At 50.1% G+C, this 54,856-nt stretch carries 54 protein-coding genes, 1 other RNA gene and 1 pseudogene; 35 read left to right on the top strand and 21 right to left on the bottom strand.

Features of this window, described 5'->3' with window-relative positions; genetic code table 11:
- Positions 1-34 precede the first annotated feature (34 nt).
- On the bottom strand, positions 35-1,171 hold the full coding sequence (gene rlmG / locus FEK47_RS22875) for a 23S rRNA (guanine(1835)-N(2))-methyltransferase RlmG (protein ID WP_135487215.1): 1,137 nt from the start codon (positions 1,169-1,171) through the stop codon (positions 35-37).
- A gap of 84 nt (positions 1,172-1,255) precedes the next feature.
- Here rlmG and FEK47_RS22870 point away from each other — a divergent pair, with 84 nt between their 5' ends.
- The 6 genes from FEK47_RS22870 to sstT all read left to right on the top strand — a co-directional run bounded on the left by FEK47_RS22870 (position 1,256) and on the right by sstT (position 6,877).
- Positions 1,256-1,759 (top strand): M48 family metallopeptidase, encoded by a 504-nt coding sequence (locus FEK47_RS22870; RefSeq protein WP_130218261.1) that lies wholly within the window; start codon positions 1,256-1,258, stop codon positions 1,757-1,759.
- 76 nt (positions 1,760-1,835) lie between these two features.
- On the top strand, positions 1,836-2,528 hold the full coding sequence (locus FEK47_RS22865) for a vancomycin high temperature exclusion protein (protein WP_130223868.1): 693 nt from the start codon (positions 1,836-1,838) through the stop codon (positions 2,526-2,528).
- 78 nt (positions 2,529-2,606) lie between these two features.
- Positions 2,607-3,593 carry a Gfo/Idh/MocA family oxidoreductase gene (locus FEK47_RS22860; protein ID WP_130218265.1) on the top strand — a complete coding sequence of 329 codons (987 nt, stop codon included), beginning with the start codon at positions 2,607-2,609 and terminating at the stop codon, positions 3,591-3,593.
- Between the two features lie 458 nt (positions 3,594-4,051).
- Positions 4,052-5,017, top strand: coding sequence for a TerC family membrane protein Alx (gene alx, locus FEK47_RS22855; RefSeq protein ID WP_130223864.1), 966 nt, complete (start codon positions 4,052-4,054; stop codon positions 5,015-5,017).
- 108 nt (positions 5,018-5,125) lie between these two features.
- Positions 5,126-5,428, top strand: a complete 303-nt coding sequence (locus FEK47_RS25255; protein WP_138183382.1) for a hypothetical protein — start codon at positions 5,126-5,128, stop codon at positions 5,426-5,428.
- Positions 5,429-5,632: 204 nt separating this feature from the next.
- Complete coding sequence (sstT, locus tag FEK47_RS22845; protein WP_135487213.1) at positions 5,633-6,877, top strand: serine/threonine transporter SstT; 1,245 nt, start codon at positions 5,633-5,635, stop codon at positions 6,875-6,877.
- Positions 6,878-6,880: 3 nt separating this feature from the next.
- Here the strand turns inward: sstT and FEK47_RS22840 are convergent, their stop codons facing one another.
- The 3 genes from FEK47_RS22840 to uxaC all read right to left on the bottom strand — a co-directional run bounded on the left by FEK47_RS22840 (position 6,881) and on the right by uxaC (position 10,429).
- Complete coding sequence (locus FEK47_RS22840) at positions 6,881-7,432, bottom strand: YgjV family protein (protein WP_135487212.1); 552 nt, start codon at positions 7,430-7,432, stop codon at positions 6,881-6,883.
- A gap of 82 nt (positions 7,433-7,514) precedes the next feature.
- Positions 7,515-9,002 (bottom strand): altronate dehydratase, encoded by a 1,488-nt coding sequence (gene uxaA, locus FEK47_RS22835; RefSeq protein ID WP_130218271.1) that lies wholly within the window; start codon positions 9,000-9,002, stop codon positions 7,515-7,517.
- A 14-nt stretch (positions 9,003-9,016) separates the two neighbouring features.
- Positions 9,017-10,429, bottom strand: coding sequence for a glucuronate isomerase (gene uxaC / locus FEK47_RS22830; protein ID WP_053292087.1), 1,413 nt, complete (start codon positions 10,427-10,429; stop codon positions 9,017-9,019).
- A 482-nt stretch (positions 10,430-10,911) separates the two neighbouring features.
- Here uxaC and exuT point away from each other — a divergent pair, with 482 nt between their 5' ends.
- From exuT to FEK47_RS22775, 11 genes are all read left to right on the top strand, one after another.
- On the top strand, positions 10,912-12,210 hold the full coding sequence (exuT, locus tag FEK47_RS22825; RefSeq protein WP_130218273.1) for a hexuronate transporter ExuT: 1,299 nt from the start codon (positions 10,912-10,914) through the stop codon (positions 12,208-12,210).
- A 129-nt stretch (positions 12,211-12,339) separates the two neighbouring features.
- A complete protein-coding gene (gene exuR, locus FEK47_RS22820) occupies positions 12,340-13,116 on the top strand; it encodes a transcriptional regulator ExuR (protein ID WP_064529587.1) in 777 nt (258 codons plus the stop codon).
- A 344-nt stretch (positions 13,117-13,460) separates the two neighbouring features.
- On the top strand, positions 13,461-14,123 hold the full coding sequence (yqjA, locus tag FEK47_RS22815) for a DedA family general envelope maintenance protein YqjA (protein WP_064529586.1): 663 nt from the start codon (positions 13,461-13,463) through the stop codon (positions 14,121-14,123).
- A gap of 3 nt (positions 14,124-14,126) precedes the next feature.
- Entirely contained in the window at positions 14,127-14,510 is a 384-nt protein-coding gene (gene mzrA, locus FEK47_RS22810) for an EnvZ/OmpR regulon moderator MzrA (RefSeq protein ID WP_130210390.1), read from the top strand.
- A gap of 146 nt (positions 14,511-14,656) precedes the next feature.
- The gene (yqjC, locus tag FEK47_RS22805; RefSeq protein ID WP_130210388.1) at positions 14,657-15,025 is read left to right on the top strand and encodes a DUF1090 family protein YqjC; all 369 of its coding nucleotides are present in this window, start codon (positions 14,657-14,659) and stop codon (positions 15,023-15,025) included.
- A gap of 37 nt (positions 15,026-15,062) precedes the next feature.
- On the top strand, positions 15,063-15,368 hold the full coding sequence (locus tag FEK47_RS22800; RefSeq protein WP_064529583.1) for a YqjD family protein: 306 nt from the start codon (positions 15,063-15,065) through the stop codon (positions 15,366-15,368).
- A gap of 2 nt (positions 15,369-15,370) precedes the next feature.
- Positions 15,371-15,775: a phage holin family protein gene (locus FEK47_RS22795; RefSeq protein WP_130223850.1), complete on the top strand. Its 405-nt coding sequence runs from the start codon at positions 15,371-15,373 to the stop codon at positions 15,773-15,775.
- The gene (locus FEK47_RS22790) at positions 15,765-16,064 is read left to right on the top strand and encodes a YqjK-like family protein (RefSeq protein ID WP_130218279.1); all 300 of its coding nucleotides are present in this window, start codon (positions 15,765-15,767) and stop codon (positions 16,062-16,064) included. Before FEK47_RS22795 ends, FEK47_RS22790 begins: the two co-directional genes overlap by 11 nt.
- Positions 16,065-16,250: 186 nt before the next feature.
- Positions 16,251-16,643, top strand: coding sequence for a DoxX family protein (locus FEK47_RS22785; RefSeq protein ID WP_000732240.1), 393 nt, complete (start codon positions 16,251-16,253; stop codon positions 16,641-16,643).
- Positions 16,644-16,889: 246 nt separating this feature from the next.
- Entirely contained in the window at positions 16,890-17,876 is a 987-nt protein-coding gene (gene yqjG / locus FEK47_RS22780) for a glutathionyl-hydroquinone reductase YqjG (RefSeq protein ID WP_135487211.1), read from the top strand.
- 282 nt (positions 17,877-18,158) lie between these two features.
- Entirely contained in the window at positions 18,159-18,527 is a 369-nt protein-coding gene (locus FEK47_RS22775) for a DUF805 domain-containing protein (RefSeq protein WP_130218283.1), read from the top strand.
- Between the two features lie 207 nt (positions 18,528-18,734).
- Here FEK47_RS22775 and yhaJ read toward each other — a convergent pair whose 3' ends face one another.
- Complete coding sequence (gene yhaJ / locus FEK47_RS22770; RefSeq protein WP_001041008.1) at positions 18,735-19,631, bottom strand: DNA-binding transcriptional regulator YhaJ; 897 nt, start codon at positions 19,629-19,631, stop codon at positions 18,735-18,737.
- 104 nt (positions 19,632-19,735) lie between these two features.
- On the opposite strand from yhaJ, the gene FEK47_RS22765 reads away from it, so the two are divergent.
- Both FEK47_RS22765 and yhaL read left to right on the top strand, forming a co-directional pair.
- Complete coding sequence (locus FEK47_RS22765; RefSeq protein WP_130259081.1) at positions 19,736-20,437, top strand: pirin family protein; 702 nt, start codon at positions 19,736-19,738, stop codon at positions 20,435-20,437.
- Between the two features lie 21 nt (positions 20,438-20,458).
- On the top strand, positions 20,459-20,623 hold the full coding sequence (gene yhaL / locus FEK47_RS22760) for a protein YhaL (protein WP_130210466.1): 165 nt from the start codon (positions 20,459-20,461) through the stop codon (positions 20,621-20,623).
- A 130-nt stretch (positions 20,624-20,753) separates the two neighbouring features.
- Here yhaL and cyuA read toward each other — a convergent pair whose 3' ends face one another.
- The 9 genes from cyuA to tdcA form a co-directional block, all read right to left on the bottom strand.
- The gene (cyuA, locus tag FEK47_RS22755; protein WP_135487210.1) at positions 20,754-22,064 is read right to left on the bottom strand and encodes a cysteine desulfidase; all 1,311 of its coding nucleotides are present in this window, start codon (positions 22,062-22,064) and stop codon (positions 20,754-20,756) included.
- 27 nt (positions 22,065-22,091) lie between these two features.
- Entirely contained in the window at positions 22,092-23,423 is a 1,332-nt protein-coding gene (locus FEK47_RS22750; protein WP_130218289.1) for an amino acid permease, read from the bottom strand.
- 277 nt (positions 23,424-23,700) lie between these two features.
- Positions 23,701-25,065 (bottom strand): L-serine ammonia-lyase, encoded by a 1,365-nt coding sequence (gene tdcG, locus FEK47_RS22745; RefSeq protein ID WP_135487209.1) that lies wholly within the window; start codon positions 25,063-25,065, stop codon positions 23,701-23,703.
- 69 nt (positions 25,066-25,134) lie between these two features.
- Positions 25,135-25,524, bottom strand: coding sequence for an enamine/imine deaminase (locus tag FEK47_RS22740; RefSeq protein WP_064529572.1), 390 nt, complete (start codon positions 25,522-25,524; stop codon positions 25,135-25,137).
- Positions 25,525-25,537: 13 nt separating this feature from the next.
- Positions 25,538-27,832, bottom strand: coding sequence for a 2-ketobutyrate formate-lyase/pyruvate formate-lyase (gene tdcE / locus FEK47_RS22735; protein WP_135487208.1), 2,295 nt, complete (start codon positions 27,830-27,832; stop codon positions 25,538-25,540).
- Between the two features lie 33 nt (positions 27,833-27,865).
- Positions 27,866-29,074, bottom strand: coding sequence for a propionate kinase (gene tdcD / locus FEK47_RS22730; protein WP_135487207.1), 1,209 nt, complete (start codon positions 29,072-29,074; stop codon positions 27,866-27,868).
- A 25-nt stretch (positions 29,075-29,099) separates the two neighbouring features.
- The gene (gene tdcC, locus FEK47_RS22725) at positions 29,100-30,431 is read right to left on the bottom strand and encodes a threonine/serine transporter TdcC (protein WP_130210806.1); all 1,332 of its coding nucleotides are present in this window, start codon (positions 30,429-30,431) and stop codon (positions 29,100-29,102) included.
- Between the two features lie 21 nt (positions 30,432-30,452).
- Positions 30,453-31,442 carry a bifunctional threonine ammonia-lyase/L-serine ammonia-lyase TdcB gene (tdcB, locus tag FEK47_RS22720; RefSeq protein ID WP_130218297.1) on the bottom strand — a complete coding sequence of 330 codons (990 nt, stop codon included), beginning with the start codon at positions 31,440-31,442 and terminating at the stop codon, positions 30,453-30,455.
- Between the two features lie 96 nt (positions 31,443-31,538).
- Positions 31,539-32,477 carry a transcriptional regulator TdcA gene (gene tdcA / locus FEK47_RS22715; protein ID WP_130210820.1) on the bottom strand — a complete coding sequence of 313 codons (939 nt, stop codon included), beginning with the start codon at positions 32,475-32,477 and terminating at the stop codon, positions 31,539-31,541.
- 314 nt (positions 32,478-32,791) lie between these two features.
- Between tdcA and tdcR the strand changes: the two genes are divergently transcribed.
- The gene (tdcR, locus tag FEK47_RS22710) at positions 32,792-33,010 is read left to right on the top strand and encodes a transcriptional activator TdcR (protein WP_240730984.1); all 219 of its coding nucleotides are present in this window, start codon (positions 32,792-32,794) and stop codon (positions 33,008-33,010) included.
- 247 nt (positions 33,011-33,257) lie between these two features.
- Here tdcR and rnpB read toward each other — a convergent pair.
- The 5 genes from rnpB to garP form a co-directional block, all read right to left on the bottom strand.
- Positions 33,258-33,634, bottom strand: an RNA gene (rnpB, locus tag FEK47_RS22705) — RNase P RNA component class A.
- A gap of 32 nt (positions 33,635-33,666) precedes the next feature.
- Complete coding sequence (gene garK / locus FEK47_RS22700; RefSeq protein ID WP_130219249.1) at positions 33,667-34,812, bottom strand: glycerate 2-kinase; 1,146 nt, start codon at positions 34,810-34,812, stop codon at positions 33,667-33,669.
- 96 nt (positions 34,813-34,908) lie between these two features.
- The gene (gene garR / locus FEK47_RS22695; RefSeq protein ID WP_130260155.1) at positions 34,909-35,799 is read right to left on the bottom strand and encodes a 2-hydroxy-3-oxopropionate reductase; all 891 of its coding nucleotides are present in this window, start codon (positions 35,797-35,799) and stop codon (positions 34,909-34,911) included.
- A 29-nt stretch (positions 35,800-35,828) separates the two neighbouring features.
- The gene (gene garL / locus FEK47_RS22690; RefSeq protein WP_130204646.1) at positions 35,829-36,599 is read right to left on the bottom strand and encodes a 2-dehydro-3-deoxyglucarate aldolase; all 771 of its coding nucleotides are present in this window, start codon (positions 36,597-36,599) and stop codon (positions 35,829-35,831) included.
- A 15-nt stretch (positions 36,600-36,614) separates the two neighbouring features.
- On the bottom strand, positions 36,615-37,949 hold the full coding sequence (garP, locus tag FEK47_RS22685) for a galactarate/glucarate/glycerate transporter GarP (RefSeq protein WP_064529564.1): 1,335 nt from the start codon (positions 37,947-37,949) through the stop codon (positions 36,615-36,617).
- Between the two features lie 374 nt (positions 37,950-38,323).
- Between garP and garD the strand changes: the two genes are divergently transcribed.
- The 7 genes from garD to FEK47_RS22650 all read left to right on the top strand — a co-directional run bounded on the left by garD (position 38,324) and on the right by FEK47_RS22650 (position 46,511).
- Positions 38,324-39,895, top strand: coding sequence for a galactarate dehydratase (garD, locus tag FEK47_RS22680; protein ID WP_130223828.1), 1,572 nt, complete (start codon positions 38,324-38,326; stop codon positions 39,893-39,895).
- A gap of 432 nt (positions 39,896-40,327) precedes the next feature.
- On the top strand, positions 40,328-40,645 hold the full coding sequence (locus FEK47_RS22675) for a PTS sugar transporter subunit IIB (RefSeq protein WP_135487206.1): 318 nt from the start codon (positions 40,328-40,330) through the stop codon (positions 40,643-40,645).
- A 74-nt stretch (positions 40,646-40,719) separates the two neighbouring features.
- Positions 40,720-42,081, top strand: a complete 1,362-nt coding sequence (chbC, locus tag FEK47_RS22670) for a PTS N,N'-diacetylchitobiose transporter subunit IIC (RefSeq protein WP_135487205.1) — start codon at positions 40,720-40,722, stop codon at positions 42,079-42,081.
- Between the two features lie 77 nt (positions 42,082-42,158).
- Positions 42,159-43,511 (top strand): 6-phospho-beta-glucosidase, encoded by a 1,353-nt coding sequence (locus tag FEK47_RS22665; RefSeq protein ID WP_135487204.1) that lies wholly within the window; start codon positions 42,159-42,161, stop codon positions 43,509-43,511.
- A 12-nt stretch (positions 43,512-43,523) separates the two neighbouring features.
- Positions 43,524-44,282 carry a chitin disaccharide deacetylase gene (chbG, locus tag FEK47_RS22660; protein ID WP_135487203.1) on the top strand — a complete coding sequence of 253 codons (759 nt, stop codon included), beginning with the start codon at positions 43,524-43,526 and terminating at the stop codon, positions 44,280-44,282.
- 42 nt (positions 44,283-44,324) lie between these two features.
- A complete protein-coding gene (locus tag FEK47_RS22655) occupies positions 44,325-45,581 on the top strand; it encodes a Gfo/Idh/MocA family oxidoreductase (protein ID WP_135487202.1) in 1,257 nt (418 codons plus the stop codon).
- A gap of 18 nt (positions 45,582-45,599) precedes the next feature.
- Positions 45,600-46,511 carry an ROK family protein gene (locus tag FEK47_RS22650; RefSeq protein WP_135487201.1) on the top strand — a complete coding sequence of 304 codons (912 nt, stop codon included), beginning with the start codon at positions 45,600-45,602 and terminating at the stop codon, positions 46,509-46,511.
- A 44-nt stretch (positions 46,512-46,555) separates the two neighbouring features.
- On the opposite strand, the gene agaR (FEK47_RS22645) is transcribed toward FEK47_RS22650, so the two are convergent.
- Entirely contained in the window at positions 46,556-47,326 is a 771-nt protein-coding gene (gene agaR / locus FEK47_RS22645) for a transcriptional repressor AgaR (protein ID WP_135487216.1), read from the bottom strand.
- 487 nt (positions 47,327-47,813) lie between these two features.
- Between agaR (FEK47_RS22645) and prlF the strand changes: the two genes are divergently transcribed.
- Positions 47,814-48,149 carry a type II toxin-antitoxin system antitoxin PrlF gene (prlF, locus tag FEK47_RS22640; protein ID WP_001296435.1) on the top strand — a complete coding sequence of 112 codons (336 nt, stop codon included), beginning with the start codon at positions 47,814-47,816 and terminating at the stop codon, positions 48,147-48,149.
- Positions 48,149-48,612: pseudogene (gene yhaV, locus FEK47_RS22635) on the top strand (type II toxin-antitoxin system ribonuclease toxin YhaV). Before prlF ends, yhaV begins: the two are co-directional and overlap by 1 nt.
- 54 nt (positions 48,613-48,666) lie before the next feature.
- On the opposite strand, the gene agaR (FEK47_RS22630) reads toward yhaV, so the two are convergent.
- Positions 48,667-49,476 (bottom strand): aga operon transcriptional regulator AgaR, encoded by an 810-nt coding sequence (gene agaR, locus FEK47_RS22630; protein ID WP_130259086.1) that lies wholly within the window; start codon positions 49,474-49,476, stop codon positions 48,667-48,669.
- Positions 49,477-49,724: 248 nt separating this feature from the next.
- Between agaR (FEK47_RS22630) and kbaZ the strand changes: the two genes are divergently transcribed.
- Genes kbaZ through nagA form a run of 6 tightly spaced genes read left to right on the top strand, consistent with a single transcriptional unit; the run spans position 49,725 to position 54,741 of the window.
- Positions 49,725-51,005, top strand: coding sequence for a tagatose-bisphosphate aldolase subunit KbaZ (gene kbaZ, locus FEK47_RS22625; RefSeq protein ID WP_138183381.1), 1,281 nt, complete (start codon positions 49,725-49,727; stop codon positions 51,003-51,005).
- A 22-nt stretch (positions 51,006-51,027) separates the two neighbouring features.
- On the top strand, positions 51,028-51,501 hold the full coding sequence (gene agaV / locus FEK47_RS22620; protein WP_001352914.1) for a PTS N-acetylgalactosamine transporter subunit IIB: 474 nt from the start codon (positions 51,028-51,030) through the stop codon (positions 51,499-51,501).
- Positions 51,502-51,511: 10 nt separating this feature from the next.
- Entirely contained in the window at positions 51,512-52,291 is a 780-nt protein-coding gene (gene agaW / locus FEK47_RS22615; protein WP_000406214.1) for a PTS N-acetylgalactosamine transporter subunit IIC, read from the top strand.
- Positions 52,281-53,159, top strand: a complete 879-nt coding sequence (gene agaE, locus FEK47_RS22610) for a PTS N-acetylgalactosamine transporter subunit IID (protein WP_001295548.1) — start codon at positions 52,281-52,283, stop codon at positions 53,157-53,159. Before agaW ends, agaE begins: the two co-directional genes overlap by 11 nt.
- Positions 53,160-53,176: 17 nt before the next feature.
- The gene (gene agaF / locus FEK47_RS22605) at positions 53,177-53,611 is read left to right on the top strand and encodes a PTS galactosamine/N-acetylgalactosamine transporter subunit IIA (protein ID WP_000948824.1); all 435 of its coding nucleotides are present in this window, start codon (positions 53,177-53,179) and stop codon (positions 53,609-53,611) included.
- Positions 53,608-54,741, top strand: coding sequence for an N-acetylglucosamine-6-phosphate deacetylase (gene nagA, locus FEK47_RS22600; RefSeq protein ID WP_138183380.1), 1,134 nt, complete (start codon positions 53,608-53,610; stop codon positions 54,739-54,741). The genes agaF and nagA overlap by 4 nt, the downstream gene beginning before the upstream one ends.
- Positions 54,742-54,856 lie beyond the last annotated feature (115 nt).

Genomic DNA, 54,856 nt, shown 5'->3' with positions numbered 1-54,856 from the left:
CGTTTACGCCGCATCCGGCAGGTAACTCCCAATCTTATCGACGACGCCCCAGCTTCACCGCTTTCAGCACCACAAATTTATTATTCGTCGCAATAGTGGTGCAGTTGCCGAAAATTTTCTTCAGTTTGTGGAAGTAATCCAGGTGACGGTTGGCAACGATATACAGCTCGCCGTTGATTTTCAGGCAGCGGCGGGCGTGGTGGAACATCTCCCAGGCGACGTTATCGGTCAGCGCATGTTGCTGATGAAACGGCGGGTTGCAGAGCACAGCATTAAAGCGGAAAGGCTCCACGCCGGAGAGCGCGTTGTTGATCATAAACTCGCAGCGATCCAACGCCTCAGGCATGTTGGTTTCAACGTTCAAACGGCTGGAAGCAACCGCCATCGGCGATTCATCGACAAACACCACTTTCGCCTGCGGGTTTTTATCAAGTAGCGTCAGGCCAATAACGCCGTTACCACAGCCGAGATCGACAATCTCACCTTCGAGATTTTCCGGCAGATGCTGCATAAAGAAGCGCGCGCCAATATCAAGCCCGGTGCGGGAGAAGACATTCGCATGGTTGTGGATAGTCCAGTCAGTACCTTCCAGCTTCCAGCTAACGGTCTCCGGCGCATCGGCCAGCGTCGGCTCGTTGAAAGTGCAATTAATCAGGCGCGCTTTTTTCCATGCCAGCGTGGTGGTGGTCGGGCCGAGCACTTTTTCGAACAGTTCCAGCGTGGAAGTGTGAATGTCACGGGCTTTGGCACCGGCAATAATGCGTGTTTCCGGCGTGACCACTTTGCGCAGCGCACGCAGTTGCTGTTCCAGCAATGCCAGTGTTTTCGGCACTTTGATCAGCACCACCCCCGGCTGTTGCGGGTAGTCAGCGGTACTGTCGAGAAACTTCACGCTCGACTCATCAATCCCGTTGAGACGTAAATTCTCACGCGTCGCCAGTTCGCTAATATACGAATCGCCAATGCTGTACGGCTTATGTTCCGCCAGCGCACAGCTTAACGCGCCAAAAGCATCATTCAGGATTAACACCGGGCCGCGGATTTCTGTATCGTCCAACTGTTGCAGCAAATATTCATCCGCCGCTTCCCACGCCTGTAGCGGGTTAACGTCATCCGTCGCCGGAAAACGTTGTAGTGTCAGTGAACGGAAACCGTTGTCTAAGTGGCTCATCGGCCCTCCTGAATGATAAAATTTCGACGTTGCCCCTGAAAAGGGTGCGTGAGTATACCCTTTTTCTCTTTTTCGTGGGCGGTTATGAGCAATCTTACTTATCTTCAGGGTTATCCCGAGCAGCTGCTTTCCCAGGTGCGCACGCTGATTAATGAACAGCGTCTGGGCGATGTACTGGCAAAACGCTATCCGGGAACGCACAACTACGCCACCGATAAAGCCCTCTGGCAATATACTCAGGATCTGAAAAATCAGTTTCTGCGCAATGCCCCGCCGATCAATAAAGTGATGTATGACAATAAGATCCACGTGCTGAAAAACGCGCTCGGGTTACATACCGCTGTTTCACGTGTGCAGGGCGGCAAGCTGAAAGCGAAGGCGGAGATCCGCGTCGCCACCGTGTTTCGCAACGCGCCAGAACCATTTTTGCGCATGATTGTGGTGCACGAGCTGGCGCATCTGAAAGAGAAAGAACATAACAAAGCGTTCTATCAGTTGTGCTGCCATATGGAACCGCAGTACCACCAGCTTGAGTTCGACACTCGCCTGTGGCTGACGCAGTTGTCGTTGGGACAGGACAAAATCTGAAAATGATCGCAGGCGCTATCTTTTCCTCCTTTAGCGCCTAAAATCGACCTCCCCTCTATCGTTAAGGATAACGACCATGCTGCGCGCATTTGCCCGCCTTCTTCGCCGCATTTGTTTTTCTCGCCGGACTCCAAAAATTGCCTGTTTTCTGTTGCTTGTGGCAGGCGCGACGATTTTTATCGCCGATCGGGCAATGGTCAACGCCAGCCAACAACTCACCTGGAGTGACATCAACGCTATTCCGGCACGTAACGTGGGTTTATTGTTGGGAGCAAGGCCAGGTAATCGCTACTTTACCCGACGTATTGATACCGCCGCAGAGTTGTACCACGCAGGAAAAGTGAAATGGTTGCTGGTCAGTGGCGATAACGGACGTAAAAATTACGATGAAGCGTCAGGCATGCAGCAGGCTTTGATCGCTAAGGGCGTACCGGCAAAAGTGATCTTCTGTGACTATGCCGGATTCTCAACGCTTGATTCAGTGGTACGTGCCAATAAAGTTTTTGGGGAAAACCATATCACCATTATCTCGCAGGAATTTCATAACCAACGCGCCATCTGGCTGGCAAAACAGTACGGCATCGATGCTATCGGGTTTAACGCGCCAGACCTGAATATGAAGCACGGTTTGTATACTCAGCTGCGGGAGAAACTCGCCAGGGTTAGAGCGGTGATAGACGCAAAAATCCTCCATCGCCAGCCAAAATATCTCGGGCCGTCGGTCATGATTGGTCCGTTTAGTGAGCATGGTTGTCCGGCGCAGAAATAATGCGTATCCGCGCACGTCGAAGATGAAAAAGGCGTGCTACATTGACGGCAGAATCCCTTTATGGAGTATCCACGCGTTATGATACGTTTCGCTGTGATTGGTACGAACTGGATCACTCACCAGTTCGTGGAGGCCGCACATGAGAGCGGTAAATATAAGTTAACCGCCGTCTATTCCCGCAGCCTTGAACAGGCCCAGCATTTCGCCAATGAGTTTTCTGTCGAGCATCTGTTTACGTCGCTGGAAGCGATGGCGGAAAGCGATGCCATTGACGCGGTGTATATTGCCAGCCCGAATGCCCTGCACTTTTCCCAGACGCAGCTTTTTCTGAGCCATAAAATCCATGTGATTTGCGAGAAACCACTGGCGTCGAATTTGGCGGAAGTGGATGCGGCCATTGCCTGTGCGCGGGAAAATCAGGTGGTGCTGTTTGAAGCATTTAAAACGGCCTGCCTGCCTAACTTTCATCTGTTACGCCAGGCGCTGCCAAAAGTCGGCAAACTGCGGAAAGTCTTTTTCAACTACTGCCAGTATTCCTCGCGGTATCAACGTTATCTGGATGGTGAGAATCCCAACACCTTCAATCCGGCGTTCTCTAACGGTTCGATTATGGATATCGGCTTTTACTGCCTGGCGTCGGCGGTGGCATTATTCGGTGAACCGAAAAGCGTGCAGGCAACCGCCAGTTTGCTGGCAAGCGGCGTGGATGCCCACGGCGTGGTGGTGATGGATTACGGTGATTTCAGCGTTACGTTGCAGCACTCAAAAGTCAGTGATTCTGTCCTGGCGAGCGAGATTCAGGGCGAAGCGGGATCGCTGGTGATTGAAAAACTCTCTGAATGCCAGAAAGTCTGCTTTGTGCCGCGCGGCAGCCAGATGCAGGATCTCACTCAGCCACAGCATATTAATACCATGCTCTACGAAGCAGAGCTGTTTGCTGAACTGGTGGATGAGCATCTGATTAATCATCCGGGGCTGGCGGTCAGCCGCATCACTGCCAAACTGCTGACCGAGATCCGCCGCCAGACTGGGGTGATTTTTCCGGCAGATAGCGTAAAACAATAATGGTTACCGTAAAGCAGTGTAAAAGGCATGTAACAGACCATTGACTGGATGAATGGTCTGTCATACTTTGTTACCTGCAAAGGGGAGTAACTTCATTGCCGGTCGATCGTCATTACGATGTGTGAAAAACCACATCCGGTCACCGGGCAACCCGAAAGGTATACGCAGACATATTCCTTTGAGACTGATGACAAACGCAAAATTGCCTGATGCGCTACGCTTATCAGGCCTACATAGTTCCTGCAATCTTTTGAATTCGCATGATTTTGTAGGCGGATAAGGCGTTCATGCCGCATCCGGCATAAACGCAGGCACTTTGTCACCAATCTGAAAGGAATACGCAGACGTATTCCTTTTTTGTTGTAAGTGAGACCTTGCCGGAAGGCGAGGTCTATGCATAAAAAGCAGCGGCTGACGTCTTCCGATGTTGGCCGTTTTTTTATGTGTAAGGAACTTCTATGAATACTGTCGGCACGCCGTTGCTATGGGGCGGATTCGCTGTTGTTGTCGCCATTATGCTGGCTATCGACCTGTTGTTGCAGGGGCGTCGTGGCGCGCATGCCATGACCATGAAACAAGCTGCGGCCTGGTCGCTGGTGTGGGTGACCCTTTCGTTACTGTTTAACGCCGCTTTCTGGTGGTATTTAGTCCAGACGCAGGGGCGCGAAGTCGCGGACCCGCAGGCACTGGCCTTCCTCACCGGTTATCTGATTGAGAAATCGTTGGCGGTCGATAACGTCTTTGTCTGGCTGATGCTGTTCAGCTATTTCTCTGTTCCGGCGGCATTACAACGCCGCGTGCTGGTGTATGGCGTGCTCGGGGCGATTGTTCTGCGTACCATCATGATCTTCACCGGTAGTTGGCTGATTTCTCAGTTCGACTGGATCCTGTATATCTTCGGCGCCTTCCTGCTGTTTACTGGCGTGAAGATGGCGCTCGCCCATGAAGATGAATCAGGGATTGGCGACAAGCCGTTGGTGCGCTGGCTGCGCGGTCATTTGCGTATGACCGACACCATCGACAATGAGCATTTCTTTGTGCGTAAGAATGGCTTGTTGTATGCCACGCCGCTGATGCTGGTGCTGATTCTGGTGGAGTTGAGCGACGTGATTTTCGCCGTGGATAGCATTCCGGCTATCTTCGCCGTGACTACCGACCCGTTTATTGTGCTGACCTCAAACCTATTTGCGATCCTCGGCCTGCGTGCGATGTATTTCCTGCTGGCGGGCGTAGCGGAGCGTTTCTCGATGCTCAAATATGGTCTGGCGGTGATTCTGGTGTTTATCGGTATCAAGATGCTGATTGTCGACTTCTATCATATTCCGATCGCCGTTTCGCTGGGCGTGGTGTTTGGCATTCTGGTGACGACGTTTATTATCAACGCGTGGGTGAATTATCGGCATGATAAGCAGCGGGGAGAATGATTCGCTGTATATTAAGCCATTACCAGAGATAACTCATTCCAGACAAAGGTGAGCTATTAATTATGTAATCGGCTTATAGCTCTTTACAAAAAGACCGCACGGGTGTTGGTGGCGTCAAAATCGCCGAAGCGTTCCCTGGAGGCCGGGGCGACGCGCATGAATGCGCGGCGAGGGCGCATCTTACAGGGACGTTACCTTGCGCCCGACCCGGTAGCCGCAAGGGATAAGCTGAGGGAACCGCGCAGCGGCGATTTTGTTCGCCAGAGCCTGGGGGTGCAGGGGGCGGCGGCGATTGGCCGCTCCCTGCGCGCTCCCTGCGCCAGTGACTTTATATGGCATAGCACATTAAAGGAGCGCAACCGTTCTCATATTCCAAATAGTTTTGCCCATATGTTATCTAATCAGCCTTAGTAGCCAGTCCTTCCTTCTGTTTATGTCAAATAAATGTAACCATTAAGTTGCAAAACATGACCTCTCTTTAAAATCCAGCATTTTTCGCTTCCCGAAGCTGTAACTTTCCTTATACTCGACCTTGCAAACACTTTGTTACATCCTGAAAGATGCGTCGACAGAACGCACCAGGGATGTGCGACAACACAATGAAAGGATCGAAAAATGACTACGCAACGTTCACCGGGGCTATTCCGGCGTCTGGCTCATGGCAGCCTGGTAAAACAAATCCTGGTCGGCCTTGTTCTGGGAATTCTTCTGGCATGGATCTCAAAACCGGCGGCTGAAGCTGTCGGTCTGTTAGGCACTTTGTTCGTTGGTGCATTGAAAGCTGTAGCGCCAATTCTGGTGCTGATGCTGGTAATGGCTTCCATCGCTAACCACCAGCACGGGCAGAAAACCAATATCCGCCCTATTTTGTTCCTCTATCTGCTGGGTACTTTCTCTGCCGCGCTGGCTGCGGTTGTCTTCAGCTTCGCCTTCCCTTCTACCCTGCATTTGTCCAGTAGCGCGGGCGATATTTCCCCGCCGTCAGGCATCGTGGAAGTGATGCGTGGGCTGGTGTTGAGCATGGTTTCTAACCCTATTGAGGCTCTGCTGAAAGGTAACTACATCGGGATTCTGGTGTGGGCCATTGGCCTTGGTTTCGCTCTGCGTCACGGTAACGAAACCACCAAAAACCTGGTCAACGATATGTCGAATGCCGTTACCTTTATGGTGAAACTGGTGATTCGTTTCGCACCAATCGGTATTTTTGGTCTGGTTTCTTCTACGCTGGCAACCACTGGTTTCTCCACACTGTGGGGCTACGCACAACTGCTGGTCGTGCTGGTTGGCTGTATGTTACTGGTGGCGCTGGTGGTTAACCCATTGCTGGTGTGGTGGAAAATTCGTCGTAACCCGTTCCCGCTGGTGCTGCTGTGCCTGCGCGAAAGCGGTGTATACGCCTTTTTCACCCGTAGCTCGGCGGCGAATATTCCGGTAAACATGGCATTGTGTGAAAAGCTGAATCTGGATCGCGATACCTATTCCGTTTCTATTCCGCTCGGTGCCACCATCAATATGGCGGGCGCAGCAATCACCATTACCGTGTTGACGCTGGCTGCGGTTAATACGCTGGGTATTCCGGTTGATCTGCCCACAGCGCTGCTGTTGAGCGTAGTTGCTTCTCTGTGCGCCTGTGGTGCTTCCGGCGTGGCAGGTGGTTCTCTGCTGCTGATCCCGCTGGCCTGTAATATGTTCGGTATTCCGAACGATATCGCCATGCAGGTGGTTGCCGTCGGCTTTATCATCGGCGTATTGCAGGACTCCTGCGAAACCGCGCTGAACTCTTCAACTGACGTGCTGTTCACCGCAGCGGCGTGCCAGGCAGAAGACGATCGTCTGGCAAATAGCGCCCTGCGTAACTAATACTTAGCCCCTTTCGTCTACGGCGGAAGGGGTTTTCTCCACTTTAAACGGATCAATTCCCCTTCTCTGCATACGCCAGAAACGAATGATATTCAGGCCATTCATCAGCAGAAAACTGCCTTCAATCATCGTGCCACCAATCGACCCGGCCCAGATGTTGTGAGTTAACCAGCAACAAGTAGAAAACCACATCACGCAGCGCATGGTCAGTCCTTTAAAGCGAAATAGCGCCCAGGTACTGACAATCGTGCCAATGACCGGCAGCAGCTCTATCGGATGATGGAACTTCGCCAGACCAACTCCACCCGTCAGCACGATGAAGATCGCCATTATCCATAAACTACGGGTACGCAGAGTAATTAATGTACGGATAGCATTGAGGATTGAGCTGGCCCCCGCCGGGAAGACGCCCATCAGGAAAAAATGTATGCCAATAAATACGCTATAGATGGAAAGCTGAATTTTGAAGCGACGTTCATCGCGGTTGAAGAATGTTGTAATACCAATCAGAAAGGCGATGACACCCACGCCCTGGGCCAGCCAATACGCGGTCATGATAAATCCTTAGCAGGTATGGAAAAGCAAACGGCGCTTCACATTATGAAACGCCGTTTTTTATTCACAACTTATTTCGACTTTACAGCGTTACGCCGCTTTTAAAGATCGCCAGTTCGCGGAAGTCGTTACGCTCGTTGCAGGTTTGCTTACCGTTGGCAAACTCAACGATGGTATCGATAAATTCTTCCAGCAACTGCGGCATCGCTTTACCGTGGATCAGCTGACCCGCGTCAAAGTCGATCCAGTGTTTTTTCTTCGCCGCCAGTTCACTGTTGGTGGCGATTTTCACCGTCGGTACAAATCCGCCGTACGGCGTGCCGCGACCGGTACTAAACAGCACCATGTGGCAGCCCGCACCCGCCAGGGCGCTGGTCGCTACGGCATCATTACCCGGCGCGCTTAACAGGTTCAGCCCTGGTGTTTTCAAACGTTCGCCGTAGCGCAGCACGTCTACCACCTGGCTGGAGCCCGCTTTCTGCGTACAGCCGAGAGATTTATCTTCCAGCGTGGTGATACCACCCGCTTTGTTCCCCGGCGATGGGTTTTCGTAGATCGGCTGGTCATGGGCAATAAAGTACTGTTTGAAGTCGTTGACCATGGTGACCAGTTTTTCAAACGTCGCTTCATCGCGACAATGGTCCATCAGTAACTGCTCTGCACCAAACATCTCCGGCACTTCGGTCAGTACGGTAGTACCGCCGTTAGCGATGACGTAATCAGAGAAACGCCCCAGCATTGGGTTAGCAGTAATACCGGAAAGACCGTCAGAACCGCCGCACTCCAGACCAAACTTCAGTTCGCTGAGTTTGCCCGGCTCGCGTTTATCGTTGCGCATGACGTTATACAACTGATGCAAATGCTCGATCCCGGCTTCAATCTCATCATCCTGCTGTTGGCAGATCATGAAATGAACGCGTTCAGGATCGATATCGCCCAGCGTTTCACGGAAAGCATCAACCTGGTTGTTTTCACAGCCCAGACCAATGACCAACACGGCGCCTGCGTTCGGATGACGCACCATGTTTTGCAGCATGGTGCGGGTATTAATGTGATCGTCGCCCAGCTGCGAGCAGCCGTAGGTGTGGCTGAAGAGGAACACGCCGTCGGTACCTTCAGCGTTGTTCGTCTCTTTCAAAAAACGGTTCTGGATCTGTCGCGCGATGCCGTTGACGCAGCCCACGGTCGGCAGGATCCACAACTCGTTACGTACCCCGACATCACCGTTAGCGCGACGATAGATCTGCACTTCACGATCTGCCGCTTGCGCAGGCAGATCCTGAAAATCAGGTTGATAGCGATACTGATCCAGATCGCTCAGATTCGTGCGCGTATTGTGGGCGTGAACGTGTTCCCCCGCCGCAATATCCGCCAATGCATAACCAATCGGCAGGCCATATTTGATGACGTTGGCCCCTTTTGCGATATCCGTTAACGCAAATTTATGTCCACGAGCAACATCCTGGCGCAGCGTTACGGTCTGGTTATCGACACTGATTTCTGTGCCTTCAGCCAAATCCGCTAAAGCGACCGCGACGTTATCCAGCGCATGGATCTTGATGTATTGCATATCAACCCCAGACCTTAGTTCAGTTCAATGGCGAAGTAGTCACGCGCATTGTTAAAGCAAATATTTTTCACCATCTCGCCCAGCAGGTTGATGTCCGCCGGTGCTTCGCCCGCTTCCACCCAGCGGCCAATCATCTGGCACAGAATGCGGCGGAAGTATTCGTGACGGGTGTATGACAGGAAGCTACGGCTGTCAGTCAGCATACCGACAAAGCGGCTCAGCAGACCGAGCTGCGCCAGTTGGGTCATCTGACGTTCCATACCGTCTTTCTGATCGTTAAACCACCAACCGGAACCGAACTGCATTTTGCCTGGCATACCTTCGCCCTGGAAGTTACCGATCATGGTGCCCAGCACTTCGTTATCGCGCGGGTTCAGGCAGTAGAGAATGGTTTTCGGCAGCAGGTTTTCTTCATTCTGCTTGCTCAGCAACTTAGACAGCTCTTCCGCCATCGGACGGTCGTTGATGGAGTCAAAGCCTACATCCGGCCCCAGCAGTTTGAACTGACGCAGGTTGTTATTACGCAGCGCACCGATGTGGTACTGCTGTACCCAGCCGCGACGTGCGTATTCGGCGCCCAGGAATACCAGCACCGCAGTTTTGAACTGTGCGACTTCATGCTCACTCAGGGTTTCGCCAGCCAGACGACGTGCCAGGATGCTGTCCAGTTCCGCTTCGTTCGCTTCGGCAAACATCACCACGTCCAGCGCGTGGTCAGACACTTTACAGCCGTGAGCCGCGAAGTGATCCAGACGTTTGGTCAGGGCAGTTTGCAGGTCTGCAAAGCGGCGAATGTCGGTATCGGAAACTTCACCCAGCTTCGCCATGTAGTCGTTAAAGGTCGCCTGTTCAATGTTGAAGGCTTTATCCGGACGCCAGCTCGGCAGCACTTTAATAGTGAAAGAGCCGTCTTTGGCGATCTCTGCGTGATGTTCCAGAGAGTCGATCGGGTCGTCGGTGGTGCCGACCATTTTCACGTTCATCTGCTGCATGATGCCGCGCGCGGAGAATTTGTCCTGCGCCAGCAGTTCGTTACATTCGTTCCAGATTTCATCCGCGGTAGACGGAGACAGCAGTTTGCCAGTGATGCCAAACGGACGACGCAGTTCGAGGTGCGTCCAGTGGTATAACGGGTTACCGATCGTGTGCGGAACGGTCGCCGCCCAGGCATCAAACTTCTCACGGTCAGATGCATCACCAGTACACAGGCGCTCAGCAACACCATTGGTACGCATTGCACGCCATTTGTAGTGGTCGCCTTTCAGCCAGATGTCATACAGATTCTTAAAGCGATAGTCTTCTGCGATTTGCTGCGGCGGTAAATGGCAGTGGTAGTCGAAAATCGGCTGGTCTTTTGCGTAGTCGTGATACAGACGGCGGGCAAATTCAGTATCTAACAGGAAATCTTCAGTCATAAACGGAGTCATTATCGTCTTCCTCTCAACGAGTGAGCTAGCTTGCTTAGGGTGCGATGCTGACAAAGTTATCACACCAATTTCCAGAGCCCGAAGATATTTTCGTGAGTTAGATCAATAAACGTAGTTAAAAAAATTACTCTCAAAGTGGTAAATCCCTCTGCAAGCCGCGCCAGTTCTGGCTTCGCTCTCATCCAGTAATGCCCCTACAAATATTCCCACATTTGTGATGGCTCTCACCTTTTAAAGTTGTATGACAAGTTATCTTTCTGCCGTCGCGAATCATAAGTCGACGGAATGCAAATTGCCGATTCATTCATTTGTTAGATGGATTGGGTTGACCGGTACGGAAGCCGAATTAGCACGAAACTTTCATGGCAGCGTTCGGGGTGTACCGGTTTTTTTTCGGTCATCCGGTCGTAACTAACATCCTCTGCCCCAGGCAGGATGATGACCGCGCTTATTGCGGATATAACAAAACGATGAGGTTTTACATGCGTAAAATTAAAGGGTTACGTTGGTACATGATCGCATTGGTGACGCTCGGCACCGTGCTCGGTTACCTGACGCGTAACACTGTGGCGGCAGCTGCACCAACTCTGATGGAAGAGTTAAACATCTCCACCCAACAGTATTCCTACATCATCGCAGCCTATTCTGCTGCATATACGGTCATGCAACCTGTAGCGGGTTATGTTCTGGATGTTCTGGGGACAAAAATCGGTTACGCAATGTTTGCCGTGTTGTGGGCGGTATTCTGTGGCGCAACTGCACTGGCTGGTAGCTGGGGCGGTCTGGCGATTGCCCGTGGTGCGGTAGGTGCGGCAGAAGCAGCGATGATCCCTGCAGGTCTGAAAGCCAGTTCCGAATGGTTCCCGGCGAAAGAACGCTCCATCGCAGTAGGTTACTTTAACGTTGGTTCCTCAATTGGTGCGATGATTGCGCCGCCGCTGGTGGTATGGGCAATCGTCATGCACAGCTGGCAGATGGCATTTATTATCTCCGGTGCGTTGAGCTTTATCTGGGCGATGGCATGGCTGATTTTCTATAAACATCCACGCGACCAGAAACATCTGACCGATGAAGAACGTGACTACATTATTAATGGTCAGGAAGCCCAGCACCAGGTTGGCGCGGCGAAGAAAATGTCCGTTGGTCAGATCCTGCGTAACCGTCAGTTCTGGGGTATCGCATTACCGCGCTTCCTGGCTGAACCGGCCTGGGGTACCTTCAACGCGTGGATCCCGCTGTTCATGTTTAAAGTTTACGGCTTTAACTTGAAAGAGATCGCGATGTTCGCCTGGATGCCAATGCTGTTTGCTGACCTTGGTTGTATCCTCGGTGGTTACCTGCCGCCACTGTTCCAGCGTTGGTTTGGTGTGAACCTGATTGTTTCCCGTAAGATGGTGGTAACACTGGGTGCGGTACTGATGATTGGCCCAGGTATGATCGGTCTGTTCACCAACCCGTATGTCGCGATTATGCTGCTGTGTATCGGTGGTTTTGCTCACCAGGCACTGTCTGGCGCGCTGATTACCCTCTCTTCTGACGTGTTTGGTCGTAACGAAGTGGCAACGGCGAACGGTCTGACCGGGATGTCTGCATGGCTTGCAAGTACGCTGTTTGCGCTGGTTGTAGGTGCACTGGCTGACACCATCGGCTTCAGCCCACTGTTCGCAGTGCTGGCAGTGTTCGACCTGTTAGGTGCGCTGGTTATCTGGACCGTGTTGCAGAACAAACCGGCGATTGAGGTGGCGCAGGAAACACATAACGATCCCGCACCGCAACATTAACGCTAAATGTAAGTTTTAGTTTCCCTTCAAAGCCGCCTTCTCAGGCGGCTTTTTCACCACTGCGAGTAGAGCTAAGCTCGCAAAAGTGGTATAACAAATATAGTCTGCCGTATCATGCCTGGAGCGCATATGGAAATCACTGAACCACGCCGTTTGTACCAACAGCTCGCCGCTGACCTGAAAGAGCGCATCGAGCAGGGCGTCTATCTGGTGGGTGATAAACTGCCCGCCGAACGTTTTATTTCTGATGAAAAAAACGTCAGCCGCACCGTGGTTCGTGAAGCCATCATCATGCTTGAAGTTGAGGGCTATGTAGAAGTACGCAAAGGCTCGGGAATTCATGTGGTTTCCAACCAGCCTCGCCATCAGCAGGCGGCAGACGCGAATATGGAATTTGCCAATTACGGTCCGTTTGAACTGCTCCAGGCTCGTCAACTTATCGAAAGCAATATTGCCGAGTTTGCTGCAACCCAGGTAACGAAACAGGACATCATGAAACTGATGGCCATCCAGGAACAGGCGCGCGGCGAACAATGCTTCCGTGATTCCGAGTGGGATTTGCAGTTTCATATTCAGGTCGCATTAGCGACGCAGAACTCTGCACTGGCTGCCATCGTTGAGAAAATGTGGACCCAGCGTAGTCATAACCCGTACTGGAAAAAATTGCACGAGCACATTGATTCCCGTACCGTCGATAACTGGTGTGATGACCACGATCAGATCCTCAAAGCGTTGATACGCAAAGATCCTCATGCCGCCAAACTTGCAATGTGGCAGCATCTGGAAAATACCAAAATTATGTTGTTTAACGAAACCAGTGACGATTTCGAATTCAATGCCGACCGCTATTTGTTCGCCGAGAATCCTGTCGTTCATCTGGATACTGTGGCCAACAGCAGCAAATAAACTCCCATTTCTGACAGGCGCAGCAACGCGCCTGTTCGCTTTATCAGTAAGCGAAAAGTATAAAGTGTCAGCCTGTGTAAATCCTCTCGCCACCCTCCTCTGCAATCAGCAAAATCAGACTCCACGGACATGTAATTTTGATAACGAACAACGTTGACCTTTGTTACAATTAGATTCAATTTGAATTTATGCTATTAAATGTATTCTTATCTCACGTTTTAACAGGGAATAGTTCAGGCCGTATTGGTGTCTCGACCCGCAATATATACAACAACAGCAATAACCTGACGGGTGTGCATCATTTAAAACCGGCGTGGCGTTAACCGATTCACCAGGAATAATGAATGGAACTTTTGACCCAATTGCTGCAAGCCCTGTGGGCGCAGGATTTTGAAACCCTGGCCAATCCGTCGATGATTGGCATGTTGTATTTTGTCTTGTTTGTGATTTTGTTCCTCGAAAACGGCTTGCTTCCAGCGGCCTTTTTACCAGGCGACAGCTTACTGGTGTTGGTTGGTGTATTGATTGCCAAAGGCGCAATGGGTTACCCGCAGACTATTATGCTGCTCACTGTTGCGGCCAGCCTCGGTTGCTGGGTCAGCTACATACAGGGGCGATGGCTGGGAAACACCCGCACCGTACAAAACTGGCTATCCCATTTACCTGCGCACTACCACCAACGCGCACACCATCTTTTTCATAAACACGGTTTATCTGCGCTGTTAATTGGTCGCTTTATCGCATTTGTCAGAACATTACTGCCGACCATTGCCGGACTGTCAGGGCTGAATAACGCCCGCTTTCAGTTCTTCAACTGGATGAGTGGCCTGCTGTGGGTGTTGATCCTGACAACCTTAGGTTACATGCTCGGCAAGACGCCGGTATTTTTGAAGTATGAGGACCAGCTGATGTCATGCCTGATGCTGCTCCCGGTGGTACTGCTGGTGTTCGGCCTGGCAGGTTCTCTGGTTGTTTTATGGAAAAAGAAATATGGAAATCGGGGGTAAAGGATGCAAATACCTCGCATGTCGCTTCGCCAGCTAGCCTGGTTCGGCGCTGCTATATTGCTGGCTGGCACGCTGCTGCTGGCCTGGTCTGCGGTTCGTCAACAAGAATCCACGCTGGCGATCCGCGCCATTCATCAAGGGACGACGATGCCGGACGGTTTTTCCATCTGGCATCACCTAGACGCTCATGGCATTCCTTTCAAAAGCATCACCCCTAAGAATGACACACTGTTGATTACGTTTGATTCCAGCGATCAAAGTGCCGCCGCCAAAGCGGTCCTCGACAGAACATTGCCTCATGGCTACATCATTGCGCAGCAGGACGATAATAATCAGGCCATGCAATGGCTGACCCGGCTGCGGGACAATTCTCATCGCTTCGGATAACTTCCTGTTATCCGAAACATATCACTCACTTTGGTGATTTCACCGTTACTGTCTATGATTAATAAGGCGGTGGTTAATACCACCGCCTCGTTGTCTGGACAATCGTTCCTCTGTAATGGGTCCGAGTCACAATGGAAGGTTCAAGAATGAAATACCGCATCGCTTTAGCTGTTTCTCTTTTTGCTCTTAGTGTCAGTAGTTATGCCACTACCCTTTGTCAGGAAAAGGAGCAAAATATCCTTAAGGAGATCAGCTATGCCGAAAAACATCAAAACCAGAATCGTATCAACGGCCTGAACAAAGCCCTTAGCGAAGTGCGGGCGAATTGTTCAGATAACCAGTTGCGTGCCGATCATCAAAAGAAAATCGCGAAGCAGAAAGATGAAGTGGCAGAACGCAAACATGATTTAGCCGAGGCGAAACAAAAAGGCGATGCGGATAAGATTGCTAAACGCGAACGGAAACTGGCAGAAGCGCAGGAAGAGCTGAAAAAGCTGGAAGCGCGCGACTACTAATCCCCAATAGTTAATACTTACTCACCTGGAGAAAACTATGTCGAAAGAACACACTACGGAACATCTGCGTGCTGAGTTGAAATCCCTATCCGATACGCTGGAAGAGGTGCTTAGCTCCTCTGGCGAAAAGTCAAAAGAAGAGCTGAGTAAGATTCGTAGCAAAGCGGAACAGGCTCTGAAACAGAGTCGCTATCGTCTGGGTGAAACCGGTGATGCGATTGCTAAACAAACCCGTGTCGCGGCGGCGCGTGCCGATGAGTATGTGCGTGAAAATCCGTGGGCGGGAGTTGGTATTGGCGCAGCCATCGGCGTGGTGCTGGGCGTTCTGCTGTCGCGTCGTTAATTATGGCGGAAACTCATCACGCGCAAGGGCCCGGTAAAAGCGTTCTGGGCATCGGGCAGCGAATTGTCACCATCATGGTCGAAATGGTGGAGACGCGTTTGCGGCTGGCGGTGGTTGAGCTGGAAGAAGAAAAAGCCAATATCTTTCAGCTTTTACTGATGCTCGGCCTGACGATGCTTTTCGCTGCATTTGGTCTTATGAGCCTGATGGTGCTGATTATCTGGGCCGTTGATCCGCAATATCGCCTGAATGCAATGATTGCCACCACTGTGGTGTTGCTGCTTCTGGCACTCATCGGCGGTATCTGGACGTTACGCAAGTCGCGCAAATCCACCTTGTTGCGCCATACGCGTCACGAACTGGCAAACGATCGACAACTTCTCGAGGAGGAGTCCCGTGAGCAGTAAAGTCGAACGTGAACAACGTAAGGCACAACTGCTTCGTCAGATCCAGCAGCAACGGTTGGATCTTTCCGCCAGTCGGCGTGACTGGCTGGAGGCAACGGGTGCCTATGATCGCCGCTGGAATATGCTGTTGAGCCTACGTTCCTGGGCGCTGGTCGGCAGCAGCGTGATGGCTATCTGGACTATTCGTCATCCGAATATGCTGGTCCGCTGGGCCAGGCGCGGTTTTGGCGTCTGGAGTGCGTGGCGTCTGGTTAAAACCACCCTCAATCAGCAACAGCTTCGCGGTTAACTTCCTCTCTGGCCGGAACTACTCCGGCCTTATCCCTCAAATTTTTTGAAAAAATTTGACAGTTTTCCTTGCTAACAATCACCATTCACCACGTTTATGATTCTCTCCATCGACAGCAATGACGCTAATACCGCGCCCTTGCACAAAAAAACAATCAGCAGCCTGAGTGGCGCAGTGGAGAGTATGATGAAAAAATTAGAAGATGTTGGTGTACTGGTAGCGCGTATTTTAATGCCGATTCTGTTCATTACCGCAGGCTGGGGAAAAATTACTGGCTACGCGGGTACTCAACAATATATGGAAGCAATGGGCGTCCCGGGCTTTATGCTGCCGCTGGTGATTCTGCTTGAGTTTGGTGGTGGTCTGGCAATCCTGTTTGGTTTCCTGACTCGCACCACCGCGCTGTTTACCGCTGGCTTTACACTGTTGACGGCGTTTTTATTTCACAGCAACTTTGCCGAAGGCGTCAACTCGCTGATGTTCATGAAAAACCTGACAATTTCTGGCGGATTCCTGCTGCTGGCGATTACCGGACCGGGCGCGTATAGCATCGACCGTCTGCTGAATAAAAAGTGGTAAGCACGCGCTATACTTAACGATAAAAAACGAGGGGGAAACTCCTCGTTTCAGATTGTTGACAAAGTGCGCGTTGTTCATGCCGGATGCGGCGTGAACGCCTTATCCGACCTACAAAAACATGCAAATTCAATATATTGCAAGAACCTCGTAGGCCTGATAAGCATAGCGCATCAGGCAGTTTTGCGTTTGCCATCAGTCTCAAACGAGGAGAAACGCTCCTCGTTTTTGCTATTGGAGGAGAGAAAAATGGGTCAACTGATTGACGGCGTCTGGCATGACACCTGGTACGATACCAAATCCACTGGCGGTAAATTTCAACGTTCAGCTTCCGCATTTCGTAACTGGCTCACTGCCGATGGCGCGCCTGGCCCCACTGGCACAGGCGGTTTTATCGCAGAGAAAGATCGTTATCATCTCTATGTTTCACTCGCCTGCCCGTGGGCGCACCGCACGCTGATCATGCGAAAACTCAAAGGACTGGAACCGTTTATTTCCGTTTCCGTAGTGAACCCGCTGATGCTGGAAAACGGCTGGACATTTGATGACAGTTTCCCGGGTGCAACCGGCGACACGCTCTATCAACATGAATTCCTGTACCAGCTTTATCTCCACGCTGATCCACACTACAGCGGACGAGTTACTGTCCCCGTGCTGTGGGACAAAAAGAATCACACCATTGTCAGCAATGAATCAGCAGAAATCATCCGCATGTTCAATACTGCGTTTGACGCACTGGGCGCAAAAGCGGGTGATTATTACCCCCCTGCTCTGCAAACTAAAATTGACGAACTTAACGGCTGGATATACGACACCGTAAATAATGGCGTCTATAAAGCTGGTTTTGCCACCAGCCAGGAAGCGTACGACGAAGCGGTGGTGAAAGTGTTTGAATCGCTGGCGCGACTGGAACAGATATTAGGGCAGCATCGCTTCCTGACGGGTAACCAGTTAACCGAAGCCGATATTCGCCTGTGGACCACGCTGGTTCGTTTTGATCCGGTGTATGTCACCCACTTCAAGTGCGATAAGCACCGTATCAGCGATTACCTGAATTTGTATGGCTTCCTGCGCGATATCTATCAGATGCCGGGAATAGCCGAAACCGTCAATTTCGACCATATCCGTAATCACTACTTCCGCAGCCATAAGACCATCAACCCAACGGGAATCATTTCGATTGGCCCGTGGCAGGATCTCGATGAACCGCACGGGCGGGATGTTCGCTTCGGTTAAACAAAGGCACCCTTCGTGGTGCCTCTGGTTGTTGGCTAAGTGCGTGTTGTTATGTCGAATGTGGCGTGAACACCTTATCTGACCTACAAAACATTGTACATTCAATATATTGCAGAACCCGCACAGGCCAGATAAGCGTAGCGTATCTGGCGATTTTGCGCTTGCCCTTATCCTTCACAGCGCCTTATTAATTCATCGCAGTAATATTTACTGCAAATTCATTCATGTCTATTCTTAATTTGCTGCTTTAAAAACAAGTGATTGAGCAAAATTGAGGCAAAAATGGACTGGTATCTGAAAGTACTAAAAAATTATGTCGGTTTCCGGGGGCGTGCACGGCGCAAAGAGTACTGGATGTTTATTCTGGTCAACATCATCTTTACGCTCGTGCTGGGACTGCTGGATAAAATGCTGGGCTGGCAACGTGCCGGTGGCGAAGGCATCCTGACGACTATCTACGGCATTCTGGTGTTTTTGCCGTGGTGGGCAGTACAGTTCCGTCGCCTGCATGACACCGACCGTTCAGCATGGTGGGTGCTACTGTTCTTAATTCCGTTTATCGGTTGGCTGATTATCATCATCTTTAACTGCCAGCCGGGGACGCCAGGCGAAAACCGCTTTGGACCTGATCCAAAACTGGAACAGGAATAATAATTAAGCACCTTGTGAAAGGTGCTTCAGATTGTTGGCAAAGTGCGCTTTGTTTATGCCGGATGCGGCGAAAACGCCTTATCCAGCCTACAAAATCGCAAAAATTCAATATTTTGCAGTGACTGCGTAGGCCTGATAAGCGTAGCGCATCAGGCAGTTTTGCGTTTGTCAGCAGTCAGAAGCACCTTGTGAAAGGTGCTTTATAGATTATTTTCCAGCGAACAACTTTGGAATTTCCCGCAGACACCAGGATTTTGCTTCCCCCATACTGTCGCGACGCCAGGCCATAATAATATCGATTTCGCTGGTCGATTCCGGGCTGACTACACGCAAACGCCCTTCAGCAATATCTTTTTCTACCATCGGGTACGGCATCGTTGCGACGCCAAGCCCTGCCAGCAATGCCTGACGTTTATCTTCAATGGTGCTGACCGTCAGGCGCGGTTGTTTATCCAGTAACTGTACGGTCAATACCGGGCGTTCACGAGCAGTATCTGCCACTGCAATTCCGCGATATTTCACGCGCGTCACTTCAGAAAGCGGTTCCGGCTCCTGATGAATCGGGTGATCAGGCGCTGCCACGTAGACGTTCATCAAGGTGTAAAGCTTACGAGAGTTGATCTCCGACGAGGAGCGAAAATGCATATCCGGCGCGATAACAATATCTGCTCGCCCCTGTTCCAGCCGCTCCCACGCCCCCGCCAGCACTTCGGTGATGATTGCCAGTTGGGTATTGGCTTTAGCCGCCAGTTTGTCGATCAACGGGAAAAAGGCAGGCGTGGGCACCAGCGCTTCAGTCACGATGGTGAGATGCGTTTCCCAACCACGCGCGAGGGCTTCGGCATCGGTGGTCAGTTTATCTGCGGCTTCCAGCAGAACACGTCCTCGCTCCAACAACATCCGCCCAACATTGGTGAATTTGGTGCGATGGCCCGAGCGGTCAAACAGCACCACATCGAGCTCTTCTTCCAGTTTTTGCATGGTGTAGCTAAGCGCGGAAGGCACGCGTCCCAGCTCATCGGCCGCCGCCGCAAAACTACCACGGCGATCGATCGCATCCATAACCCTTAATGCTTCCAGCGTTAATGCCCTTTCTTTGGCCATTTCGTTCTCATTCAGGAAATTTGAACATACCGGGCAGAATATCTGGCTAACAATGTAGCGTCCAGCCCCTTACCATAAAAGGAAGTAAAGAGAGGTCAAGAATTATGATTACTACCCGAACTGCCAGGCAGTGTGGACAAGCAGACTACGGATGGTTGCAGGCCCGGTATACTTTTTCCTTTGGACACTACTTCGACCCTAAATTGTTAGGCTATGCCTCCCTGCGCGTGCTTAACCAGGAAGTGTTGGCTCCAGGGGCCGCCTTCCAGCCACGTACCTACCCAAAAGTTGATATTTTGAATGTAATTCTCGACGGAGAAGCAGAGTATCGGGACAGCGAAGGTAATCATGTTCAGGCCCGCGCCGGTGAAGCCTTATTGCTTTCTACTCAGCCGGGCGTGAGTTATAGCGAACATAATATCAGCAAGGACAAACCGTTAACGCGAATGCAGCTCTGGCTGGATGCTTGCCCACAACGGGAGAATCCGCTGATTCAAAAACTGGCGCTAAATATGGATAAACAGCAATTAATCGCCTCGCCAGATGGCGCGAAAGGTAGCCTGCAACTGCGCCAGCAGGTGTGGTTGCATCATATTGTGCTCGCCGAGGGAGAAAGCGCGAACTTTCAACTGCATGGTCCGCGTGCTTATTTGCAATCGATCCACGGCCAATTTCATGCGCTTACGCATCACGAAGAGAAAGCAGCGCTGACCTGCGGTGATGGCGCATTTATTCGTGACGAGGCTAACATTACACTCGTTGCTGATTCCCCGCTGCGCGCTTTGCTGATAGATTTACCTGTCTAGTTTTTTTACAGGGAGAAGATGATGAGTAAAAAATCGGCGAAGAAACGTCAGCCAGTAAAGTCCGTTGCAGCGAAAGAAACCACCCGCGCTACCAAAAGTTTTGGCTATGAAGAGATGTTGAGTGAGTTGGAGGCGATAGTCGCCGACGCCGAAATACGGTTAGCCGAGGATGAAGCTACCGCGTAAACACAGGTTGCCGGATGCGGCGTAAACGCCTTATCCGGCCTACAAAACCAACAAATTGCACAATCCGTAAGCCGGATAAGATGCGTCAGCATCGCATCCGGCATCAGGTATGACATCCGAAATCCGGCGCTTACCTGGCCTTACTGGCCATAATCTCTATAATCTGCCGATCAGTTTGCTGCATTGAATGGCTTGCCAGCGCGCACAGGTTGGCGATTGACTGCTCAACATCATGCGCCACAATCCCTTCATTGCCGGTCACGGCGGTATCATCCAGCGCCATTAACACCGCTTTCCACGCCGCCGACGCACTGGTCGAAACCTTCATCGCGCAACTGTTCGACGCGCCATCGCAAATCATACCGCTAACATCACCGATCATGCTGCTGATCGCCATCGAGATGGTTTCATAACGCCCATCCACCAGCCATGCCATCCCGGCGGCGGCGCCCATTGCGGCGGTCGTTGCGGCACACAGCGCAGACAAACGCGGTAGCTGGTTATGGATATAAATCGCGCTCAAATGCGAAAGCATCAGCGCGCGCGCCAGCCGTTCATCATCTGCCCCGAAGTGTTCCGCGACCACCACCACGGGCATTGTCGCGGTGATCCCCTGGTTGCCAGAACCGGAGTTACTCATTGCCGGAAGCGTTGCGCCACCCATACGCGCATCGGATGCCGCGCTGGTACGAATCACAATTGACGAGGAGAGATCTTTCGCCAGCAAACCGCGTGCACACTGTTTTTCCAGCGTCGCGCCAATATGCAGCCCCCAGTTCCCACTCAGACCTTCCTGTGATAACGCGCAGTTTAATTTCGCAGAATCGAGAATAAAGCGGATAGCCTCAAACGGCACTTCATTGACGAACTTCAGGATCTCGGCCAGCGTCGTTCTGGAGAGCACCGCCAGCGGCGACTCTTGCTCACCCTCTGCTACACAGGCCTGCTGGGTAAACACCACGCCATTGTGCGTCTCGATATGCACAATGTTGGTATGCCCGCCGACGATGGTGACACAACCCCACTGCTCGCCGTTCCAGACTTTGGCGCGTGAGAAGAGGATTTCATCGCAAGGTTCCTGGATCTTGACCGAGACTTTCCCCGCCGCCAGCAACGCTTTGGCATCGGCAATTGCCTGCGCCGTTGCGTCTTTCAGCACTTCCAGCCCGGCGTTGGCATTTCCACCTAACGCCCCCAGCGCCGCTGCAATCGGCAGCCCCACCATTCCCGTACCGGGAACGGTGACGCCCAGACCGTTCTTCATCAGATTTGGCGAAACCCAGGCTTCTACACGTTCAACCGGACCTTCCAGTTCTGCCGCAGCAACCGCCGCCGCCAGCGCCAGTGAGATCGGTTCAGTACATCCCAGCGCCGGTTTTACTTCCTCCTGAACTGCAAGGATGTAACGCTGCCATAACGGATTTAAAGTCGAATCAAACATAATAAAAACCTTAAAAGTTCAGGTAAATCATGAAAATGCCAGGAACGGAGAAACGCAAAGCAACAAACCGGTGATGATAATCAGGTACAGAGAGGCACCTTTGTATTTGTGCAATGCCGGTACTTTGTAAACCAACCACGCCGGGATCAGGCACCCTACCATGCCGAAAATCGGGCTACAGATAGAGGTAAAGCTCAACACTGGCGCATTCAGTACGATGGCGCTCCAGGCCAGTAAAATGGCGAAAATCATGATGCCGCGCTGAACGAGATTTTCGTTAATCTTCTCAGCTGGCATCTTGCGGCGCAGGATGTTCATTACGATCCCTTGCGTTGCTTCGCGAAAGCCTAAATAGACGCCAAAGAACGCTGTCATTACGGCAAAGATATTGAGGATGACGCTGACCACTTTCACCCATGCTGCACCGTCACCGCTAATAAATTGAGCTGCAATCGCCAGCGCGGAAATATTCTGCTCATAGGCTTTTACTGCTTCGTCATGTCCCATCGCCAGAGTGAACGACACTGCGTAGAAAAAGACGGTGACAAACAGGATCCCAAACGCAATGTTCATCGCCCGCAACGCTTTATGTCGCGCTACTTCGATCGATTTTTCTCGCGAACGATAGGAAATCACCATCGGGCTTAACGTCTGAATAAACAGAATCGAGGTTAAGGTAAACGGCAGTGTGATAATGGCGTTTTTCACCAGCAGCCCCAGCGGCGGCAGCGAACCTACGTTATACAGATGCCACATCCCGACCATCGATACACCCAGCGCCGCCACCACCAGCAGTTTGGTCAGCACCATGCCGGTCGAAATTTTGAATAACAGTTTCTCGCCGCGTGAAGAGATCGCTACCAGAATACAAATCAGTACCAGGCCATAAAACGGACTGTCAGACAGCAATCCTTCCGTCACGCCGAAAGTGTGCAGATAGGAGGCGCTATCGTTAGTGATGGCGGTGGAGTAAACAAACATCCAAATAACCAGCATCACAAAGTAAAGTGCACCTAATAAAATGCCCCAGTTTTTACCCAAATAACCACTAATGACACTCGGGTAATCTTTACACTCTGGAGATTCCGCCAGCGTATTAATAAACAATCGCTGAAACAGATACATTGCCGGGTAGCCAATTACTGATGAGAGCAAAAATACCCACAATCCCATCAATCCGACCTGCACCGGGAGAAAAACTATCCCCGCGCCAATCGCCATCCCAATACTCATAATCACCCAACCGGTGTCGGTACTGTCGAATTTGATAGCTTCACGCCATTCACTTTCACTCATTCCAGCACGACCCGCCGGGGTCGAAGCGTCTGCAATGACGCCTTTATTCGTTGCAATTTCCATAAGTTCTCGCTCAATATTTTGTAGGGCTTATTATTTTTTTCGAGCCGCATCAAGGCGATACGCGGTCTACGTTTTTTTGCAGGCGAGTTATTAGAATGAAGAAATGATACGCGTGAGGTCAGAGAAAATCTTCACAATCAAGACTTTGAAATAGCAGTTATGGATAATAATTTTCTATCAAATCAATCTTAGAGAAATAGTTATTCTCTATTTGCGGCAGATCACAATAAAAAAGGGTGCACATTTTGTGCACCCCAGTATAAACGTGGATGAGATATCAGCCGCAGACCACTTTAATGGCCAGTCCTCCGCGTGAAGTTTCGCGGTATTTATCGTTCATATCTTTGCCGGTTTCGTACATCGTCTCGATAACTTTATCGAGAGAAACACGCGGTGCAGAAGTGCGTCCCATCGCCATCCGCGCGGCGTTCACGGCTTTAACAGCATTAATAGCATTGCGTTCAATACACGGAATTTGCACCTGCCCGGCAACCGGATCGCAGGTCAGTCCCAGGTTGTGTTCCATAGCGATTTCCGCCGCATTGCACACCTGCGCCGGGCTGCCGCCCAGCAGTTCGGTTAACCCTGCCGCCGCCATTGAACAGGCCACGCCAATTTCGCCCTGACAGCCCACTTCCGCACCGGAAATGGAGGCATTCATTTTATACAGCGCACCGATAGCGCCAGCCGCCAGCAGAAAACGGGCAATGGAGCGCTCATTGAGCGGGCGGCGGAATTTATCGTAATAGGCCAGCACCGCAGGAATAATGCCGCAAGCGCCGTTAGTTGGCGCTGTCACAACACGTCCGCCAGCGGCGTTTTCTTCGCTGACTGCCAGAGCAAACATATTGATCCAGTCGATCACGTTCATCGGATCGTTAGAGATATTGTCGCTGGAAACCAGCAAACGCCGCAGCGCCACCGCCCGACGTGGCACATTGAGCGGGCCTGGCAGCACACCTTCGGTATTCATGCCGCGTTCAATACCGTCATGCATCACCTGCCAGATACGCGAAAAACCAGCATCAATTTCGGCTTTGCTACGTAGCGCCAACTCGTTTTGCAGCATCAAACCAGAAATAGATAACCCGTTGTAATCACACATTTTCAGCAGCTCACCTGCTGAATGGAAATCGTAAGGGACGAGCGTTTCAACATCCAGTGACAGGCCGAATTGTTCTTCTTCGACAATAAATCCGCCACCGACTGAATAATAGGTTTTGCTTAACAGTTCTTCCTGCTCTTTCCACGCGGTAATACGCATCCCATTCTCATGACGGGGCAGCGTTTCCGCATGGAAAATAATGTTCTTTGCCACTGGGAAATCAACGACATGTGCGCCCGCTGCCACCGACAACCTTCCGCTGCGCGTCACTAATTCAATAAATGCAGGTATCTCATCAATAACAACGTCCTGCGGACTATTACCTGCCAGTCCCATGATGATAGCGATATCCGTGGCGTGACCTTTGCCAGTCAGTGACAACGATCCATAAAGATCGACCACAATGTGGCTCGTCGCGGTTAATAAGCCGCTCTTCTCCAGTCGATCAATAAAACTTTTTCCGGCATTCATTGGCCCCACGGTATGAGAACTGGAGGGACCAATCCCAATTTTGAAAATATCGAATGCACTAATCATATCCACACCCTCGGATTGCCGTTCGTGAAGAGGAGCGGAGCGACCCTGCGATCGCCCCGCTCAGGAGCTTTATGCGTTGCGTACCGCGATAGCTTCAATTTCCAGCTTCACATCTTTCGGCAAACGCGCTACCTGCACGCAGCTGCGTGTCGGGTAGGTCGCCTGATGCTCGTCAAAAAACTGCTTGTAAACTTCATTGATGGTGCCAAAGTCATTAAGGTCGGTAATGAACACCGTCATCTTCACGATATCGCCAACGGTCAGCCCGGCAGCAACCACGATCGCTTTGACGTTTTCCAGACTTAAACGCGCCTGATCTTTCACATCAGCCGGGATCTCCCCGGTCTGCGGACAAACCGGAATCTGTCCGGAGGTGAAGACCATGCTGCCTAAATCAACGCCCTGAACATACGGGCCGATTGCGCCTGGCGCACGTTGCGTTTCGATAATCTTTTTCATACATCCTCCGGCATCAAAGCGCCTGGGTAAAGGTACGTGAAATCACATCCTGCTGCTGTTCACGGGTCAGTGCGTTGAAGCGCACGGCGTAGCCAGAGACACGGATTGTCAGGTTTGGATATTTTTCCGGGTGCTCAATGGCATCCAGCAACATTTCCCGATTCATAACGTTGACGTTGAGGTGCTGACCGCCTTCCACATCCGCTTCGTGGTGGAAATAACCATCCAGCAGGCCGACAAGGTTGGTTTTGCGTACCGGATCTTCTTTGCCCAGCGCCGCAGGGACAATTGAGAAGGTGTACGAAATACCGTCTTTGGCGTAGGTGAACGGCAGCTTGGCAACGGAGGTCAGCGAAGCCACGGCCCCTTTGCGGTCACGACCGTGCATCGGGTTAGCGCCCGGTGCGAACGGTGTACCGGCGCGACGACCATCCGGTGTGTTACCGGTTTTCTGGCCGTACACCACGTTAGAGGTGATGGTCAGAATCGACTGAGTTGGTACGGCGTTACGATAGGTTGGCAGGGCTTTAATTTTCTTCATAAAGCGTTCAACCAGGTCGCAGGCAATGCTGTCTACGCGCTCGTCGTTGTTGCCGTACTGCGGATATTCGCCGTCGATTTCAAAGTCCACCGCCAGGCCGTTTTCGTCACGGATTGGTTTCACGCGGGCATATTTGATAGCAGACAGGGAGTCCGTCGCCACCGACAGGCCCGCAATACCACATGCCATCGTGCGATAAACATCACGATCGTGCAGCGCCATCAGTGAGGCTTCGTAGCTGTACTTGTCATGCATGTAATGGATGATGTTCAGCGCGCTGATGTACTGCACTGCCAACCAGTCCATGAAATGGTCGAGGCTGCTCATGACTTTGTCGTAGTCCAGAACGTCGTCCATCAGTGGTGCTGTTTTCGGGCCGACCTGAATCTTCAGCTTCTCATCCACTCCGCCGTTAATTGCGTACAGCAGCGTTTTCGCCAGGTTAGCGCGTGCGCCGAAGAACTGCATCTGCTTACCAATCACCATCGGGCTGACGCAGCAGGCAATCGCGTAATCGTCGCTGTTGAAGTCAGTACGCATCAGATCGTCGTTTTCATACTGCAAAGAAGAAGTGACGATGGAGACTTGTGCCGCATATTTTTTGAAGGCAATCGGCAATGCTTCCGACCACAGAATGGTCAGGTTAGGTTCCGGTGCTGGCCCCATGGTGTGCAGTGTATGCAGATAACGGAAGGAGTTTTTGGTCACCAGGGTACGACCGTCCAGCCCCATCCCGCCGATGACTTCCGTTGCCCAGATAGGGTCGCCGGAGAACAGCGAATCAAATTCCGGCGTACGCAGGAAGCGCACCATGCGGATCTTCATGATGAAGTGGTCGATCAATTCCTGCGCCTGCTGCTCGTTGAGCACACCGGCTTTGAAGTCACGTTCAATGTAGATATCGAGGAACGATGCAGTACGACCCAGCGACATCGCGCCGCCGTTTTGCGATTTCACCGCCGCCAGGTAAGCGAAGTAGAGCCACTGCACCGCTTCCTGTGCATTCTGCGCTGGACGAGAGATGTCGAAGCCGTATTTCGCCGCCATTTCCTGAATCTGCAGCAGCGCATGACGATGTTCTGCCAGCTCTTCACGCAGACGGATGGTGGCTTCCAGATCTTGCCCTTTTTCCAGACGAGACTGGAGATCGGCAAATTGCAGTTCGCGTTCACGGACCAGATAACTGATGCCGTACAACGCCACGCGGCGATAGTCACCGATAATACGTCCACGGCCATAACCGTCCGGCAGACCAGTCAATACGCCAGATTTACGGCAGCGCAGCATATCCGGTGAGTAAGCATCAAATACGCCCTGGTTATGGGTTTTACGCAGATCGGTAAACACGTATTCAAATTCGCTGTCCATTTCACGGCCATAGGCGTGGAATGAACTTTTAATCATGTTGATGCCGCCGAACGGATGCAGCGCACGTTTCAGTGGCGCATCTGTTTGCAGGCCAACGATTTTTTCCAACGGCTGGTTGATATAACCGGCATCATGGGCAGTAATGGTGGTGGCAATATTGGTATCGAAATCAACCGGCGCATGGGTCGCGTTTTCGATACGAATACCTTCCATCACCTTTTCCCACAATGCCGTAGTGGCTGGCGTCGCTTCGGCGAGGAAAGATTCATCCCCTTCATACGGTGTATAGTTATGTTGAATAAAATCGCGGACATTAATTTCGTTTTTCCAGTCCGTACCTTTAAAGCCAAGCCATGCGTCGGCGTACAGCTTATCGCTGGTATCAACATCTACCTTCATGAAAAATAATCTCTCTACAATACTTCAACTAAATTATGCAAATTCTGCGGGTGCTTTAACTTTGCCTAAATGAATTGCATCTAGCGCAATCATTTTTTCTTCATTAGTCGGAATAACGGCGCAAATTACGCGCGCATTTTCACTGGACACAATTCTTTCACCGTAAGCGTTAGAGCGATTATTCATTTCTGCATCAATCTCTACGCCTAATACAGTCAAATGTTCCATGACCAGACGACGAATTAAACTTGAATTCTCACCTATTCCACCGGTGAATATAATTCCATCCAGGCGATGTAATGAGGCAGCGTGTCCGGCAATATGACGGGCAATTCGGTGAACAAACGTTTTAATTGCCAGTTGTGCACGTTCATGACCTTCATGCCAGGCTTTTTCCAGTACACGCAAGTCGGAAGAAAGACCGGAAATCCCCAATAGTCCCGATTCTTTATTCACCACGCGTTCCAGGTCGCTAAGACTCTGGTTGGTTTGGCTGGCCACCCAGGACATCGCGCCGAAGTCGACATCGCCACTGCGCGTCCCCATCATCAGCCCTTCCAGCGGCGTCATCCCCATTGAGGTATCCACGCTCTGCCCGTTACGAACCGCGCAAATAGACGCGCCATTGCCAAGATGCGCCACCACCAGGCCGGAGTCATCTTCCGCCAGATCCAGCAGAGAATGCGCGCGCTGGGAAACATAGCGGTGAGACGTGCCGTGGAAGCCATAGCGGCGCACACCCAGCTCTTCGTAATATTTCCACGGCAGGCCGTATAAATACGCTTCCGGGGCCATTGTCTGGTGGAAGCTGGTATCAAATACTGCTACCTGAGTTACGCCAGGAAATAATTGCTGGGCCGATTCAATGCCACTTAAATTGGCGTAATTATGCAGCGGCGCCAGTGGAGAAACGCGACGGATATTATCAATGACTTCATCGGTAATAATGGCGGACTCGGTAAAAATACTGCCGCCGTGGGCGATGCGGTGGCCAATTAAGGCCACGCTGTCATTTAAATTCCGTTTTTCCAGTTCAAACGCAATTGCCTTCAATGCACCTTCGTAGCTGTGGTGAGCCAGCGGTGCTGGCTCTCCTCCATTTACGGATAAGAATGCATTTTCCGAATTAATACCGTCGGCAATACCTGACATTAATACTTCACAGTTCGAGGCATCCAACACGGAAAACTTAATTGAAGACGAACCACAGTTAATAACCAAAACAACCGGAAATTCATTCATCTCTTTTCTCATCCTGAGTTACGGATTAAAACAGTTTGTACACGATATTCAGGATGGTCAGCAGACCAATCACGGTAACAAACACGTTATCCAGACGACCACGGTATTTCGCCAGCGACGGCGCTTTACGGATGGCATACATCGGCAACAGGCACAGCAGTGAAGCGATAATCGGCGCGCCCATGGCTTCAATCAGGTCCAGAATGTTCGGGTTGGCGTAAGCAACTACCCAGGTGGAACCCATGATGAAGATCATGCTGATGGTGTTCAGTTTGCCGGAAGACACTTTCGTCTTATCGCCTTTGTAGCCGAACTTCAGTACCAGACCGTTCAGACCTTCCAGCGTTCCCAGATAGTGACCGAAGAAAGATTTGAAGATAGCAACCAGTGCGATGATAGAAGCGGCATATTCCAGTACGGTGGCGAACGTCGATTTCTCACCGGACATGGAAGCAAAGTGGTTAGCCAGATAAGAAAGCACCGGAATGTTCTGTGCTTTTGCTTCCGCCATGTTTGCCGGAGACAGCGTAAACAGGCAGCTGAAGGCAAAGAACATGACCACTGCAACCATCAGCATGCTGGCACGGGAGATGATCTGTGAGCATTTCTGCTCGGTGAAGTCGCGACCGAAGTCTTTCTCATACTCTTCACGCTTAGAAACCACGAAGGAAGAGACGATTGGCGAGAAGTTAAAGGAGAAGACCATGATGGAAATCCCCAGCCAGACGGTGATCAGGATACCGTCATGACCGGTTAACGTCAGCGCACTGAGGTCAACTTGATCAATAACAGCAGAGTTCCAGTAAGGGATCAGTGACAGAGAAATCAGTACCAGGCTGGCGATAAATGGCCATACCAGGTAACTCATCACTTTAACCATCAGATCCTTACCAAACCAAATGACGAACGCCATCAGCAGCAGCAGGAACAGCGCCACGAAGCCGCGGTTCAACGCCGCAAAGCCAAGCTGGTTTTCCCAGAATGTCATAAAGGTGTTGGTAATAGTGACGCCATAAATCCACAACAGTGGGCAAATCGCGAAGAAGTACAGGAACGTGATAACCACGCCACCAGTTTTACCAAAGTGCTCTTCCACCGTTTCCGTAATGTTGCCGGAAGGGTTAGAGCCAGAAAGACACAGACGCGCCAGCGCCCGGTGGCAATAAAACGCGATGGGGTATGCCAATACCAACATCAGAAGAATCGGGATCAGTCCGCCAAAACCTGCGCGGATAGGGAAGAACAGCACGCCAGCACCAATAGCTGTGCCGAACAAACCCAACGTCCATGTGGTATCTGATTTACGCCAGGACGATTGTTTTGTCTGGCTGGATACAATGCTATCTGAAGTACTCATATCCTATCCTCAACGAATTAATTAAGCGTCAACGAAACCGGTGATTTGAGAGACGCGAGAAAGATCGATATTACCGCCGGAAATAATGCTGACGGTTTTTCTGTTTTGAATATATTGGTCTAATTTACCGCTTAATAACGCAGCACATGCCAGAGCGCCTGCGCCTTCGGTGACGACTTTATTACGCTGAATTAAGGCAATCATACTGTTTCTGATTTCGTCTTCGCTGACCAGCACTATGTCATCGACTAATTCACGAACGATTTGGTAAGTTAAATTACCCGGGCGGGCGACATCACAACCATCCGCCAGGGTGCCGGTAGTTCGGTGCGTGGTTATTTCTCCCGAGTGGAAAGAAGCCGCCATGCCGTGAACGTTTTCTGACTGTACGCCAATAACACGAATTGTCGGGTTAATAGATTTAATCGCTACCGCAATACCAGCAATTAAACCGCCACCGCCAATTGGCACAATCACATTATCGACATCATAGAGATCTTCCATAATTTCCAGGCCAATCGTTCCCTGACCGGCAATCACTTTCGGATCATCATACGGTGGGATAAAAATACGGCCTTCCGTTTCGACAATTTCGCTAACTTTGGCGATGGTGTCGTTAAAGTTGTCGCCGTGCAGAACAACTTCAGCGGAGTAGTCACATGTCGCCGCGACCTTGGATTTTGGCGCGCCTTTCGGCATTACCACTTTCCCGTCGATGCCCAGCATTGCGCAGGAGAGCGAAACCCCTTGCGCATGGTTACCCGCAGAACAGGCCACCACACCTTTGCGTTTTTCAGCATCAGTTAAAGAGCTTAATTTATTAAATGCGCCACGAATTTTAAATGAACCAGTACGCTGCATATTTTCAAACTTAAGGAATATTTCACCTTTGCAACGTTCACTAAAATAATTGGATCGAGGCATGCCTGTTTTATAAATTCGCCCAGCCAGTCGTTGTTTTGCTTCGATAATGTCATCAATAGCAACCGGGAGATCGTATGTAATATGCATGATAAACCTCTTAACCTGAATTAAATATGTAGGTAACCGTAACCGACACCCGAAAAAAGACAGGTGGATTATTTATGTTTGAGAAAAAACAAATAACTAATCAGCTTCTATTAATTGTCTTCGTCTACACCCATTATAAGATGAATACTCTTTGGCTAGTTCAACCAAAACCGATGCTGCTTTTTTAATACGATAATTTTTTGACCATACCGCGGCATATCGCGCCACGGGCAACGTTTCTTCAACCGGAATAGTAATAAATTGATTAGAACCAAAAGGTGAAGTCATATCACAAGGAATCACGGTTAAGAAATCAGCATTGAGAACAAGATTATAAATTGTCACGACTGAGTCGGTTTTAACGATGTTTTCAATACTGATGCCATTTCTTTGTAACGTGGTGAGAAGTTCGCTGTAGTATCCCATATTAGTTTGCGGCAACACCCACTGTTCGTTTTTCAACGACTCCAGCGTGGTAGTGCCGGTGCATGTTCGGGACTTGCTGGCCACCAGCACAAACTCGGACTCGAACAGTGGCTCAACATGCAAATCCTGAAGCTTCATCTCTGCACTTAATGTACCAATCGCAAAATCGAGGCGTCCGTCGCGGATAGCAGGTAAGAACGAGGACAACTGTGCTTCATACATTGAGACTTGCGCTCTCGGGAACACCTCTTTGAATTTATTGATCATCCCGGACATAAAGGTAAAGCCAATTAGCGAAGGAAAACCAAATGAGACTTCCACCACGGCTTCAGAGGACATACCGCTTATCTCATTAACCATATTTTTCATTTCGCGGGTAATGGATTCGGAACGTGAGAGCAACAATTGACCGGCTGGCGTCAGCGTTACACCGGTATTTTTCCGTACCACTAATTCCACGCCAAAATAATCTTCAATATCATTAATGATTTTACTTACAGCAGGTTGAGTTAAACCTAATTCTTTTGCAGCCGAGCCAATAGAGCCACTTCTGATGACTTCCTGAAAGACTACCAGGTGCTGCGTTTTAGGAAGAAGAATAGTGCTCATATCGACCTGCATTAATTACCTCATTGACGACATGAAGTGTATCAAAATGGAATGAACAGGATATGTGCGACCACTCACAAATTAACTTTCAATTGCTTTCCAGGCATCTACTTAAATCAATATAAATCTTTAATATCAATGAGTTGACATAATAAAATCGACGTAAAGCCTGACTTTTATCAAAAAACACAGGGGGGGATAACCATATTTTATGGCGATAACAACACGCTTTATATGGCTTATTAAAAAATGTCCTGCGACGATATTTCAAGCAAATATCGTGTATTTCTCAGGCGAATTTTAAGTTAAATTTAATGAGCAAGTTATCAAATTTTATTATAAACAAATCATATTTACAGGTAAATAATGCGCCGCGTCACATTTTTTCGCGGAATTTGTTGGCCACAAAACATCTATTTTATCAATATTTTAAAAAATCGAATACAGATATTGATCATCTCGAACAATTGATTAACGTCAACTTTTACCATCATAGCAGGACGTCATTTTGTGAATGCAATCGTTTTCCATGATTTCTGCTGCCCTCATAATGCACGGATAGCATTTTGTGTTGATGATCACAAAACTAATAATTCATATTTGAAGGTAAGTAATCTCGGGAGACAACAAGGGTGACGAAAAAAGAGTATTTATACTGAAAAAAAGAAACTGACCGATAAGCCGCTTTCTTTTAGGTATAGCGTCGTGGACAGTCATTCATCTTACCGCCCCGCTAAAAGCAAAAACCCGCCAGTTTGCACTAGCGGGTTTTCGTTGAAGAGGTGAAACTGACCGATAAGCCGGGTTCTGTCGTGGACAGTCATTCATCTAGGCCAGCAATCGCTCACTGGCTCAAGCAGCCTACCCGGGTTCAGTACGGGCCGTACCTTATGAACCCCTATTTGGCCTTGCTCCGGGTGGAGTTTACCGTGCCACGGACTGTTACCAGCCGCGCGGTGCGCTCTTACCGCACCCTTTCACCCTTACCTGATCCCACTCGCGTGGGCCATCGGCGGTTTGCTCTCTGTTGCACTGGTCGTGGGTTTCCCCCCCAGGCGTTACCTGGCACCCTGCCCTATGGAGCCCGGACTTTCCTCCCCTCCGCCCGTCTCCCCCGAAGAGGACGACGACGAAGCGGCGACTGTCTGGTCAGCTTCGGCGCGCAGTATAGAGGGTTTACACGCCCTTGTCACCCCGCGTTGCGCATTCCAATCGCCAGTGTTGCAGCAATATTGCGCGAAGCTCGGTAAATATTGTCATAAGCCCCGCTGAAAGCTTCATCCAGCGTAACAATACTGTTTAACACGCTGAATACAGCATCGATACCATGCTGGTGCACAACGCCAACATCCTTCGTAAGACTACCCGCAATGCCAATTACCGGTTTATTGTATTTCTTCGCCACATTAGCCACCCCAATCGGTACTTTGCCATGGATGCTCTGGCTATCAATGCGCCCTTCTCCGGTGATAACCAGCGTGCAATCATGAATATGTTCTTCCAGATTGAGCGCCGTAGTCACAATCTCAATGCCGCTCTTTAGCTCTGCGCCAAGAAAAGCCATCAACGCCGCGCCCATTCCGCCCGCCGCACCTGCACCGGGGACGTCTTTCACATCAACATGCAGCGATTTTTTGATGACATCAGCATAGTGAGAGAGATTCTTGTCCAGCTCGACAATCGTGGCTTCATTCGCCCCTTTTTGCGGGCCAAAGATCCGCGAAGCGCCACTGTCGCCCACCAGCGGATTGGTGACATCACAGGCGACGCGAATCGTACAATTCTTTAAACGTGGATCGAGGCCAGTGATATCAATGGTATTCAGAGTATTAAGACTGCCGCCGCCAAAGCCGATTTCATTGCCATTGGCATCGCTTAACTTCGCTCCCAGCGCCTGCATCATCCCTGCACCGCCATCGTTGGTGGCGCTGCCGCCAATGCCGATAATGATACTTGTTGCACCGCTCTCCAGCGCCTGCAGGATTAACTCCCCTGTGCCACGTGAAGTGGTTACCAGCGGATCACGCTTTTCCGATGGCACCAGCGCCAGCCCACTGGCCGCCGCCATTTCGATAAACGCGGTTTTGCCGTCGCCGGAGATCCCCCAACTGGCATTCACTTTCTCGCCCAGCGGCCCTGTAACCCAGGCGTGACGTTCAGCCCCTTGGGTGGCAGCAATCATCGCTTCCACCGTTCCTTCGCCACCGTCGGCAACAGGAACAGAAACGTACTGTGCATCAGGAAAAATTTCCCGAAATCCTTTTTCTATCGCCTGCGCAACCTCGCTGGCTGATAAACTTTCTTTATAAGAGTCTGGGGCGATTACGATTTTCATACCTTTGCCTGTTACCACATGACGCCGGGGGGCGTTTCTCTTATTCGGCCTGGATTCCAGGCCCGGATAGCAATAAGCCATCCGGGCACGACGTCATTAGCGAGTAACTTCGACTTTCGCCAGTTTTTCGTAGTAGCACGCAAGGGCGCTATGGTCTGCTGTTCCCAGACCATCGGCACGCAGCGCTTGCATCATCTCCATAACCGCAGCCGTCAGCGGCAGTTGCGCGCCAACGCCGTGGGAGGTATCCAGCGCATTCGCCAGATCCTTAATATGCAGATCAATACGGAAACCTGGCTTGAAGTTACGGTCCATCACCATTGGCGCTTTCGCATCCAGCACGGTACTGCCCGCCAGTCCACCACGAATTGCCTGATAAACCAGATCCGGGTTAACGCCTGCTTTGGTTGCCAGCGTCAACGCTTCTGACATCGCGGCAATATTCAGCGCCACAATGACCTGGTTGGCCAGTTTGGTGACGTTGCCTGCGCCGATTTCCCCGGTATGTACCACAGACCCCGCCATCGCTTTCATTAAGTCATAGTATTTGTCGAAAATAGCCTTATCGCCACCCACCATCACTGACAGAGTGCCATCAATCGCTTTCGGCTCACCACCGCTAACCGGAGCATCCAGCATATCAATGCCTTTCGCTTTCAGCGCTTCGCTGATTTCACGGCTTGCCAACGGTGCGATAGAACTCATGTCAATCAATACCGTGCCAGGTTTCGCGCCTTCAATAATGCCATTTTCACCCAGCGCCACTTCTTTCACATGAGGAGAGTTTGGCAGCATGGTAATGATGACGTCGCACTGTTCAGCGATCGCTTTAGCCGTAGACGCTGTTTCTGCACCTGCAGCAATCACTTCTGCGATAACTTCAGGGTTACGGTCAGAAACCACCAGCGAGTAACCTGCTTTCAGAAGGTTTTTACTCATTGGTTTACCCATAATACCCAGGCCAATAAAACCAACTTTCATAGTCATATCAATCATCTCTCTTGTTGCGGTGGTGGTTATTTTTTAAAGGTATCTGCCAGTTTCTGGGTGGCAGAGCGGAACACGCCGAGATCGCTACCAACAGCCACAAACGTCGCGCCCCATTCCAGATAACGACGCGCATCGGCTTCGACCGGTGCGAGGATACCGCTGGGTTTGCCGTGCGCTCTGGCACGGTTAAAAATATGTTGAATCGCTTTTTGTACATCCGGGTGTGATGCATTGCCGAGATGGCCTAATGCCGCAGCCAGATCGCTGGGACCGACGAAGATGCCGTCTACACCTTCGGTAGCGGCGATGGCATCGACGTTATCTACGCCTTGCTGACTTTCAATCTGGACCAGAATGGTGATGTTCTTGTTCGACTGAGCGAAATAATCCGCCACGGTGCCAAACATATTGGCGCGGTGAGAAACGGAGACGCCGCGAATACCTTCTGGTGGATAACGAGTAGATGCCACAGCTTGTACCGCTTCCTCTTCTGTTTCGACAAATGGAATCAGGAAGTTATAGAAACCGATATCCAGAAGACGCTTAATAATTACCGGTTCGTTGGTCGGCACCCGCACCACTGGCGCGCTGGGGCTACCTTTCAGGGCCATCAGTTGGGGAATAAATGTGGAGATATCGTTTGGCGCATGTTCGCCATCCAACACCAGCCAGTCAAAGCCAGCCAAACCAAGAACTTCAGTGCTAATCGGGTTAGAGAGAGCTGACCAGCAACCAATTTGTACCTGTTTCGCAGCAAGTGCGGCTTTGAATTTATTGGGAAAAATATCGTTATTCATCGCTTATACCTTTGCTTATTTCTGCAATTCCATACGTTTAATGTCGCCAACCACGAAGAGGTAGCAGACCATCGCCATCAGCGCCGAACATCCCACGAAAACCAGTGCTGCATTGAAGGAGTGCAGTTCACTTACCAGGTAGCCAATCACCAGTGGAGTGACAATGGAGGCAACATTGCCAAAGACGTTAAAGACGCCGCCGCAGAGACCAACAATCTCTTTCGGCGCGGTGTCAGAAATCACCGGCCAGCCCAGCGCACCAAATCCTTTGCCAAAGAAGGCCAGCGCCATCAGCATGACCACCAGCGTGGTGTTGTTGGTGTAGTTACATAAGATGATGGTGGAAGCCAGCAACATTCCCAGCACAATCGGTAGCTTACGAGCCAGGGTCAGTGACAAACCGCGTTTGATCAGATAATCCGAGAAGACACCACCGAGCACGCCTCCAGCAAAACCACACAGTGCCGGAATCGAGGCGACCAGGCCTACCTTCAGAATCGACATACCTTTTTCCTGCACCAGATAAATCGGGAACCAGGTAAGGAAGAACCAGGTGATGGTGTTGATAAAATATTGTCCGAAAAATACACCCAGCATCATGCGACTGGAGAGCAATTGCTTGATGTAATGCAGTTTGGGACCGCTTGCCACTGCACTGCCCGGCTTTTTGTGGTCCATATCAACCACCGCGCCATTTTCAGAGATAAACTTCAACTCTTCCGCGGACATGCGTGGATGATCTGTCGGGTTATGAATCAACTTGATCCACAGCGCCGTCAGCACAAAACCAATCACTCCCATAACGGTAAAGACGTGCTCCCAGCCCCAGGCAAAAGTCAGCCAGCCAAGCAGCGGTGAGAAGAGCGCCAGCGAGAAATATTGCGCCGAGTTAAAGATGGCGGAGGCAGTACCACGTTCTTTCGTCGGGAACCAGGCCGCGACAATACGGGCGTTCGCCGGGAATGACGGCGCTTCCGAAAACCCCAGCATAAAGCGCATAAAGAACATGGAGATCCCTGCCCAGGCCAGCGGGAACATATCAACAAAGCCTTGCAGGAAGGTGAACAACGACCAGAAAAAGAGGCTGTAGGTGTAAACTTTTTTCGAGCCAAACTTATCAAGCAGCCAGCCGCCGGGGATTTGCATCAGCAGGTAGGCCCAGCCAAAAGCGGAGAAGATGTAACCCATCGAAACCGCACTTAACTGCAACTCTTTTGCCACTTCGGTACCAGCAATAGACAGCGTTGCACGATCGGCGTAGTTAACGGCGGTAACAATAAAAATAATCAGTAATATTAAATAGCGGGTATGTACGCCTTTCTTTTTTTCGTCAACGGTGTCCAGAATCATTTTATTTACCTCGGGTACTTATGCTGATTTTTATTATTATGGGGAAGATGTTATTTATGAGTTTCATTTATGCCGTAATGACAATGAACTCGGGAATCAGTATAAGCAGCGCGAGAATAATAATCATTGTGCAAATGCTAATTTAATTAATACGATTTAAATATTATTTTGAGCATATGCACATAAGGTTGCGCGCTAAAGCACAGATTTACGCATTGCCTTGCCGGGCGGTACTGCAATCCCTGAAATGATTGACATTGATCACATTTCTGCGTTTAAACTCCTGACATTCTTATTTCACCCAATGAAGTCATTTATTTTTAAATGAGACCAGGTCCTCATTTTAATAGTCCCTGGCTGGAGAATATTGCACAATGGCCAACATCGAAATCAGACAAGAAACGCCAACTGCGTTTTATATAAAAGTTCACGACACAGATAATGTGGCAATTATTGTTAATGATAATGGCCTGAAAGCAGGAACGCGTTTTCCGGACGGACTGGAATTAATTGAACATATTCCTCAGGGGCATAAAGTCGCATTGCTGGACATTCCGGCTAATGGTGAAATTATTCGTTATGGCGAAGTGATTGGTTACGCCGTGCGCGCAATCCCACGCGGAAGCTGGATCGACGAATCAATGGTAGTACTACCGGAAGCGCCGCCGTTACACACGCTACCACTGGCAACCAAAGTCCCGGAACCCTTACCGCCGCTGGAAGGTTATACCTTTGAGGGCTATCGCAATGCTGATGGTAGCGTGGGTACCAAAAACCTGCTCGGCATTACCACCAGCGTCCACTGTGTGGCAGGCGTGGTGGATTACGTAGTAAAAATCATTGAGCGCGATCTGCTGCCAAAATACCCGAACGTCGATGGCGTGGTGGGGCTGAATCACCTGTACGGTTGTGGCGTGGCGATTAACGCACCTGCGGCAGTTGTGCCTATCCGTACCATTCACAATATTTCGCTCAATCCTAACTTTGGCGGCGAAGTAATGGTGATTGGTCTGGGTTGTGAAAAGTTGCAGCCTGAACGCCTGCTGATTGGAACGGATGATGTGCAAGCTATTCCAGTAGAAAGCGCCAGCATTGTCAGCTTGCAGGATGAAAAGCATGTCGGTTTTCAGTCCATGGTCGAGGATATTTTGCAGGTCGCCGAACGCCATCTACAAAAACTGAATCAACGTCAGCGAGAAACCTGCCCGGCTTCGGAACTGGTTGTCGGCATGCAATGCGGCGGCAGCGATGCATTTTCTGGCGTAACGGCAAACCCGGCGGTTGGGTATGCGTCTGATCTACTGGTGCGCTGCGGCGCAACGGTGATGTTTTCAGAAGTAACGGAAGTGCGTGACGCGATCCATCTGCTGACACCGCGCGCCATTAACGAAGAGGTCGGCAAACGGCTGCTGGAAGAGATGGAGTGGTACGATAACTATCTCAATATGGGAAAAACCGACCGCAGCGCCAACCCTTCGCCGGGCAACAAGAAAGGCGGTCTGGCAAACGTGGTAGAGAAGGCACTCGGCTCCATTGCTAAATCGGGTAAAAGCGCAATTGTTGAAGTGCTGTCGCCCGGTCAACGCCCGACTAAACGCGGATTAATTTACGCCGCGACGCCAGCCAGCGATTTTGTCTGTGGCACGCAACAGGTGGCTTCGGGTATCACCGTGCAAGTGTTTACGACCGGCCGTGGTACACCGTACGGCCTGATGGCGGTACCCGTCATTAAAATGGCGACCCGCACCGAGCTGGCAAACCGTTGGTTTGACTTAATGGATATCAACGCAGGCACCATCGCCACCGGCGAAGAGACCATTGAAGAGGTGGGCTGGAAGCTGTTCCACTTTATTCTCGACGTCGCCAGCGGGAAGAAGAAAACCTTCTCGGATCAATGGGGACTGCATAACCAGCTGGCGGTGTTTAACCCGGCACCGGTGACCTGACGGCCTTGCATGAACGGAAAATGGGGAGACTGTGTCTCCCCGTTTTCCCAACAAAAAGGAAGTGATAACGCTCACATATCTAAAGTATTTTTAGATTGTTGTTTTTTTCATTCCTGGAGGCATAAAAAACGTAATCTATTGAAAAAACATTAATTTATTCTATTACCATTTTGCCTGTACTTTTCATTCCGCAAAAAAAGAAACCTACCGAAAGCCGCGCTATTTTTATTACAACACGCCCACAATTTCACTCTCTTGACATTCAATCCTACAAACCAGATTATTCAATGGCTCCTGAAATTTTTGAGATTAATACCAAAAGACGACATTCAGGAAATCAATATAAACATCCGTGGCTTTTTAATTAAAGTCGCCTCATATGCCATTCATGGCATGACAAATATATTATGTCGTAATATATCTGGAGTCTCTATGGAAAAGAAAAAAATATACTTATTTTGTTCAGCGGGAATGTCAACATCACTGCTGGTATCAAAAATGAAAGTGCAGGCGATAAAATATGATGTGCCAGTAATTATCGAGGCATTCTCCGAATCTGTTGCCGCAGAGAAAGGGCCGGAAGCTGATGTTATATTATTGGGACCTCAAATTGCTTACATGCAATCAGAGATCCAAAGCTTATTGCCAGGAAAGCCAGTAGAAGTTATTGATTCAATATTATATGGAAAAATTGATGGCTTAGGTGTTCTAAAATCAGCTATCGCCATAATAAAAAAAGAGCAAAAGTAACAAAACCATAGCAACAGGATATTAATAAAACCAAATCCGCAGTGATACATTAATCGGTATATAAGGATATTTTTATGCCCGGAGTGATGGCGTTACTTGAAAAACTCATTCTTCCTTTTGCAGTTAAACTAGGGAAACAACCTCACGTCAACGCAATAAAAAACGGTTTTATCCGTATGATGCCGTTAACTTTGGCTGGCACGTTGTTTGTTCTCATTAATAGTGTTTTTTTAGATTTTAGCGAAGGTTCCTTTTTTTATTCATTAGGCGTCCGTCTGGATCCATCAACCATTAAAACCTTAAGCGCCTTCACCGTCGTCGGAGACAGTGCTTATCATGGCACTCTGGGCATTATGTCACTCATGACGCCTTTTTTTATTGGGATGGGGTTGGCCGAAGAACGGAAAGTTGATTCATTATCCGTTGGCTTACTCTCTGTTGCAGCGTTTATGACCGTTACCCCCTTCAAAACAGGAGAAACCGCTAACGTCATAGGCGCAAACTGGTTGGGGGGAGCCAATATTCTGTCTGGAATGATCATTGGGTTACTTGTGGCGGAAATTTTCGCTTTTATTATCCGCCACAACTGGGTGATTCGTTTACCCGCGAGTGTCCCGGCCGCAGTATCACGCTCATTCTCGGCAATGGTGCCAGGGTTTATCATCCTGTTAATCATGGGGAGTTTGTCTAGCATATTGTCGATATATGGCACGAACTTCCATCAGGTTATTATTACCTCGCTGGCTACGCCATTAACCTCAATGAGCAGTATTGTTGGCTGGACATTCGTTGTTTTTAATTCCCTGTTATGGTTCTTTGGTATCCACGGCGGCTTAGTATTAACTGCGTTACAAAGCAGCACGCTAGGTCCCTGGGGGCTGGAGAATATTGCGACCTATGCACAATATGGTTCGGTACAAGCGGCACTGGAGGCAGGAAAAACCTTCCATTTCTGGACCGGCCCAATGCTTGACGCTTACGTTTTCCTCGGTGGAACAGGGGCAACGCTGGGACTCATTTTCGCCATTTTCATTGCGTCACGCCGGGAAGATTATCGGCAGGTTGCTAAATTAGCATTACCTTCTGGTATCTTTAATATCAACGAACCTATTTTATTTGGTTTGCCGATCATTATGAACCCCATTATGTTAATCCCGTTTGTGATGATTCAACCCATTCTCGCTGGGATTACCTTAATCGCCTATAACATGGGTATTATTCCGCCATCGACAAATATTGCCCCCTGGACCATGCCTCCCGGACTCAATGCATTCTTCAGTTCAAATGGGAGCATTGCCGGATTACTCCTTGCGCTATTTAACTTAGGTGTTGCCACAATGGTTTATCTTCCCTTTGTCATCATCTCAAACAAAGCACAAGTCGAAATTAATAAAGAAGAAAGCGAAGAAGATATCGCCAATGCGTTGAAGTTTTAATAGCACGCTTCATCATGCCAACGTTCAGATAAAAACATGGCATCACAAATCAATTTAATATTGAGTATGGAAGTAACATGAAAAATTTAAAAATCGTTACTATTGGCGGTGGTAGTAGCTATACACCAGAACTCCTTGAAGGGTTCATAAAACGCTACGATGAATTACCAGTCAGTGAATTATGGTTAGTTGATATTGAAGAAGGCAAAGAAAAGCTGGACATTATTTTCGACCTTTGTCAGCGGATGGTGATAAAAGCAGGTATACCATTAAAAGTTGTGAAAACTCTGGATCGCCGTGCGGCATTACAGGGCGCGCACTTTGTCACTACACAATTTCGGGTCGGGCAATTAAAAGCGCGGGAAATGGATGAGTTGATCCCTCTAAGTCAGGGATATCTGGGGCAAGAAACTAATGGCGCGGGCGGTTTATTCAACGGATTGCGTACCATCCCCGTGGTCTTTGATATCATCAAAGATGTAGAAGAACTTTGCCCCGATGCCTGGATTATTAATTTCACCAATCCTGCCGGGATGGTCACTGAAGCCGTGTACCGCCATACCCAATTTAAACGGTTTATCGGTGTCTGTAATGTCCCTGTTGGGATGAAGAGTTTCGTTCACAAGGCCCTGAAGCTGGGTGCCGACGATGACCTTTCACTAGACATATTTGGCTTAAACCACATGGTCTTTCTTAAAGACGTATGGGTCAATGGACAATCACGTTTTGCTGAATTGCTCGATGGTGTCGTTGAAGGTTTACTTGAGGGAAGTACCGTCAAAAATATTGACAGTTTAACCTTCAATCCTAATTTAATTCGGGCACTTAATCTTCTGCCCTGTGCTTACTTACGTTACTATTTTAAACATAAAGAAATGCTCGCCATTGAGATGGGGGAATTTTATAAAAATGGTGTTCGTGCACAAGTTGTGCAGGCATTAGAGAAAAAATTATTTGATCTGTATAAAAATCCCGAATTAAATACAAAACCTGAAGAACTTGACCTGCGCGGTGGTGCATATTATTCAGACGCAGCCTGTGCTGTTATTAATGCAATTTATAATGATACGCAAACAGAGCATTACGTTAATATTCCACACAAGGGTAGTGTAAGAAACATTCCTGAAGACTGGACCGTTGAAATGACCTGCATTCTGGGGAATAACGGTGTTACCCCCCATCCGCGCCTCACTCATTTTGACGAAAATGTATTGGGACTCATTCATTCAATCAAATGTTTTGAGATTGCAGCAGCCCGTGCGGCAATAAGTGGTAACTTTAACGATACGCTATTGGCTCTTTCTCTTAATCCGCTAATGACCTCGGATAACGACGCTGAAAAATTAGTGCGTGAACTGATCATTGCCCATAAAAAACATCTACCTCAATTTTCCAGTACCATTGCTGAACTTACCCAATCTCATCAATAACAAGGACGCCTTATGCAACGCTTATTAATTGTGAATGCAGATGACTTTGGACTAAGTAAAGGTATTAATTATGGAATTATCGAGGCAGTACGAAATGGTGTCGTTCGATCAACAACTGCGATGATGAATGCTCCGGCAATTGATCATGCGGCCTCTTTAAGTGCCGAAACCCCACAGCTCGGCGTCGGGTTACATTTTGTTTTGAGCTATGGCGCAGCCTTAACGGATATGCCTTCGCTGGCACGCGCAGGCCAATTAGGTAAATGGATCTGGGATGTCGCGGAGCAAGGGCAATTAAACACAGGTGAAATTGAACAGGAACTGAGATCTCAATATCAACGTTTTATTGATGTATTTAAACGAGAACCCACCCATTTAGACAGCCATCACAGTGTTCATATGATCCCGCAGGTTTATCCCGTTGTCGCGCGTTTCGCGTGTGAGAAAAATTTACCATTACGTATCGATCGTTCTGTTCTGCGAGAGAAAAAAATCGATTCGCTGGATGCCAAAAGTAGTGAGGGATTCAGCAGTAATTTCTACGATAATAATATTTCAGAAGACTTTTTTTTGTCACTCCTCGATAGCGCCATAAAACGTGATGAAAAATCGCTGGAAATTATGTGTCACCCTGGATTTGTAGATAGCCACTTAATGTCGAGCAGTTACTGCTATCAACGGCTGGAAGAACTTACGGTTCTGACTACACCGTCACTCAAATATGCGATTGAAAAACACGGATTTCATCTTGTTAGTTTTCGTAATTTATAACGTAGCAATTAAGATGAATTTATCAGAAAGGTATTTCTTGATATGAGTAAAAATAAAGTCACGGTTTTAGTAATAGGTGCAGGTGCACGTGGAGAAATATATTCCCGCTATGCCCTTGAGCATCCGGACAGAATGCAAGTGGTAGGTGTTGCTGAACCAAGAGAGGCTTACCGCGAGCAAGTTGTGTCCCGGCATACGATCCCGACAGAAAACATTTTTAGCGACTGGAAAGAGGCTGCTGCTCGGCCCAAAATGGCTGATGCTGTACTTATTTGTACGCAAGACAATATGCATAGAGATCCGGCCGTCGCTTTTGCCAATCTCGGTTACCACATTCTGTTGGAAAAACCGCTAGCGCCAACTGAGCACGATTGCCGCATTATCATTGATGCCATCAAACGCAATAATGTCTTATTAGCCGTCGCACACGTTCTTCGTTACACCCGATATACACAAAAACTCAAATCCTTACTCGACAGCGGCATCATTGGCGACATTATCAGTATGCAGCATCTCGAACCCGTCGGTTACTGGCACCAGGCTCACTCTTTTGTGCGTGGTAACTGGCGCAACGAGTCTGAATCATCATTTATGCTGTTACAAAAGTCCTGCCACGATCTGGACTGGATCCGCTACATCATGGGAGACAACTGTAAAATAGTTAGCTCATTTGGCGGGCTCAACCATTTTGTAAAACAAAACCAACCTGAAGGTGCCGCCGAGCGCTGTCTCGATTGCCAGGCAGAAGCAACCTGCCCGTGGTCCGCATGCAAAATTTATGCTGGCGAAGCTCATAAATGTACGCCTCACTTTCGCCACGTGTTAACACCAAATCCTACTGAAGAAAATGTTCGTCAGGCACTGCGTGATGGCCCCTATGGTCGCTGTGTTTATTGCTGCGATAACGATGTTGTTGATCATCAAGTGGTAAACATGCAGTTTGCGCATCAGCAGAGCGTCACTTTTACAATGACTGCCTTTACGAAAATGGAGGATCGCAAAACCCGACTTTTCGGTTCGAAAGGCTATCTGGAAGGTGATGGCGACACCATTCGGTGTTTTGATTTTCTCACCGACCAACAAACTATTTATACCGTTGAAGAGGAAGACGCAGGCACTCACACCCAGATGAGAGGACACGGCGGAGGTGATTACTATCTGATGGATAGCTTTATCCATGCCGTGATGGCTGATGATCGAGCGATGATTCTTTCAGGACCAGATGAATCGCTCGAAAGTCATTTAATGGTCTTTGCCGCCGAGCGCGCTCGCAAGGAAAATACCCTGGTTGTGCTGTAAAACCAAAGGAGATGAGCGATGTTTTACGGTGTTGATATTGGCGGAACCAAAACAGAGATAGTCGCCTTTGATCAGGATTTACAAATTTGCTGGCGCAAGCGAGTGGCTACGCCTGTTCAGGATTACGCGCTTTTTCTATCCACATTTGTGTCTCTGATTGATACCGCTGACTGGGCCACGGGTACACAAGGCAAAATAGGTATCGGGATGCCCGGCGTTATGGATCGGCACACCGGTAAGCTGTTGTCTTCTAACGTTCCCTGCCTGACTGGACGCCAGGTGTTAACCGATCTGGCAAATCGCCTTAACCGCCCGGTAATAATGGATAATGACTGCTGCTGCTTCGCCCTATCAGAAGCGCATACCGATCAAGCTCGTCAATATAGCCGTATCTTTGGCGCGATTATCGGCACGGGTATGGGCGGGGGATTAGTTATTGATGGCCAGTTGTACCGTGGCCGTAACCGTATGGCCTGCGAGTTTGGCCATTTACCGCTCCCGGCGACATTTATGCGGCGCTATAACCTGCCTGAATTACAATGCGGCTGCGGTTTGCAAGGGTGTCTGGAACGCTACCAGTCCGGTCCTGGCTTGCTTTGGTTACACAGGCATTTCAGTGGTGAGCAAATCACTATGGAGACACTATTAGAAAATCATCAACGTGGCGTTCCCAGTGCCATCACCACCATAAGTGCCTGGATAGATATGGTTGGTTGTACGCTGGCACAGTTGCAGCATATTCTCGACGTGGATGCATTTGTTCTTGGCGGTGGCGTATCTAATTTCAAGGAAATTTACACGTTATTGCCGAAAGCTATGACGCGTTATCTTCTTCCTGGACTGGAACCTGCGCACGTATTTTCTGCAATTCATGGGGCAACGAGCGGCGTACGAGGCGCGGCGTTGCTGCAAATCGACCATGTAACCTGAATAAAGTAATATGGCTGGCGACGTTTATCTCCAGCCACATTTTCTCACTCATCAGCAATCACAACTTCCACACCCATTTGAGTTAATGCTGCTTTGTAATTCTCTGGAATACCGCTATCGGTAATCAGTCGATCTATTTCGCTCACTTCACCGATCATACAGAAGCTTTTCCGGCCAAATTTACTTGAGTCCGCGACAACAGTAATTTCCTGCGCAACCTGACACATCACCTGATTCAGGTGTGCCTCACCCGGATGTGGTGTGGTAATCCCTGCTTCAAGGCAAAAGCCGTCCACGCCAAGAAACAGCTTATCAAAGCGATACTGCCGGAGTTGTTGTTCCGCTGAAGGTCCATACAAGGAGTAGACGCTCTGGCGAACGTTTCCACCAAGGATCATAACATCCACCCGCTCAAAACTGGCCATTTCCCAAGCGATATTCAAGGCATTCGTCATGACGACTAAATCCCGACGCCCTTTGAGCGAAGCGGGAATTAGCGTGGTCGTTGAACCAGAATCGATAATTAACGTATCGCCATCTTTGACAAAACTGGCCGCTTTTTCGGCAATTCGTACTTTAACATCACGATTGAGGCGATCTTTATCCTGTAAGGGTCTGTCGAGCGCAAAGTGTTGATTCAATACGGCACCGCCATACGAACGCATGACACAACCTTTTTGCTCCAGATACCGTAAGTCATTGCGGATCGTGACACATGAGACACCAAAATGGATGCTGAGCGGCTCAACGCGTACGCTTCCCTGTGCACATAACAAATCAATTATTTGTTCGCGGCGTCTTAAGCTATCCAGCATATTTATCGCTCCCAGAAAAAGTATTTCGTTGCATTCTTGCGTTTTGAAACTTTCATTTTCTTTTGAATGCATTACATCAGAAGAAAAGAAGTGAATTTGTGAACCCGACAACGGCGTTGAAACCTGGAAAAATCGACTCCAGATCTTTCGGTTGACCGCAAATGAAAGTGACAAACTGAAAAAGTGAAAAGAAGAGATTACGAAATAGCGAGTGCTAACGGCAGAAAGCGAAAGCAGAAAGGGCTCCACACCGATAGATCACCACCTTTTTGGAGAGTGAAGGAGGTCACAGATTTGCAAAATAGTGGTTTTAGCACTGGGGCGCGAGGGGACTGAGCGGGCGATTTGGCAAGCGCCTCGCAAAATGGGAAACATGTTCTCTTTTTTCGTTGGTTCTGGCGCTTTCTGCTGCTAATAATGCATTTGCATTACCTTAGTTCAAGCTTATAATTTGAGCAGAAAACAGGCTGTAAAAGGACAGTGAACAATGCCCGCTAATGCTCGCTCTAACGCTGTACTGACCACTGAATCAAAGGTCACGATACGCGGACAAACAACTATCCCCGCGCCAGTGCGTGAGGCCTTAAAACTGAAGCCCGGCCTGGACAGCATTCATTACGAAATTCTGCCTGGTGGGCAAGTATTTATGTGCCGACTGGGAGATGAACAGGAGGATCATACTATGAATGCATTTTTGCGTTTTCTGGATGCAGATATCCAGAACAACCCGCAAAAAACTCGTCCATTCGACATTCAACAAGGAAAGAAACTTGTCGCTGGCATGGACGTCAACATTGATGATGAGATTGGCGACGACGAATAATGGATTTTCCACAAAAGGTTAATGGTTGGGCGCTATATGCTCATCCCTGCTTTCAGGAAACCTACGACGCTTTAGTTGCCGAAGTCGAGACATTAAAGGGGAAAGAGCCTGAAAATTATCAGAGAAAAGCCGCCACAAAGTTATTGGCGGTAGTCCATAAAGTGATTGAGGAGCATATCACGGTCAATCCATCATCACCGGCATTCCGTCATGGCAAGTCGTTAGGCTCTGGGAAAAATAAAGACTGGTCACGGGTAAAATTTGGCGCTGGTCGCTATCGTCTCTTCTTTCGTTACAGCGAAAAAGAGAAAGTCATCATTCTGGGATGGATGAACGATGAAAACACGCTGCGCACCTACGGTAAAAAACAGATGCCTATACCGTATTCAGCAAAATGTTAAAAAGAGGACATCCTCCTGCCGACTGGGAAACCCTCACCCGAGAGACAGAAGAAACCCATTGATAATATTCACAATGCCCGCCGAACGCATTGGTGTTGACCAGCGGGCACCCTTTCTCACTCCCCGACCAGAATCACTTCAACCCCAGCCTTTCGCAGTCCTTCCAGACTATCCGCAGGAATGCCTTTATCGACAATGATCATGTCGATCCGCTGGGTATCGATGATCTTATGTAAGCTGGAGCGGTTGAACTTACTGGAATCGGTGACTACGATGATCCGCTCCGCAACTTCGCACATCCGACGGTTTAAACGGGCTTCATCTTCATTATGCGTGCTGACGCCACGCTCCAGATCAATAGCATCTACGCCAAGAAACAGCATATCGAAGTGGTAATTTTGCAGCGATTGTTCAGCCTGATCGCCGTAAAAAGATTGCGATTGACGGCGCAAATGCCCGCCGGTCATCAGCAGCTCAACGCCTTCCGCTTCCAGCAAAGCATTGGCCACGTTCATACCGTTGGTCATCGCAATTACGTCAGTGTGCTTGCGCATCAGACGAGCAATCTCAAAAGTGGTGGTCCCGGAGTCGAGGATCACCCGATGACCTGGCTGAATCAACTCAACGGCAGCTTTCGCAACGCTGCGTTTCATCGCCGTGTTGAGCGCACTTTTATCTTCCACTGATGGCTCGACTGACGGCGTCGTGCTATCGCAGATCAACGCGCCCCCATAGGCTCGCACAGCGATCCCCTGCTTTTCCAGAAACGCCAGATCGTTACGGATCGTCACAGTAGATACACCATACAATGCCGATAGATCATTAACTTGCACACTTCCTTGCTGGCGCAGGCGTTGAATGATCTGCTCTCGTCGCTCACTGGTGCCTGTCACTCGCTTCTCGCCTGAAGCGTCGGTATTACTCATAGTAAGTCCTTTCGTAAAACTTTCGTTTCATTTCGTTTTGCCTATTAACGCCTTTCTATTAAGCAAATGCAAGCCCACCTTGCCCATTGACGCAAGCTACGCTCGTTTCAGTGGCTTTCATTATGTTTCTTTTGTGAATCAGATCAGAAAACTATTATCTTTCGTTTTATTTTTATCTCACCATGTCGCAGTATCAATTGAAACAAAACGAAAGATTAAAGTTGCAGTAATCTGAACTGGAGAGGAAAGTGAAACATCTGACAGAAATGGTGAGACAGCATAAAGAGGGCAAAACAAATGGGATTTATGCCGTTTGTTCCGCACATCCGCTGGTGCTGGAAGCTGCAATCCGCTACGCCTGTGCAAACCAAACGCCGCTACTGATTGAAGCGACGTCCAATCAGGTGGACCAGTTCGGCGGTTATACCGGAATGACGCCCGCCGATTTTCGCGGCTTTGTTTGCCAGCTTGCTGACTCGCTGAGTTTCCCACAGGACGCGTTGATTCTGGGTGGCGACCATCTGGGGCCAAACCGCTGGCAAAACCTGCCTGCCGCTCAGGCGATGGCCAATGCCGATGATTTGATTAAAAGCTACGTCGCGGCAGGATTCAAAAAAATTCACCTTGATTGCAGCATGTCCTGTCAGGACGATCCGGTTCCCTTAACTGATGGCATCGTTGCCGAACGCGCCGCTCGTCTGGCGAAAGTGGCGGAAGAAACCTGCCGTGAACATTTTGGCGAGGCCGATCTGGTGTATGTCATAGGCACCGAAGTTCCGGTGCCTGGCGGCGCACATGAAACCTTAAGCGAACTGGCAGTCACCACGCCGGATGCCGCCCGCGCCACGCTGGAAGCCCATCGTCACACTTTTGAAAAGCAAGGTCTGAATGCCATCTGGCCGCGCATCATTGCGCTGGTAGTTCAGCCTGGCGTCGAATTCGATCACACCAACGTTATTGATTATCAGCCCGCCAAAGCGACCGCCTTAAGCCAGATGGTCGAAAACTACGAAACGCTGATTTTCGAAGCTCACTCTACGGATTATCAAACGCCGCAATCGTTACGTCAGTTGGTTATTGACCACTTTGCCATTCTGAAAGTCGGCCCGGCGCTGACCTTCGCCCTGCGTGAAGCCCTGTTCTCTCTGGCAGCGATTGAAGAAGAACTGGTGCCAGCGAAAGCCTGTTCCGGTCTGCGTCAGGTACTGGAAAACGTGATGCTCGACCGCCCGGAATACTGGCAAAGCCACTACCACGGTGACGGCAACGCGCGTCGTCTGGCGCGTGGTTATAGCTACTCGGATCGCGTGCGTTACTACTGGCCGGACAGCCAGATTGATGACGCTTTCGCCCATCTGGTTCGTAATCTGGCGGATGCGCCTATTCCGCTGCCGCTCATCAGCCAGTATCTGCCGCTGCAATACGTGAAAGTTCGCTCCGGCGAGCTGCAGCCAACGCCACGGGAACTCATTATCAACCACATTCAGGACATCCTGGCGCAGTACCACACAGCCTGTGAAGGCCAATAAGCAAAACAAAGAGGAAGACGCTATGCCAAATATTGTTTTAAGCCGGATTGATGAACGCTTGATTCACGGTCAGGTCGGCGTTCAGTGGGTCGGATTTGCGGGGGCAAATCTGGTGCTGGTAGCCAATGATGAGGTTGCCGAAGATCCGGTACAACAAAACCTGATGGAAATGGTGCTGGCAGAAGGGATCGCCGTACGTTTCTGGACGCTGCAAAAAGTTATCGACAACATTCATCGCGCCGCCGATCGGCAGAAAATCCTGCTGGTTTGTAAAACACCCGCCGATTTCCTGACGCTGGTGAAAGGTGGCGTCCCGGTTAGCCGCATTAACGTTGGCAATATGCACTACGCCAATGGCAAGCAGCAAATCGCCAAAACGGTTTCTGTGGATGCGGGCGATATCGCAGCATTTAACGACCTGAAAGCCGCTGGGGTGGAATGCTTCGTTCAGGGCGTCCCGACAGAGCCTGCTGTGGACCTCTTTAAATTACTTTGAGGGATTCATCATGGAAATCAGTCTGTTGCAGGCATTTGCGTTGGGCATTATCGCCTTTATCGCTGGCCTGGATATGTTTAACGGCCTAACCCATATGCACCGCCCGGTGGTCCTCGGCCCGTTGGTCGGGCTGGTACTTGGCGATCTGCATACCGGTATTTTAACCGGCGGTACGCTGGAACTGGTGTGGATGGGGCTGGCCCCGCTGGCGGGCGCACAGCCGCCTAACGTGATTATCGGTACTATCGTCGGCACGGCGTTTGCCATTACTACTGGCGTGAAACCCGATGTCGCAGTCGGTGTCGCCGTACCTTTCGCTGTCGCAGTACAGATGGGGATTACCTTCCTGTTCTCGGTGATGTCTGGCGTGATGTCCCGCTGTGACCGGATGGCGGAGAACGCCGATACTCGCGGCATTGAACGCGTGAACTATCTGGCACTGCTGGCACTCGGCACTTTCTATTTTCTCTGCGCTTTCCTGCCTATCTACTTCGGCGCGGAACATGCAAAAACCATCATTGATGTCCTGCCGCAACGATTAATCGACGGCCTCGGCGTCGCGGGCGGCATCATGCCAGCAATCGGTTTTGCCGTGCTGCTGAAAATCATGATGAAAAATGTCTACATCCCCTACTTCATCCTGGGCTTTGTTGCCGCAGCCTGGCTCAAGTTACCGGTGCTGGCTATTGCTGCCGCCGCGCTGGCGATGGCGCTGATCGATCTGCTGCGTAAATCTCCTGAACCGACTCAACCTGCGGCACAGAAAGAGGAATTTGAAGATGGCATCTAATCAAACCACCCTGCCGAACGTCAGTGAAAACGAAGAAACATTGCTGACTGGCGTCAATGAAAACGTGTATGAAGATCAGAGCATTGGCGCGGAGCTGACGAAAAAAGATATCAACCGCGTCGCCTGGCGTTCCATGCTTTTACAAGCGTCTTTTAACTACGAACGTATGCAGGCTTCCGGATGGTTGTACGGTCTGCTGCCTGCTCTGAAAAAGATCCACACTAATAAACGCGACCTGGCGCGCGCCATGAAGGGGCATATGGGTTTCTTCAATACCCATCCGTTTCTGGTGACGTTTGTTATCGGCATTATCCTTGCGATGGAGCGTTCTAAGCAGGACGTTAACAGTATTCAGAGCACCAAAATTGCCGTCGGTGCGCCGCTCGGCGGGATTGGCGATGCAATGTTCTGGCTAACGCTACTGCCGATTTGTGGCGGGATTGGAGCCAGTCTGGCATTGCAAGGCTCCATTCTTGGCGCAGTCGTCTTTATTGTGCTGTTCAACGTGGTACACCTGGGGCTGCGTTTTGGTCTGGCGCATTATGCTTACCGCATGGGCGTGGCGGCGATTCCACTCATTAAAGCGAATACCAAAAAAGTCGGCCATGCAGCGTCTATCGTTGGGATGACGGTAATCGGTGCGCTGGTGGCAACCTATGTTCGCTTAAGTACCACGCTGGAAATCACGGCGGGCGACGCAGTGGTTAAGTTACAGGCTGATGTTATCGACAAACTGATGCCTGCCTTCTTACCACTGGTCTACACCCTGACCATGTTCTGGCTGGTACGCCGCGGCTGGAGTCCGCTGCGCCTGATTGCGGTGACCGTGGTTCTCGGCATCGTCGGTAAATTCTGTCATTTCCTTTAAATACAATGAGGTATTAGATGTTAAGTATTATTTTGACAGGGCATGGCGGGTTTGCCAGCGGCATGGAAAAAGCAATGAAGCAAATCCTCGGTGAGCAATCGCAGTTTATCGCCATCGATTTTCCGGAAACCTCAAGCACCGCGCTGCTTACATCGCAGCTTGAAGAGGCCATCGCCCAACTGGATTGTGAAGACGGCATTGTTTTTCTGACGGATTTGCTGGGCGGCACGCCGTTTCGCGTAGCTTCAACGCTGGCGATGCAAAAACCGGGCTGTGAAGTGATTACAGGGACCAATTTACAACTGCTACTGGAGATGGTGCTGGAGCGCGAAGGGTTAAGCGGTGAAGAGTTCCGTGTGCAGGCACTGGAGTGTGGACATCGTGGGCTGACCAGTCTGGTGGACGAGTTAGGCCGCTGCCATGAGGAATGTCCGGTCGAGGAAGGAATATGACACACGTTCTGCGCGCCAGAAGGCTGCTGACTGAAGAAGGATGGCTCGATGACCATCAGTTGCGTATTGCTGACGATGTAATCGCAGCAATCGAACCGATTCCAGTGGGCGTGACTGAACGCGATGCGGAACTGATCTGCCCCGCTTACATCGACACTCATGTACATGGTGGTGCGGGCGTTGATGTAATGGATGATGCGCCGGATGTGCTCGACAAACTGGCAATGCACAAAGCGCGCGAAGGTGTCGGCAGTTGGTTGCCGACCACCGTAACCGCGCCGCTTAATGCCATTCATGCGGCGCTGGAACGTATTGCTCAACGTTGCCAACGCGGCGGACCTGGTGCGCAAGTGCTGGGGAGTTATCTCGAAGGACCGTACTTCACGCCGCAGAATAAAGGCGCGCATCCGCCGGAGCTGTTCCGCGAGCTGGAAATTGCCGAGCTGGATCAATTGATTGCCGTTTCACAACACACCTTGCGTGTGGTGGCGTTAGCACCGGAAAAAGCGGGCGCGTTACAAGCTATTCGTCATCTTAAACAGCAGAACGTACGGGTGATGCTGGGGCATAGCGCAGCCACCTGGCAACAAACCTGCGCCGCATTTGACGCTGGCGCAGACGGCCTGGTGCATTGCTATAACGGGATGACAGGTTTACATCACCGCGAACCGGGAATGGTTGGCGCGGGATTAACGGACAAGCGCGCCTGGCTGGAACTGATAGCCGACGGGCATCATGTGCATCCGGCGGCGATGTCGCTGTGTTGTTGCTGTGCGAAAGAGAGAATCGTACTGATCACCGACGCTATGCAGGCAGCCGGGATGCCGGATGGTCGGTATAGGTTATGTGGTGAAGAGGTGCAGATGCACGGAGGTATTGTGCGTACCGCGTCCGGTGGGCTGGCGGGCAGTACGCTGTCTGTCGATGCGGCAGTGCGCAACATGGTCGAGTTGACGGGCGTAACGCCTGCGGAAGCCATTCATATGGCGTCGCTGCATCCGGCGCGAATGCTGGGTGTTGATGATGTTCTGGGATCGCTTAAACCGGGCAAACGCGCCAGCGTCGTTGCACTGGATAGCGGGCTGTATGTGCAACAAATTTGGGTTCAGGGTCAATTAGCTTCGTTTTAATTGTTTGCTCCGTTGTTGGGCCTTCACTTCTCCCATAAGGCCTTTCTTTTTCTTTCGTTTTGATCTGAGCAGTGGTGTCGGATGCGACGCTGACGCGTCTTATCCGACCTTGTAT

This window comes from Escherichia sp. E3659 (genome assembly GCF_005781135.1).
In the GTDB taxonomy this organism is placed as follows: Bacteria; Pseudomonadota; Gammaproteobacteria; order Enterobacterales; family Enterobacteriaceae; genus Escherichia.
This window is presented reverse-complemented; position numbering and strand designations above follow the sequence as displayed.

Excerpts from the sequence above, each read along its gene's own strand:
- rlmG (WP_135487215.1), bottom strand. The coding sequence starts at position 1,171 with ATGAGCCACTTAGACAACGGTTTCCGTTCACTGACACTACAACGTTTT.
- FEK47_RS22870 (WP_130218261.1), top strand. The coding sequence starts at position 1,256 with ATGAGCAATCTTACTTATCTTCAGGGTTATCCCGAGCAGCTGCTTTCC.
- FEK47_RS22865 (WP_130223868.1), top strand. The coding sequence starts at position 1,836 with ATGCTGCGCGCATTTGCCCGCCTTCTTCGCCGCATTTGTTTTTCTCGC.
- FEK47_RS22860 (WP_130218265.1), top strand. The coding sequence starts at position 2,607 with ATGATACGTTTCGCTGTGATTGGTACGAACTGGATCACTCACCAGTTC.
- alx (WP_130223864.1), top strand. The coding sequence starts at position 4,052 with ATGAATACTGTCGGCACGCCGTTGCTATGGGGCGGATTCGCTGTTGTT.
- sstT (WP_135487213.1), top strand. The coding sequence starts at position 5,633 with ATGACTACGCAACGTTCACCGGGGCTATTCCGGCGTCTGGCTCATGGC.
- FEK47_RS22840 (WP_135487212.1), bottom strand. The coding sequence starts at position 7,432 with ATGACCGCGTATTGGCTGGCCCAGGGCGTGGGTGTCATCGCCTTTCTG.
- uxaA (WP_130218271.1), bottom strand. The coding sequence starts at position 9,002 with ATGCAATACATCAAGATCCATGCGCTGGATAACGTCGCGGTCGCTTTA.
- uxaC (WP_053292087.1), bottom strand. The coding sequence starts at position 10,429 with ATGACTCCGTTTATGACTGAAGATTTCCTGTTAGATACTGAATTTGCC.
- exuT (WP_130218273.1), top strand. The coding sequence starts at position 10,912 with ATGCGTAAAATTAAAGGGTTACGTTGGTACATGATCGCATTGGTGACG.
- exuR (WP_064529587.1), top strand. The coding sequence starts at position 12,340 with ATGGAAATCACTGAACCACGCCGTTTGTACCAACAGCTCGCCGCTGAC.
- yqjA (WP_064529586.1), top strand. The coding sequence starts at position 13,461 with ATGGAACTTTTGACCCAATTGCTGCAAGCCCTGTGGGCGCAGGATTTT.
- mzrA (WP_130210390.1), top strand. The coding sequence starts at position 14,127 with ATGCAAATACCTCGCATGTCGCTTCGCCAGCTAGCCTGGTTCGGCGCT.
- yqjC (WP_130210388.1), top strand. The coding sequence starts at position 14,657 with ATGAAATACCGCATCGCTTTAGCTGTTTCTCTTTTTGCTCTTAGTGTC.
- FEK47_RS22800 (WP_064529583.1), top strand. The coding sequence starts at position 15,063 with ATGTCGAAAGAACACACTACGGAACATCTGCGTGCTGAGTTGAAATCC.
- FEK47_RS22795 (WP_130223850.1), top strand. The coding sequence starts at position 15,371 with ATGGCGGAAACTCATCACGCGCAAGGGCCCGGTAAAAGCGTTCTGGGC.
- FEK47_RS22785 (WP_000732240.1), top strand. The coding sequence starts at position 16,251 with ATGAAAAAATTAGAAGATGTTGGTGTACTGGTAGCGCGTATTTTAATG.
- yqjG (WP_135487211.1), top strand. The coding sequence starts at position 16,890 with ATGGGTCAACTGATTGACGGCGTCTGGCATGACACCTGGTACGATACC.
- FEK47_RS22775 (WP_130218283.1), top strand. The coding sequence starts at position 18,159 with ATGGACTGGTATCTGAAAGTACTAAAAAATTATGTCGGTTTCCGGGGG.
- yhaJ (WP_001041008.1), bottom strand. The coding sequence starts at position 19,631 with ATGGCCAAAGAAAGGGCATTAACGCTGGAAGCATTAAGGGTTATGGAT.
- FEK47_RS22765 (WP_130259081.1), top strand. The coding sequence starts at position 19,736 with ATGATTACTACCCGAACTGCCAGGCAGTGTGGACAAGCAGACTACGGA.
- yhaL (WP_130210466.1), top strand. The coding sequence starts at position 20,459 with ATGAGTAAAAAATCGGCGAAGAAACGTCAGCCAGTAAAGTCCGTTGCA.
- cyuA (WP_135487210.1), bottom strand. The coding sequence starts at position 22,064 with ATGTTTGATTCGACTTTAAATCCGTTATGGCAGCGTTACATCCTTGCA.
- FEK47_RS22750 (WP_130218289.1), bottom strand. The coding sequence starts at position 23,423 with ATGGAAATTGCAACGAATAAAGGCGTCATTGCAGACGCTTCGACCCCG.
- tdcG (WP_135487209.1), bottom strand. The coding sequence starts at position 25,065 with ATGATTAGTGCATTCGATATTTTCAAAATTGGGATTGGTCCCTCCAGT.
- FEK47_RS22740 (WP_064529572.1), bottom strand. The coding sequence starts at position 25,524 with ATGAAAAAGATTATCGAAACGCAACGTGCGCCAGGCGCAATCGGCCCG.
- tdcE (WP_135487208.1), bottom strand. The coding sequence starts at position 27,832 with ATGAAGGTAGATGTTGATACCAGCGATAAGCTGTACGCCGACGCATGG.
- tdcD (WP_135487207.1), bottom strand. The coding sequence starts at position 29,074 with ATGAATGAATTTCCGGTTGTTTTGGTTATTAACTGTGGTTCGTCTTCA.
- tdcC (WP_130210806.1), bottom strand. The coding sequence starts at position 30,431 with ATGAGTACTTCAGATAGCATTGTATCCAGCCAGACAAAACAATCGTCC.
- tdcB (WP_130218297.1), bottom strand. The coding sequence starts at position 31,442 with ATGCATATTACATACGATCTCCCGGTTGCTATTGATGACATTATCGAA.
- tdcA (WP_130210820.1), bottom strand. The coding sequence starts at position 32,477 with ATGAGCACTATTCTTCTTCCTAAAACGCAGCACCTGGTAGTCTTTCAG.
- tdcR (WP_240730984.1), top strand. The coding sequence starts at position 32,792 with ATGAGCAAGTTATCAAATTTTATTATAAACAAATCATATTTACAGGTA.
- garK (WP_130219249.1), bottom strand. The coding sequence starts at position 34,812 with ATGAAAATCGTAATCGCCCCAGACTCTTATAAAGAAAGTTTATCAGCC.
- garR (WP_130260155.1), bottom strand. The coding sequence starts at position 35,799 with ATGACTATGAAAGTTGGTTTTATTGGCCTGGGTATTATGGGTAAACCA.
- garL (WP_130204646.1), bottom strand. The coding sequence starts at position 36,599 with ATGAATAACGATATTTTTCCCAATAAATTCAAAGCCGCACTTGCTGCG.
- garP (WP_064529564.1), bottom strand. The coding sequence starts at position 37,949 with ATGATTCTGGACACCGTTGACGAAAAAAAGAAAGGCGTACATACCCGC.
- garD (WP_130223828.1), top strand. The coding sequence starts at position 38,324 with ATGGCCAACATCGAAATCAGACAAGAAACGCCAACTGCGTTTTATATA.
- FEK47_RS22675 (WP_135487206.1), top strand. The coding sequence starts at position 40,328 with ATGGAAAAGAAAAAAATATACTTATTTTGTTCAGCGGGAATGTCAACA.
- chbC (WP_135487205.1), top strand. The coding sequence starts at position 40,720 with ATGCCCGGAGTGATGGCGTTACTTGAAAAACTCATTCTTCCTTTTGCA.
- FEK47_RS22665 (WP_135487204.1), top strand. The coding sequence starts at position 42,159 with ATGAAAAATTTAAAAATCGTTACTATTGGCGGTGGTAGTAGCTATACA.
- chbG (WP_135487203.1), top strand. The coding sequence starts at position 43,524 with ATGCAACGCTTATTAATTGTGAATGCAGATGACTTTGGACTAAGTAAA.
- FEK47_RS22655 (WP_135487202.1), top strand. The coding sequence starts at position 44,325 with ATGAGTAAAAATAAAGTCACGGTTTTAGTAATAGGTGCAGGTGCACGT.
- FEK47_RS22650 (WP_135487201.1), top strand. The coding sequence starts at position 45,600 with ATGTTTTACGGTGTTGATATTGGCGGAACCAAAACAGAGATAGTCGCC.
- agaR (WP_135487216.1), bottom strand. The coding sequence starts at position 47,326 with ATGCTGGATAGCTTAAGACGCCGCGAACAAATAATTGATTTGTTATGT.
- prlF (WP_001296435.1), top strand. The coding sequence starts at position 47,814 with ATGCCCGCTAATGCTCGCTCTAACGCTGTACTGACCACTGAATCAAAG.
- agaR (WP_130259086.1), bottom strand. The coding sequence starts at position 49,476 with ATGAGTAATACCGACGCTTCAGGCGAGAAGCGAGTGACAGGCACCAGT.
- agaV (WP_001352914.1), top strand. The coding sequence starts at position 51,028 with ATGCCAAATATTGTTTTAAGCCGGATTGATGAACGCTTGATTCACGGT.
- agaW (WP_000406214.1), top strand. The coding sequence starts at position 51,512 with ATGGAAATCAGTCTGTTGCAGGCATTTGCGTTGGGCATTATCGCCTTT.
- agaE (WP_001295548.1), top strand. The coding sequence starts at position 52,281 with ATGGCATCTAATCAAACCACCCTGCCGAACGTCAGTGAAAACGAAGAA.
- agaF (WP_000948824.1), top strand. The coding sequence starts at position 53,177 with ATGTTAAGTATTATTTTGACAGGGCATGGCGGGTTTGCCAGCGGCATG.
- nagA (WP_138183380.1), top strand. The coding sequence starts at position 53,608 with ATGACACACGTTCTGCGCGCCAGAAGGCTGCTGACTGAAGAAGGATGG.